This is a genomic window from Escherichia whittamii (genome assembly GCF_014836715.1).
GTDB lineage: Bacteria > Pseudomonadota > Gammaproteobacteria > Enterobacterales > Enterobacteriaceae > Escherichia > Escherichia whittamii.
In genome coordinates, this window is record NZ_JACSQI010000001.1 from 247547 (window position 1) to 305217 (window position 57671).

48 protein-coding genes, 1 tRNA gene and 1 pseudogene are annotated in these 57671 nt (G+C 51.9%); 24 read left to right on the plus strand and 26 right to left on the minus strand.

Going from position 1 to position 57671, the window contains the following annotated elements; genetic code table 11:
- Positions 1–126: 126 nt before the first annotated feature.
- Together trpR and sltY are read right to left on the minus strand one after the other, a co-directional pair.
- Positions 127–453, minus strand: a complete 327-nt coding sequence (gene trpR, locus H9644_RS01130; RefSeq protein WP_191772771.1) for a trp operon repressor — start codon at positions 451–453, stop codon at positions 127–129.
- An 89-nt stretch (positions 454–542) separates the two neighbouring features.
- Complete coding sequence (sltY, locus tag H9644_RS01135; RefSeq protein WP_064530384.1) at positions 543–2480, minus strand: murein transglycosylase; 1938 nt, start codon at positions 2478–2480, stop codon at positions 543–545.
- Between the two features lie 335 nt (positions 2481–2815).
- On the opposite strand from sltY, the gene ettA reads away from it, so the two are divergent.
- The gene (gene ettA, locus H9644_RS01140; RefSeq protein WP_064530385.1) at positions 2816–4483 is read left to right on the plus strand and encodes an energy-dependent translational throttle protein EttA; all 1668 of its coding nucleotides are present in this window, start codon (positions 2816–2818) and stop codon (positions 4481–4483) included.
- A 234-nt stretch (positions 4484–4717) separates the two neighbouring features.
- Here ettA and nadR read toward each other — a convergent pair whose 3' ends face one another.
- Genes nadR through serB form a run of 3 tightly spaced genes read right to left on the minus strand, consistent with a single transcriptional unit; the run spans position 4718 to position 8370 of the window.
- Positions 4718–5950 (minus strand): multifunctional transcriptional regulator/nicotinamide-nucleotide adenylyltransferase/ribosylnicotinamide kinase NadR, encoded by a 1233-nt coding sequence (gene nadR, locus H9644_RS01145; protein WP_064530386.1) that lies wholly within the window; start codon positions 5948–5950, stop codon positions 4718–4720.
- Positions 5951–5970: 20 nt separating this feature from the next.
- Positions 5971–7353: a DNA repair protein RadA gene (gene radA / locus H9644_RS01150; protein WP_001029699.1), complete on the minus strand. Its 1383-nt coding sequence runs from the start codon at positions 7351–7353 to the stop codon at positions 5971–5973.
- 48 nt (positions 7354–7401) lie between these two features.
- Positions 7402–8370 carry a phosphoserine phosphatase gene (gene serB / locus H9644_RS01155; RefSeq protein WP_191772773.1) on the minus strand — a complete coding sequence of 323 codons (969 nt, stop codon included), beginning with the start codon at positions 8368–8370 and terminating at the stop codon, positions 7402–7404.
- A gap of 105 nt (positions 8371–8475) precedes the next feature.
- Between serB and H9644_RS01160 the strand changes: the two genes are divergently transcribed.
- Positions 8476–9120: a YtjB family periplasmic protein gene (locus H9644_RS01160; protein WP_064530388.1), complete on the plus strand. Its 645-nt coding sequence runs from the start codon at positions 8476–8478 to the stop codon at positions 9118–9120.
- 27 nt (positions 9121–9147) lie between these two features.
- On the plus strand, positions 9148–10164 hold the full coding sequence (gene lplA / locus H9644_RS01165; RefSeq protein WP_191772775.1) for a lipoate--protein ligase LplA: 1017 nt from the start codon (positions 9148–9150) through the stop codon (positions 10162–10164).
- Between the two features lie 76 nt (positions 10165–10240).
- On the opposite strand, the gene deoD is transcribed toward lplA, so the two are convergent.
- The 4 genes from deoD to deoC form a co-directional block, all read right to left on the minus strand.
- Positions 10241–10960: a purine-nucleoside phosphorylase gene (gene deoD / locus H9644_RS01170; RefSeq protein WP_000224878.1), complete on the minus strand. Its 720-nt coding sequence runs from the start codon at positions 10958–10960 to the stop codon at positions 10241–10243.
- Between the two features lie 56 nt (positions 10961–11016).
- Positions 11017–12240: a phosphopentomutase gene (deoB, locus tag H9644_RS01175; RefSeq protein WP_000816471.1), complete on the minus strand. Its 1224-nt coding sequence runs from the start codon at positions 12238–12240 to the stop codon at positions 11017–11019.
- A 51-nt stretch (positions 12241–12291) separates the two neighbouring features.
- The gene (deoA, locus tag H9644_RS01180) at positions 12292–13614 is read right to left on the minus strand and encodes a thymidine phosphorylase (protein ID WP_064530391.1); all 1323 of its coding nucleotides are present in this window, start codon (positions 13612–13614) and stop codon (positions 12292–12294) included.
- Between the two features lie 125 nt (positions 13615–13739).
- Entirely contained in the window at positions 13740–14519 is a 780-nt protein-coding gene (gene deoC, locus H9644_RS01185) for a deoxyribose-phosphate aldolase (RefSeq protein WP_001298497.1), read from the minus strand.
- A 257-nt stretch (positions 14520–14776) separates the two neighbouring features.
- Between deoC and H9644_RS01190 the strand changes: the two genes are divergently transcribed.
- Together H9644_RS01190 and H9644_RS01195 are read left to right on the plus strand one after the other, a co-directional pair.
- A complete protein-coding gene (locus H9644_RS01190) occupies positions 14777–16327 on the plus strand; it encodes a YjjI family glycine radical enzyme (protein ID WP_191772778.1) in 1551 nt (516 codons plus the stop codon).
- Positions 16299–17162 (plus strand): YjjW family glycine radical enzyme activase, encoded by an 864-nt coding sequence (locus H9644_RS01195; RefSeq protein ID WP_064530394.1) that lies wholly within the window; start codon positions 16299–16301, stop codon positions 17160–17162. Before H9644_RS01190 ends, H9644_RS01195 begins: the two co-directional genes overlap by 29 nt.
- 401 nt (positions 17163–17563) lie before the next feature.
- On the opposite strand, the gene H9644_RS01200 is transcribed toward H9644_RS01195, so the two are convergent.
- The 8 genes from H9644_RS01200 to holD form a co-directional block, all read right to left on the minus strand.
- On the minus strand, positions 17564–18343 hold the full coding sequence (locus H9644_RS01200; protein WP_064530395.1) for a metal-dependent hydrolase: 780 nt from the start codon (positions 18341–18343) through the stop codon (positions 17564–17566).
- Positions 18340–19413, minus strand: coding sequence for a patatin-like phospholipase family protein (locus H9644_RS01205; RefSeq protein ID WP_064530396.1), 1074 nt, complete (start codon positions 19411–19413; stop codon positions 18340–18342). Before H9644_RS01205 ends, H9644_RS01200 begins: the two co-directional genes overlap by 4 nt.
- Before the next feature lie 121 nt (positions 19414–19534).
- A complete protein-coding gene (locus H9644_RS01210; protein ID WP_000490275.1) occupies positions 19535–19696 on the minus strand; it encodes a DUF1328 domain-containing protein in 162 nt (53 codons plus the stop codon).
- Positions 19697–19822: 126 nt separating this feature from the next.
- Entirely contained in the window at positions 19823–20428 is a 606-nt protein-coding gene (gene osmY, locus H9644_RS01215; RefSeq protein WP_001295748.1) for a molecular chaperone OsmY, read from the minus strand.
- 402 nt (positions 20429–20830) lie between these two features.
- On the minus strand, positions 20831–22420 hold the full coding sequence (prfC, locus tag H9644_RS01220) for a peptide chain release factor 3 (protein WP_064530397.1): 1590 nt from the start codon (positions 22418–22420) through the stop codon (positions 20831–20833).
- A gap of 90 nt (positions 22421–22510) precedes the next feature.
- Positions 22511–23188 carry a pyrimidine 5'-nucleotidase gene (gene yjjG / locus H9644_RS01225; RefSeq protein ID WP_064530398.1) on the minus strand — a complete coding sequence of 226 codons (678 nt, stop codon included), beginning with the start codon at positions 23186–23188 and terminating at the stop codon, positions 22511–22513.
- 14 nt (positions 23189–23202) lie between these two features.
- Positions 23203–23649 carry a ribosomal protein S18-alanine N-acetyltransferase gene (rimI, locus tag H9644_RS01230; RefSeq protein ID WP_064530399.1) on the minus strand — a complete coding sequence of 149 codons (447 nt, stop codon included), beginning with the start codon at positions 23647–23649 and terminating at the stop codon, positions 23203–23205.
- Positions 23618–24031 carry a DNA polymerase III subunit psi gene (gene holD / locus H9644_RS01235; protein ID WP_064530400.1) on the minus strand — a complete coding sequence of 138 codons (414 nt, stop codon included), beginning with the start codon at positions 24029–24031 and terminating at the stop codon, positions 23618–23620. Before holD ends, rimI begins: the two co-directional genes overlap by 32 nt.
- A gap of 102 nt (positions 24032–24133) precedes the next feature.
- Here holD and rsmC point away from each other — a divergent pair, with 102 nt between their 5' ends.
- Together rsmC and H9644_RS01245 are read left to right on the plus strand one after the other, a co-directional pair.
- Positions 24134–25165: a 16S rRNA (guanine(1207)-N(2))-methyltransferase RsmC gene (gene rsmC, locus H9644_RS01240; RefSeq protein WP_064530401.1), complete on the plus strand. Its 1032-nt coding sequence runs from the start codon at positions 24134–24136 to the stop codon at positions 25163–25165.
- A gap of 301 nt (positions 25166–25466) precedes the next feature.
- Positions 25467–25553: transfer RNA gene (locus H9644_RS01245), tRNA-Leu, on the plus strand.
- A 38-nt stretch (positions 25554–25591) separates the two neighbouring features.
- On the opposite strand, the gene H9644_RS01250 is transcribed toward H9644_RS01245, so the two are convergent.
- Positions 25592–25828, minus strand: coding sequence for a DUF1435 domain-containing protein (locus tag H9644_RS01250; RefSeq protein ID WP_064530254.1), 237 nt, complete (start codon positions 25826–25828; stop codon positions 25592–25594).
- Positions 25829–25968: 140 nt separating this feature from the next.
- Here H9644_RS01250 and fhuF point away from each other — a divergent pair, with 140 nt between their 5' ends.
- Positions 25969–26757 (plus strand): siderophore-iron reductase FhuF, encoded by a 789-nt coding sequence (gene fhuF / locus H9644_RS01255; protein ID WP_191772780.1) that lies wholly within the window; start codon positions 25969–25971, stop codon positions 26755–26757.
- A gap of 37 nt (positions 26758–26794) precedes the next feature.
- Here fhuF and bglJ read toward each other — a convergent pair whose 3' ends face one another.
- Both bglJ and H9644_RS01265 read right to left on the minus strand, forming a co-directional pair.
- Positions 26795–27472, minus strand: coding sequence for a DNA-binding transcriptional activator BglJ (gene bglJ, locus H9644_RS01260; RefSeq protein ID WP_064530252.1), 678 nt, complete (start codon positions 27470–27472; stop codon positions 26795–26797).
- Positions 27430–28155, minus strand: coding sequence for a helix-turn-helix domain-containing protein (locus H9644_RS01265; RefSeq protein ID WP_064530255.1), 726 nt, complete (start codon positions 28153–28155; stop codon positions 27430–27432). The genes bglJ and H9644_RS01265 overlap by 43 nt, the downstream gene beginning before the upstream one ends.
- A gap of 627 nt (positions 28156–28782) precedes the next feature.
- On the opposite strand from H9644_RS01265, the gene H9644_RS01270 reads away from it, so the two are divergent.
- From H9644_RS01270 to opgB, 6 genes and pseudogenes are all read left to right on the plus strand, one after another.
- Entirely contained in the window at positions 28783–29553 is a 771-nt protein-coding gene (locus tag H9644_RS01270; protein ID WP_064530251.1) for a threonine/serine exporter family protein, read from the plus strand.
- Positions 29544–30017: a threonine/serine exporter gene (locus H9644_RS01275; protein WP_064530250.1), complete on the plus strand. Its 474-nt coding sequence runs from the start codon at positions 29544–29546 to the stop codon at positions 30015–30017. The genes H9644_RS01270 and H9644_RS01275 overlap by 10 nt, the downstream gene beginning before the upstream one ends.
- A gap of 106 nt (positions 30018–30123) precedes the next feature.
- Positions 30124–30663, plus strand: coding sequence for a primosomal protein DnaT (gene dnaT, locus H9644_RS01280; protein WP_064530249.1), 540 nt, complete (start codon positions 30124–30126; stop codon positions 30661–30663).
- A gap of 2 nt (positions 30664–30665) precedes the next feature.
- Positions 30666–31403 carry a DNA replication protein DnaC gene (dnaC, locus tag H9644_RS01285; protein WP_064530248.1) on the plus strand — a complete coding sequence of 246 codons (738 nt, stop codon included), beginning with the start codon at positions 30666–30668 and terminating at the stop codon, positions 31401–31403.
- A gap of 48 nt (positions 31404–31451) precedes the next feature.
- Positions 31452–31946 (plus strand): annotated as a pseudogene (gene yjjA / locus H9644_RS01290) (DUF2501 domain-containing protein YjjA).
- Between the two features lie 254 nt (positions 31947–32200).
- Positions 32201–34492, plus strand: a complete 2292-nt coding sequence (gene opgB, locus H9644_RS01295; protein WP_191772782.1) for a phosphatidylglycerol--membrane-oligosaccharide glycerophosphotransferase — start codon at positions 32201–32203, stop codon at positions 34490–34492.
- A gap of 179 nt (positions 34493–34671) precedes the next feature.
- Here opgB and lgoD read toward each other — a convergent pair whose 3' ends face one another.
- Positions 34672–35694, minus strand: coding sequence for an L-galactonate oxidoreductase (gene lgoD, locus H9644_RS01300; RefSeq protein WP_053273433.1), 1023 nt, complete (start codon positions 35692–35694; stop codon positions 34672–34674).
- Positions 35695–35832: 138 nt separating this feature from the next.
- Here lgoD and H9644_RS01305 point away from each other — a divergent pair, with 138 nt between their 5' ends.
- Positions 35833–36747 carry a GntR family transcriptional regulator gene (locus tag H9644_RS01305; protein ID WP_064530246.1) on the plus strand — a complete coding sequence of 305 codons (915 nt, stop codon included), beginning with the start codon at positions 35833–35835 and terminating at the stop codon, positions 36745–36747.
- Between the two features lie 214 nt (positions 36748–36961).
- Positions 36962–38323, plus strand: coding sequence for an MFS transporter (locus tag H9644_RS01310; protein ID WP_000410144.1), 1362 nt, complete (start codon positions 36962–36964; stop codon positions 38321–38323).
- Between the two features lie 48 nt (positions 38324–38371).
- Here the strand turns inward: H9644_RS01310 and tsr are convergent, their stop codons facing one another.
- Positions 38372–40042 (minus strand): methyl-accepting chemotaxis protein, encoded by a 1671-nt coding sequence (gene tsr / locus H9644_RS01315; RefSeq protein WP_105289203.1) that lies wholly within the window; start codon positions 40040–40042, stop codon positions 38372–38374.
- Between the two features lie 182 nt (positions 40043–40224).
- On the opposite strand from tsr, the gene H9644_RS01320 reads away from it, so the two are divergent.
- The gene (locus H9644_RS01320) at positions 40225–41088 is read left to right on the plus strand and encodes a MurR/RpiR family transcriptional regulator (protein WP_064530245.1); all 864 of its coding nucleotides are present in this window, start codon (positions 40225–40227) and stop codon (positions 41086–41088) included.
- A gap of 9 nt (positions 41089–41097) precedes the next feature.
- On the opposite strand, the gene H9644_RS01325 is transcribed toward H9644_RS01320, so the two are convergent.
- The 3 genes from H9644_RS01325 to H9644_RS01335 all read right to left on the minus strand — a co-directional run bounded on the left by H9644_RS01325 (position 41098) and on the right by H9644_RS01335 (position 44511).
- Entirely contained in the window at positions 41098–42567 is a 1470-nt protein-coding gene (locus tag H9644_RS01325) for a sodium:solute symporter family protein (RefSeq protein ID WP_191772784.1), read from the minus strand.
- Between the two features lie 102 nt (positions 42568–42669).
- Positions 42670–43059: a RidA family protein gene (locus tag H9644_RS01330; RefSeq protein ID WP_064530243.1), complete on the minus strand. Its 390-nt coding sequence runs from the start codon at positions 43057–43059 to the stop codon at positions 42670–42672.
- A 9-nt stretch (positions 43060–43068) separates the two neighbouring features.
- Complete coding sequence (locus tag H9644_RS01335; protein WP_064530242.1) at positions 43069–44511, minus strand: N-acyl-D-amino-acid deacylase family protein; 1443 nt, start codon at positions 44509–44511, stop codon at positions 43069–43071.
- 200 nt (positions 44512–44711) lie between these two features.
- Here H9644_RS01335 and H9644_RS01340 point away from each other — a divergent pair, with 200 nt between their 5' ends.
- The 4 genes from H9644_RS01340 to yjiA all read left to right on the plus strand — a co-directional run bounded on the left by H9644_RS01340 (position 44712) and on the right by yjiA (position 49762).
- Complete coding sequence (locus H9644_RS01340) at positions 44712–45932, plus strand: amino acid deaminase (protein ID WP_064530241.1); 1221 nt, start codon at positions 44712–44714, stop codon at positions 45930–45932.
- A gap of 391 nt (positions 45933–46323) precedes the next feature.
- Positions 46324–48474 (plus strand): pyruvate/proton symporter BtsT, encoded by a 2151-nt coding sequence (gene btsT / locus H9644_RS01345; RefSeq protein ID WP_001298933.1) that lies wholly within the window; start codon positions 46324–46326, stop codon positions 48472–48474.
- 117 nt (positions 48475–48591) lie between these two features.
- Positions 48592–48795 (plus strand): YbdD/YjiX family protein, encoded by a 204-nt coding sequence (locus H9644_RS01350; RefSeq protein WP_000467859.1) that lies wholly within the window; start codon positions 48592–48594, stop codon positions 48793–48795.
- 10 nt (positions 48796–48805) lie between these two features.
- A complete protein-coding gene (gene yjiA, locus H9644_RS01355) occupies positions 48806–49762 on the plus strand; it encodes a GTPase (RefSeq protein ID WP_001600951.1) in 957 nt (318 codons plus the stop codon).
- A gap of 43 nt (positions 49763–49805) precedes the next feature.
- Here the strand turns inward: yjiA and mrr are convergent, their stop codons facing one another.
- A complete protein-coding gene (mrr, locus tag H9644_RS01360) occupies positions 49806–50720 on the minus strand; it encodes an adenine/cytosine-specific restriction endonuclease Mrr (protein WP_001517695.1) in 915 nt (304 codons plus the stop codon).
- A 187-nt stretch (positions 50721–50907) separates the two neighbouring features.
- Between mrr and hsdR the strand changes: the two genes are divergently transcribed.
- The 3 genes from hsdR to H9644_RS01375 all read left to right on the plus strand — a co-directional run bounded on the left by hsdR (position 50908) and on the right by H9644_RS01375 (position 57542).
- Positions 50908–54420, plus strand: a complete 3513-nt coding sequence (gene hsdR / locus H9644_RS01365) for a type I restriction-modification system endonuclease (RefSeq protein ID WP_191772786.1) — start codon at positions 50908–50910, stop codon at positions 54418–54420.
- Between the two features lie 201 nt (positions 54421–54621).
- Positions 54622–56208 (plus strand): type I restriction-modification system methyltransferase, encoded by a 1587-nt coding sequence (hsdM, locus tag H9644_RS01370; RefSeq protein WP_064530238.1) that lies wholly within the window; start codon positions 54622–54624, stop codon positions 56206–56208.
- Complete coding sequence (locus H9644_RS01375) at positions 56208–57542, plus strand: restriction endonuclease subunit S (RefSeq protein WP_064530237.1); 1335 nt, start codon at positions 56208–56210, stop codon at positions 57540–57542. Before hsdM ends, H9644_RS01375 begins: the two co-directional genes overlap by 1 nt.
- The last annotated feature ends 129 nt before the right edge of the window (positions 57543–57671 follow it).

A 57671-nucleotide genomic window follows, 5' to 3' on the forward strand; every position in this document is an offset into this window, starting at 1 on the left:
ATCAGGCCTACATTACTCATTGAAATTGCTGACATTTGTAGGACGGATAAGGCGTTCACGCCGCATCCGGCGAGACGGTGCTCAATGCCTGATGCGACGCTAACGCGTCTTATCAGGCCTACAAAATCAATCGCTTTTCAGCAGAACGTCTTCCAGCCACTGACGCAGCTCAACGGGCGCGGCTTTCAAACTGTTAGAGCCACGCGTAATGGTCGCGATGCCCGCGCCGAGTTCATTTTTTAACTCGCGCTGGCTCATTTCACCGCGCAGCAACTCTTCGACGATACGCACGCGAGTCCCCAATGCTTCGCGCTCATCCGACGTCAGCATCAGATTTAACAACGGTAAATGGAGATCGTTTTCGTAGGCATTCTTAAGCAGGTCGACAAAACGTAACCACTCCTGGTGACGCTGTTCTGCCATCGCTGCTGAATAGGGTGATTGTTGGGCCATAGTGTGTCGCCATTGTTAGCGGGGGAAGCCTGATGCCTCCCCCGGTTGTACTCGCTAAAGAGTACGATAGCATACCATAAAGGTTCAAATCAGTAACGACGTCCCCATTCCGTAGCGCTCAAAAGCGTGGGTTTATCGCCCATGAAATAGCGATAGTACGCGTCATAAGCCAGCACATTTTTCACATAACCGCGCGTCTCGGAGAACGGAATACTCTCGACAAACGCCACCGCGTCGATACGCCCGGCGCTGTTGCCAAGCCATGTGCGCACCCGCCCTGGACCTGCGTTATAAGCTGCCGAGGAGAAAATGCGGTTATTGCCAAATTGCTGATAAACATATTGCAGATAACTGGTGCCGATATTGATGTTCGTTTCCGGATCCAGCAATTGCCCTGGGCTGCTATAACCAGGGATAGAGAACATCTTCACCGTTTGAGTCGCCGTACCGGGCATAATCTGCATCAGGCCGCTGGCCCCTACCGGTGATTTCACTTTCGGATTCCAGGCGCTCTCCTGACGGGCGATAGCCATTGCATAGCTTTGCGGGATATCTTTGCCGTTGGTGTAACGTTCAAAGAGATCGTTGTAGGCCAGTGGGAATCGTTCTTCCAGATGATCCCACAATTTCCCGGCGATCGTCGCCTGAACACTAAGATCCCACCAGTGATTGTTAAAGGCATAGCGCGCCAGTTGTGCCTGCTCTGTTTTTGACTTGCTCTTCACCAGATTGGCCCACTCGCTACGCGCGGTGTTATCCATATTCCAGTACATCAACTCGCGCACGCGCGCCATCTCAGGCCCCTGAGTCAGGGCGCTGTCAACGTTCTGCGGCGCTTTATCAATCTTTAGTTGATACTCTTCGCCAATACGTTGCGCAGCGACCATCGGGTAGAATCCACGCTGTCCCATGAGTTGATGCAAAATCTCTTTTGCTTCAGCCTCACGCCCGCGCTCCAGCAGTAAATCCGCCTGCCAGTAGCGCCATTCATCTTTTTCTTTCGCCTCTATTGGCAGACGCGCCAGCCAGGTATTCAGACCTCGGCGATCGCCAGTGCCAAGCGCCATCCGCACGCGACGTTCAATTAACGAAGTGGATTGCGAACGCATAATCGCTTCATCACGCCATTTCGCCTGTTCGTCGGTAATATCGTTGCCCATCAGACGCCAGGCGACGATATCGCGCAGCTCCTGAATCTGATCTTCATTAAGCTGCTGCGCCTGGGCAAGCGAAGGGATCATCAGTCGTGCGTTTTCAGCATCCTGACGCGCCACGCTTGCAAATGCCACCGCCGCCATCTGGCGGGTAAAATCGGTCGCGCCGGTCGAACGCGCGAAGGTCAGCACAGTATTAGGATCATTTGCCAGCGAAATGATTGCCGAAGCAATAGTCTGGTAATCGGCAGGCATTTGCCCTGCCAGCACCGTCACCAGCCCGGTATTGCCTGCTTTCATCGCAAGACGAATACGCTCTAAATAAGCCTGGGGTTCTTGTTTGCCGGACGCACGCCAGACGCTAAATAACTTGTCACAAGCGTTAGGCTGGCTCTTTCCGGTTAGCCACAGCTCTTTCGCCCCCTGCCAGGCTTCTTCGCTCTGCCCGGTGTTCCATTTCGCATAGTAGTAATTACACTGGGCTTCGGTTGTGCCTGGTTTTTCCGGGCTAAAGGCCAGCAGACCGCGCCAGTCTTCACGTCGCGCCAGTTCATTAACGAAACGCGATTGCAGCGTGCGAGCAGGAGGAAGCGTGGGGTTAGCACGAACAAAGTTAGTCACTGTCACCGCCGGTTGATTCATCAGATCATCGGTTATCTGGCGATATTCCAGGTAGGGGTATAACGGATAATCCTTCAGGGATGGCATCATTTGTTCGACCACATCCATTTGTCGATTATCCCAGGCCTGCTTGATTTGCGCGTAGCGGCTACGCTGCTCATCCAGTGAGTCGGCTCGCGCCACGCTGCTGACCGTCAGCAGACAGACACCGGCAGCCAACAGCCGCCAGGTAACTTGTTTGGCTTTTTCCACAAGCGCATCCTCTAAGTGTAAATACATCAATGCAGCGTCATGCCGCGTAATAGATTTATGCTAACCAGTCATTGCTGTTTGCGCCACGTTATGGACACTTTTTTACTTTTATACTCTAAATAATTCGAGTTGCAGGAAGGCGATAAGTGAGTGAGTCCCCAGGAGCTTACAGAAGTAAGTGACTGGGGTGAGCGAGCGTAAGCGCAGCACATGCAACTTGAAGTATGGCGAGTATACTGCGAAGGTGATCGACCAACTGGGATTAGGCGGGGAAAAAGGCTACACTTCGCCTTTGAAAACTCATCATCACGATAAACATAGAGGCGAAGTCCAACGTGGCTCAATTCGTTTATACCATGCATCGTGTCGGCAAAGTTGTTCCGCCGAAACGTCATATTTTGAAAAACATCTCTCTGAGTTTCTTCCCTGGGGCAAAAATCGGCGTCCTGGGTCTGAACGGCGCGGGTAAGTCTACCCTGCTGCGCATTATGGCGGGCATCGATAAAGACATCGAAGGTGAAGCGCGTCCGCAACCGGATATCAAAATCGGCTATCTGCCGCAGGAACCGCAGCTCAATCCGGAACACACCGTACGTGAGTCCATTGAAGAAGCCGTTTCTGAAGTGGTTAACGCCCTGAAACGTCTGGATGAAGTGTACGCGCTGTATGCCGATCCAGATGCAGATTTCGACAAACTGGCTGCTGAACAGGGCCGTCTGGAAGAGATCATTCAGGCTCACGACGGTCATAACCTGAACGTACAACTGGAGCGTGCAGCGGATGCGCTGCGTCTGCCGGACTGGGACGCGAAAATCGCTAACCTCTCCGGTGGTGAGCGTCGTCGCGTGGCATTGTGCCGTCTGCTGCTGGAAAAACCAGACATGCTGCTGCTCGACGAACCGACCAACCACCTGGATGCAGAATCCGTGGCGTGGCTGGAACGCTTCCTGCACGACTTCGAGGGCACCGTAGTGGCGATTACCCACGACCGTTACTTCCTCGATAACGTCGCGGGCTGGATCCTCGAACTTGACCGCGGTGAAGGTATTCCGTGGGAAGGCAACTACTCCTCCTGGCTGGAGCAGAAAGATCAGCGTCTGGCGCAAGAAGCTTCACAAGAAGCGGCGCGTCGTAAGTCGATTGAGAAAGAGCTGGAGTGGGTACGTCAGGGTACTAAAGGCCGTCAGTCGAAAGGTAAAGCGCGTCTGGCACGCTTTGAAGAGCTGAACAATACCGAATACCAGAAACGTAACGAAACCAACGAACTGTTTATTCCACCTGGACCGCGTCTGGGCGACAAAGTATTGGAAGTCAGCAACCTGCGTAAATCCTATGGCGATCGTCTGCTGATTGACTCCCTGAGCTTCTCGATCCCGAAAGGGGCGATCGTCGGGATCATCGGCCCGAACGGCGCGGGTAAATCGACGCTGTTCCGTATGATTTCCGGTCAGGAACAGCCGGACAGCGGCACCATCACTTTAGGTGAAACGGTGAAACTGGCGTCGGTTGATCAGTTCCGTGACTCAATGGATAACAGCAAAACCGTTTGGGAAGAAGTTTCCGGCGGGCTGGATATCATGAAGATCGGTAACACCGAGATGCCAAGCCGCGCCTACGTTGGCCGCTTTAACTTTAAAGGGGTTGATCAGGGTAAACGTGTTGGAGAACTCTCCGGTGGTGAGCGTGGTCGTCTGCATCTGGCGAAGCTGCTGCAGGTTGGCGGCAACATGCTGCTGCTCGACGAACCGACCAACGACCTGGATATCGAAACCCTGCGCGCGCTGGAAAACGCCCTGTTGGAGTTCCCGGGCTGCGCGATGGTTATCTCGCACGACCGTTGGTTCCTCGACCGTATCGCCACGCACATTCTGGATTACCAGGATGAAGGTAAAGTTGAGTTCTTCGAAGGTAACTTTACCGAGTACGAAGAGTACAAGAAACGCACGCTGGGCGCAGATGCGCTGGAGCCGAAGCGTATCAAGTACAAGCGTATTGCGAAGTAATGCGTAAAATGCCGGATGCGGCATAAACGCCTTATCCGGCCTACAAAACCAGCGATTTCAATACGTTGCGAAACTGTAGGCCTGATAAGACGCGTCAGCGTCGCATCAGGCATTGAGCACCGGATGCCGGATGCGGCGTAAACGCCTTATCCGGCCTACAAAACCAGCGATTCCAATACGTTGCGAAACTGTAGGCCTGATAAGACGCGTCAGCATCGCATCAGGCATTGGTTCTTATCCCTGCTCCCCCATCATCTCCCGCACCAGCTCTACGCAGCGCAGGAAACGGCTGTCGTAATCGCCCTCTTCAACCCGCACGAATTCGATATTGTTCTGTTCCAGCATCTCTATCAGCAGGTTCTGAAACTCTTTGCGATCCACCGAGCTGCCGAGGCTGCGTAGACCATCCGCCACCCACGGGGTATTGTTTTCCAGCAGGATCACCAGATCAAAGCGATATTCATCGATCAATGCCTGCACAAAAGGATGCTCACGCCCTTCGTACTTTTTACAGAACGCCTGAGTTGTCACGAAATCGGTGTCGATAAACGCCACTTTATTGGCATATTTCACCGCAAAATCAATATATTGCGCGTGTCCCAGCGCAATTTTATCGTAGTCGGAATACTGTAACGCAATCTCATCGCCGCCGAGATGCGAAAAGACATAATCGCGACCAAACTCCCACGCACTGGTGGTGTTGAAGATATTGGCGAGTTTGTTTACCAGGGTGGATTTACCGCTAGATTCACCACCGAGGATCGCCACGGTACGCACAAAGAACGGCTTCACTTCGGTAGGAATATATTCCCAGTAGCGGAACGGATTTTCGCGGATCTGCGCGCCGCTAATACTCATAAAAGTGCGTTTCGGATCGACAAGCACCGTTTCGATCCCCAGATGTTCCATATACTGCGGCGCGTCGGCTTCCTCCGAGGTGTAGATCAGATCCGGCTGAATGCCTTTTTCGGCCATAAACTTTTTGATGCCGTTGCTCCACACATCCCAGCCGTGCGGATACGGCTCCATGCCCTCTTCGTTAAAGGCATGAATGCGAATATTTTTCTGATATTTAAAGGTTTGCAATAACCAGCGCAGACGATCCGGCACCGTTGGCTGCTGCGACATGGCGCTGTCTTCGAACAACGCGCGGTCACGGGTATCATCAAAACCCATAATGATATGCAGTTCGTCAACCTGGCTACAGGCGCGCTGGATAAGGTAGATATGTCCGGTATGCAGCGGGTAAAACTTACCGAATACGACACCGATGGTTTTCTTTTGCCGGGGAAACTCAAGCCCCAAAAAACGGTGCAATGCCTCCAGCTTTTGCGCGCTGGGGCTTTTAATTTTGGCATTCAGTAACTGGCTTAAATACCCTTTGGTCATACCGCTGGCATCAGCCACCTGCTGTAACGTGCAGCCCTGTTGCTTGATGGCAGTTTTCAGGTAATCAAATGACGACATATCTCCCTCCGTATCTCTCATTATAAGTCGTCGAACACGCTAAGTGCGTCGGAGAGTTTTTTAACGCCAAAAATCTGCATCCCTTCCGGCACTTTTTTCGGTACGTTAGCCGCCGGAACAATTGCCCGCCGGAAACCGTGTTTCGCCGCTTCTGAGATTCGTTCCTGACCACTGGGCACCGGGCGGATCTCCCCTGCCAGCCCGACTTCACCAAACACCACCAGATCCTGTGGCAGCGGTCTGTCGCGCAGGCTGGAAACCATCGCCAGTAGTAACGCTAAATCGGCGCTGGTTTCGGTCACCTTAACGCCGCCGACCACGTTCACAAACACATCCTGATCGGCCATTTGCAGACCGCCGTGACGGTGCAGCACTGCCAGCAGGATTGCCAGACGGTTTTGTTCCAGCCCGACGGCCACGCGGCGTGGATTTGCCATCATCGAGTGATCGACCAGCGCCTGAATCTCCACCAGCAGTGGGCGCGTTCCTTCCCATACCACCATCACTGAACTACCGGAAGTCACTTCGTCGCCGCGACTTAAGAAGATCGCCGAAGGGTTGCTGACTTCACGCAGCCCCTGTTCGGTCATCGCAAATACGCCCAGTTCATTCACCGCGCCAAAGCGGTTTTTATGGCTGCGCAAGGTGCGAAAACGGGAGTCGGCATCGCCGTCCAAAAGCACCGAACAGTCGATACAGTGTTCCAGCACTTTAGGGCCAGCCAGTGAACCATCTTTAGTTACATGACCCACCATGACAATCGCCACGCCGCGCGTCTTGGCAAAGCGCGTCAGATAAGCCGCCGTTTCACGCACCTGCGCCACGCTGCCAGGCGATGACTGAACATCCGCCATATGCATCACCTGGATGGAGTCGATTACCATCAGCTTCGGTTGCTCTTCTTCGGCAATCAGGCAGATCTGTTCGATGCTGGTTTCCGACAGCATATTTAGATTGTCAGTCGGCAGGCCAAGGCGATGAGCACGCATCGCCACCTGTTGTAGCGACTCTTCGCCGGTGACATACAGCGTTTTCATCTGCTGCGCCAGTTTGCACAACGTTTGCAGTAGCAGCGTGGATTTACCCGCACCTGGGTTACCGCCAATCAGAATGGCGCTTCCTGGTACCACCCCGCCGCCTAATACGCGGTCGAACTCTTTAAATCCAGTGGAAAAACGCGGCAGTTCTTCAAGGCTGATATCGGAGAGTTTCTGGACTTTCGCCACTCCCGCGCTACCGGCATAGCCACTGAGACGCTCGTTACGCGCCACCGTTGGCGACGCAGCAAGACGCACCTCGGTGATGGTGTTCCAGGCATGACAGGCGCTGCACTGCCCCTGCCAGCGCGGATAATCGGCCCCGCATTCATTACAAACAAAGGCGCGTTTTGGAGCTTTTGCCACGGTGTACCTCGTTAATGCTGTGCCGCCCGCAGGATGGCGGGCGCGCAATTACTTCTGATTCAGGCTGCCGGAGAGGATGCAGAATACCCCCATAAGGTCAGCGTGACGGATGGTGACATCCGTCTTTTCATTCACTTTGGGCTTGGCATGGTAGGCAATCCCCAGCCCCGCAGCTTTGATCATCGGCAGGTCATTGGCGCCATCGCCAATCGCCACGGTTTGCGCCAGCGGGATATCATACTCCTGCGCCAGCCGGAGCAGGGTGTTAGCTTTGTACTGCGCGTCTACAATGTCGCCGATCACATTGCCAGTAAATTTACCGTCCATAATCTCCAGTTCATTGGCTACCACGGCGGTTAATCGCAGCTTGTCACGCAGGTATTCGGCAAAGAAGGTAAAGCCGCCGGAGGCAATCGCCACTTTCCAGCCCAACGTTTCCAGCTTCAGCACTAGTTGCGTCAAGCCCGGCATCAGCGGGAGATTTTCACGCACCTGTAGCAAAATGTTCGCGTCAGCGCCTTTCAGCGTCGCCACGCGGCTACGCAGGCTGGCAGTGAAATCAAGCTCCCCGCGCATTGCCCGTTCGGTCACTTCCGCCACCATCTCGCCCGTTCCGGCCAGTTTGGCAATTTCATCAATACATTCAATCTGGATGGCGGTGGAGTCCATGTCCATCACCAGCAGCCCTGGTGTACGCAGGTGCGGTATTTTCCCCAGCGGCGCGACATCCAGTTGTGCTTCATGCGCCAGGCGCGTTGCCCGCGCGGTGAGCGAACCAGCCAGACGAATCACCTGATAATCTTCCACGCACCAGGCGGCAACAATCACCATTGCCGCGCCCAGTTTGCTTTGGTACTGGGTCAGACGTTGTTTATCCAGCCCACGACCATACAGCAGCCAGCCGCTACGACCTGCGTGGTAATCCAGTGGCATCACTTCATCACCACTTAAAGAAAGAGGCAGACCAGGCCATAAAGAGACATCTTCAGGCAGGTCGCACCAGGTAATGTTAGGCATTAAGGCTCCTGTAAAATCGTTCGAAGCAGGGAAAATAACGCATGAGGCTACCTTGTATCCATTGCTTCTGGCAACATTAAGTCTCAAATTTTCGACGGGTGGAATATGGCTCGCACAAAACTAAAATTCCGGCTGCATCGGGCAGTGATTGTCCTGTTCTGTCTCGCTTTGTTGGTCGCTCTAATGCAGGGAGCATCATGGTTTAGTCAAAACCACCAGCGACAGCGTAATCCACAGCTGGAAGAACTGGCCCGTACCCTGGCGCATCAGGTAACCCTGAACGTTGCGCCGCTGATGCGTACCAACTCACCTGATGAAAAACGCATTCAGGCGATCCTCGACCAGTTGACGGACGAAAGTCGCATTCTCGACGCGGGTGTGTATGACGAACAAGGCGATCTTATCGCCCGCGCAGGCGAAAGCGTCGAGGTGCGCGACCGACTGGCGCTCGACGGTAAAAAAGCAGGTGGCTATTTTAACCAGCAGATTGTCGAGCCGATTAAGGGGAAAAATGGACCACTTGGTTATCTGCGCTTGACGCTCGATACCCATACGCTCGCCACCGAAGCCAAACAGGTGGATAACACTACCAACATTTTACGCCTGATGCTGCTGCTCTCGCTGGCAATCGGCGTGGTGCTGACTCGCACACTGTTGCAGGGTAAACGTACCCGCTGGCAGCAATCACCCTTCCTGTTAACTGCCAGCAAACCAGTGCCGGAAGAGGAAGAAAGCGAGAAAAAAGAGTGACCCATTACTACAAGAAAGGAAATTGTTATGTCCACATTACGCCTGCTCATCTCTGACTCTTACGATCCGTGGTTTAATCTGGCAGTGGAGGAATGTATTTTTCGCCAGATGCCCGCCACGCAGCGCGTTCTGTTTCTCTGGCGCAATGCCGACACAGTAGTGATTGGTCGTGCGCAAAACCCGTGGAAAGAGTGTAATACCCGGCGGATGGAAGAAGATAACGTCCGCCTGGCACGGCGCAGTAGCGGCGGTGGCGCGGTGTTCCACGATCTCGGCAATACCTGTTTTACGTTTATGGCTGGCAAGCCGGAGTACGATAAAACCATCTCCACGGCGATTGTGCTTAATGCACTGAATTCACTTGGCGTCACCGCAGAAGCTTCCGGGCGCAACGATCTGGTGGTAAAAACGGCTGAAGGCGACCGCAAAGTCTCTGGCTCGGCCTATCGCGAAACCAAAGATCGCGGTTTCCACCACGGCACTTTGCTGCTAAATGCCGACCTTAGCCGCCTGGCGAACTACCTCAATCCGGATAAAAAGAAACTGGCAGCGAAAGGCATTACTTCGGTACGTTCCCGCGTGACCAACCTGACCGAATTGCTACCGGGAATTACCCATGAGCAGGTTTGCAAGGCCATAACCGAAGCCTTTTTCGTTCATTATGGCGAGCGCGTAGAAGCGGAAATCATCTCCCCGGACAAAACGCCAGACTTGCCAAATTTCACCGAAACCTTTGCCCGTCAGAGTAGCTGGGAATGGAACTTCGGTCAGGCTCCGGCGTTTTCGCATCTTCTGGATGAACGCTTTAGCTGGGGCGGCGTGGAACTGCATTTCGACGTCGAAAAAGGCCATATCACCCGCGCCCAGGTGTTTACCGACAGCCTTAACCCCGCACCACTGGAAGCCCTCGCTGGGAGGCTGCAAGGCTGTCTGTACCGTGCAGATATGCTGCAACAAGAGTGCGAAGCTCTGTTGGTTGACTTCCCTGAACAGGAAAAAGAGCTACGGGAATTATCGGCGTGGATAGCGGGGGCGGTACGGTAGTTAATTGATGAATTAAAAAGCCGGAGCAGTCTCCCGTTCCGGCTTAACACGACAATCGCCTTTCAGCGAAACACAATTACTCTTTATCGCCCAGCAGAACGGATTCCAGCGCGATTTTGATCATGTCGTTGAAGGTGGTCTGACGCTCTTCGGCAGTGGTCTGCTCGTGAGTGCGGATGTGGTCAGACACGGTGCAGATAGCCAGTGCTTTCGCACCAAATTCTGCTGCCACACCGTAGATACCAGCCGCTTCCATTTCCACGCCGAGGATGCCGTATTTTTCCATCACGTCGAACATTTCGCCGTCCGGAGAGTAGAACAGGTCAGCGGAGAACAGGTTACCAACGCGCGCATCAACGCCCAGCGCTTTAGCTGCGTCTACTGCGTTACGCACCATGTCGAAGTCAGCGATAGCTGCGAAGTCATGGTCTTTGAAGCGGATACGGTTAACTTTGGAATCGGTGCAGGCACCCATACCAATCACCACGTCACGCAGTTTTACGTGCGGCAGAACAGCGCCACAGGAACCAACGCGGATGATTTTCTTCACGCCGAAATCGGTGATCAGTTCTTTGGTGTAAATGGAGCAGGACGGGATACCCATACCGTGGCCCATTACAGAAATTTTGCGGCCTTTGTAAGTACCGGTGAAGCCCAGCATACCGCGAACGTTGTTCACTTCACGGGCATCTTCAAGGAAAGTTTCAGCAATATACTTCGCACGCAGCGGGTCGCCTGGCATCAAAACTACGTCAGCGAAATCGCCCATTTCTGCATTAATGTGTGGGGTAGCCATCGTTTTATCCTTTTTGTGACATAACAAAGGCGGAGTCAACGCTCCGCCCAAATCCATCAGAACATGGCTTTGCCATATTCCATATCAGAAGTACCAAAATATTTTGCCAGCGTCTGACCGATATCCGCAAAGGTTTCACGGTGACCCAGTGAACCCGGTTTCACTTTCGGGCCATACACCAGTACCGGAATGTGTTCACGCGTGTGGTCAGTACCAGTCCAGGTTGGATCGCAACCGTGGTCAGCGGTGAGGATCAGGATATCGTCATCGCGCAGCAGAGACATCAGTTCCGGCAGACGGCGGTCGAAAAGCTCCAGACCCGCGGCATAACCTGCAACATCTCGACGGTGGCCCCAGGAGGAGTCGAAGTCAACAAAGTTGGTGAAGACGATGGTGTTATCACCCGCTTCCTTCATCTCTTTAATGGTGGCGTCAAACAGCGCGTCCAGGCCAGTCGCTTTCACTTTTTTGGTGATGCCGCAGTTGGCGTAGATGTCTGCAATTTTACCGACAGAAACCACCTGGCCGTGTTTTTCATCAACCAGTTTTTGCAGCACGGTCGGTGCTGGCGGTTCAACTGCCAGGTCGTGACGATTGCCGGTACGCTGGAAGTTACCGGCTTTGTCGCCGATAAACGGACGAGCGATAACGCGACCGATGTTGTAGCCGCCGTTGGTCAGCTCTTCACGGGCGATTTCGCACAGTTCGTAGAGTTTATCCAGACCAAAGGTTTCTTCGTGGCAGGCAATCTGGAACACGGAGTCAGCGGAGGTATAGAAAATCGGCTTGCCGGTTTTCATGTGCTCTTCGCCCAGTTGATCCAGGATGACCGTACCGGAAGAGTGGCAGTTACCTAGGTAACCCGGCAGGTTAGCGCGTTCAACCAGTTTATCCAGCAGCTCTTGCGGGAAGCTGTTTTCGTGATCGGAGAAGTATCCCCACTCAAACAGAACCGGTACACCGGCGATTTCCCAGTGACCAGACGGGGTATCTTTACCGGATGACATTTCGTGCGCCCATGCGTACGCGCCGATAACTTCAGCGTTGCCGTCCATTCCTGCTGGAATGAAACCGGTAGAACCTTCATGTGCTTTCGCCAGCCCAAGACGGGTCAGATTTGGCAGATTCAGCGGCCCTTTACGACCGTTATCAGCTTCGCCTTTGGCGCAAGCTTCTGCGATATGACCCAGGGTGTCAGCCCCGACGTCACCAAAGCGTTCTGCATCTTCTGTAGCGCCGATGCCGAATGAGTCCAGCACCATAATAAATGCACGTTTCATATGTTCTCCGTACTCAGTGCTTCAAATTTAAATGATCAGATCAGTATACCGTTATTCACTGATACGACGATAGACAGTTGGTGTGCTTTCCGGCGCTTTATCGGCAAGTTTAATTGCCGCTTTCACCGCTTTCGCCGCTTCCTGCCAGCTGTTTTCGTCTTTCGCGTGGATAACCGCCAGCGGGCGCTGACCGTCAACCTGGTCGCCCAGACGCGCCATATCAGTGAAGCCGACGCTGTAATCGATGGTGTCAGATGCCTGACGGCGACCGCCGCCCATTGCCACCACTGCCATCCCCAACGCACGGGTATCCATTTCACTGACAAAACCTTCGGTATCAGCATAGACGGCTTTCGTCAGCATAGCTGTCGGCAGATACTTCGCGTAGTTCTCAACGAAGTCGGTCGGGCCTTTTTGTGCCGCTACCATACGACCAAAGACTTCTGCCGCTTTGCCGTTGTCCAGCACCGCCTGCAGTTTCGCGCGCGCTTCGGCGTCATCTTTCGCCAGTTTACCGGAGATAAGCATCTCCACGCACAGCGCCATCGTGACATCAAACAGACGTGGGTTACGATACTCACCTGTCAGGAACTGCACTGCTTCACGTACTTCAACCGCGTTACCGGCACTGGAGGCCAGCACCTGATTCATGTCGGTGAGCAGCGCAGTGGTGCGCACGCCAGCGCCGTTAGCCACGCCAACAATCGCTTCGGCAAGAGCTTCAGAGAGTTCGTAGGTCGGCATAAACGCGCCGCTACCCACTTTCACGTCCATCACCAGCGCATCCAGACCTTCCGCCAGTTTTTTCGCCAGGATCGAGGCGGTGATCAGTGGGATGGAATCCACTGTCGCGGTAATGTCGCGGGTCGCGTAGAAACGTTTATCCGCCGGAGCCAGTGAGCTGGTCTGGCCGATAATCGCCACGCCAACATCTTTAATAATTTCGCGGAAACGGTTGTCATCCGGGAAGATATCGAAGCCAGGGATGGATTCCAGTTTGTCGAGCGTACCGCCAGTATGACCGAGGCCGCGACCGGAGATCATCGGAATATAACCGCCGCAGGCAGCCACCATCGGCCCTAACATTAGCGACGTCACATCGCCGACGCCGCCGGTGGAGTGTTTATCAACAATCGGGCCATTCAGATGCAGGCTTTTCCAGTCGAGAACGGTTCCTGAATCTCGCATCGCCATGGTCAGCGAGACACGCTCCGGCATTGTCATATCGTGGAAGAAAATGGTCATCGCGAGGGCGGCAATCTGCCCTTCTGAGATAGTGTTGTCGCGAATGCCGTTGATAAAGAAACGAATTTCTTCATCACTCAGCTCATGACCATCGCGTTTTTTACGAATAATTTCTTGTGCGAGAAACAAGGTAACCTCCCGTGGAAAAGAGTATGAGGCGGCTTTTGCCGGATGCGTCTACGCCTTATCAGGCCTACGGGTGATACGTATCGTAGGCCTGATAAGCGCAGCGCATCAGGCGCAAAGCATCTTATTTAGTAGCTGCTGGCGCTCTTACCGTCGCCGTGGCCCAGCGCTTTCAGCAGGCTTGCCAGCAGGCTGGAAGCACCAAAGCGATAGTGACGCGCATCTGCCCAGTCAGCACCGAACAGTTCATCTGCAATCGCGAGATATTTCTGCGCATCTTCTGCAGTACGTACGCCGCCCGCTGGTTTGAAACCAACGGTTTTTTCTACGCCCATATCACGGATGACTTCCATCATGATGCGCGCGCTTTCCGGCGTCGCGTTCACCGCGACTTTACCGGTAGAGGTTTTGATGAAATCAGCCCCTGCTTTGATGGAGATTTCAGACGCTTTGCGAATCAGCGCTTCATCTTTCAGTTCGCCGGTTTCGATGATCACTTTCAGCAGAACGTTCGCTGCCGCGCAAGCCTCTTTACAGGCTTTCACCAGGTCAAAACCAACCTGCTCGTTACCCGCCATCAGCGCACGGTACGGGAACACTACGTCAACTTCATCGGCACCGTAGGCGATTGCCGCACGGGTTTCGGCCAGCGCGATGTCGATGTCGTCGTTACCGTGAGGGAAGTTGGTTACCGTAGCAATACGGATTTCCGGAGTACCCTGCTCTTTCAGCGTTTTGCGAGCAATCGGGATAAAGCGAGGATAGATACAGATAGCGGCGGTATTGCCGACCGGAGTTTTTGCCTGATGACACAGGGCGATCACTTTCTCGTCAGTGTCGTCGTCATTCAGGGTGGTCAGGTCCATCAATTTCAGTGCACGCAGGCTGCTTGCTTTCAGATCAGTCATTTCATTCTCCTGGCTTGTCGCCAATAAAATTCACCTTGCGAGTTTGTTAGTATTCTAACATCGACTCCGCAACACACTTCGATATACATCACAATTAAGAAAATCTACTTACAAATTTGCATTACGGTAATGCGATCTGGTTCAAATAATTCACTTTCAAATGAATGCACCGGTGGTGACAAACGCATCAGGATCAAAGTGAACATCACGAAACTTCTTACAATGGCGCATCACCTTCGGCATAAAAGGAAAAGAAGATGCCCACGTCTAATGAAAGCGCACTGCAACAACGTTGCCAGCAAATTGTGACCAGTCCGGTACTTACCCCGGAGCAGAAACGCCATTTTCTGGCGCTGGAAGCAGAAAACAATCTGCCTTACCCGCAACTACCTGCCGAAGCCCGCCGCGCGCTGGATGAAGGCGTAATCTGCGATATGTTTGAAGGTCATGCGCCGTACAAACCGCGCTATGTCTTACCCGATTACGCCCGTTTTCTGGCGAACGGTTCCGAATGGCTGGAGTTGGAAGGTGCCAAAGATCTTGATGACGCACTCTCTCTGCTAACCATTCTTTATCATCATGTCCCTTCGGTAACATCGATGCCGGTCTACCTGGGGCAACTTGATGCGTTGTTGCAACCGTATGTTAGAATTCTAACACAAGACGAAATTGATATTCGAATAAAACGTTTCTGGCGTTATCTCGACAGAACGCTGCCAGACGCCTTTATGCATGCTAATATCGGCCCGTCGGATTCCCCTGTCACTCGGGCGATATTACGCGCAGATGCAGAGCTGAAGCAGGTTTCGCCGAACCTGACCTTTATCTACGATCCCGAAATTACCCCTGATGCTCTGCTACTGGAAGTGGCAAAAAACATTTGTGAATGTAGCAAACCGCACATCGCCAATGGCCCGGTACATGATAAAATTTTCACAAAAGGGGGCTACGGGATCGTGAGCTGTTACAACTCACTGCCGCTGGCTGGCGGTGGTAGCACGTTGGTACGCCTTAACCTGAAAGCCATTGCCGAGCGCAGTGAGTCGCTGGATGACTTCTTTACGCGCACTCTACCGCACTACTGCCAGCAGCAGATCGCCATCATCGATGCACGGTGTGAATTCCTCTATCAACAATCACACTTCTTTGAGAATAGCTTCCTGGTGAAAGAAGGGTTGATTGATCCTGAACGTTTTGTGCCGATGTTTGGCATGTACGGGCTGGCGGAAGCGGTTAACTTGCTGTGCGAGAAAGAAGGTATCGCCGCGCGCTACGGTAAAGAAGCCGCCGCGAATGAAGTCGGTTATCGCATCAGCGCACAACTGGCGGAGTTTGTCGCCAGTACGCCCGTGAAATATGGCTGGCAAAAACGTGCGATGTTACACGCACAGTCGGGGATCAGTTCCGATATCGGCACTACGCCGGGCGCACGCTTGCCGTATGGCGATGAGCCAGATCCAATCACTCATCTGCAAACTGTCGCCCCGCATCATGCTTATTATTACTCCGGAATCAGCGACATCCTGACGCTCGACGAAACCATCAAGCGCAATCCGCAGGCGCTGGTACAGCTTTGCCTCGGTGCCTTTAAAGCCGGAATGCGTGAATTTACCGCCAACGTCAGCGGTAACGATCTGGTTCGCGTTACCGGTTATATGGTGCGTTTGTCGGATTTAGAAAAATATCGTGCCGAAGGTTCACGTACCAACACTACGTGGCTGGGTGAAGAGGCTGCACGCAACACTCGTATTCTGGAACGCCAACCGCGCGTTATAAGCCATGAACAGCAGATGCGCTTTAGTCAGTAAGATTATCCCCTTCTCCTGCGTTGACGGGCCAGGCAGTCGTCTGGCTCTGTTTTTACAGGGCTGCAATCTGCGCTGCAAAAATTGCCACAATCCGTGGACGATGGGGCGCTGTAATGATTGCGGGGAATGCGTTCCGCAGTGTCCGCATCAGGCGTTGCAGGTTGTTGACGGCAAAGTGGCGTGGAGCGCGGCTGTCTGCGAGCAGTGTGATACCTGCCTGAAGATGTGTCCGCAACATGCCACGCCGATGGCGCAATCCATGAGCGTGGACGAAGTGCTTAGTCATGTCCGCAAAGCTGTGCTGTTTATTGAAGGGATAACGGTAAGCGGTGGCGAAGCCACGACGCAGCTGCCGTTTGTGGTGGCGCTGTTTACTGCCATCAAACATGATCCGCAGCTGCGCCATCTCACCTGTCTGGTGGACAGTAACGGCATGTTGAGCGAAACCGGCTGGGAAAAATTACTCCCGGTGTGCGACGGCGCAATGCTCGATCTCAAAGCATGGGGTAGCACGTGTCATCAGCAATTAACCGGACGCGATAATCAACAGATTAAGCGCAGCATCTGTTTGCTTGCAGAGCGCGGCAAGCTGGCGGAACTGCGTTTGCTGGTGATCCCCGGCCAGGTGGATTATTTGCAACACATTGATGAGCTGGCAGCGTTTATCAAGGAGCTTGGTGATGTTCCGGTTCGCCTGAACGCGTTTCATGCCCACGGCGTGTATGGCGAAGCGCAAAGCTGGGCGAGTGCCACACCAGAAGATGTTGAGCAGGTGGCTAACGCGCTACGGGAGCGCGGGGTGAGCCGGTTAATATTCCCGGCGCTGTATCTGTGACATGCCAGATGCGGCACTTGTAGGCATGATAAGACGCGTCAGCGTCGCATCAGGCATTGTGCGCCAACTGCCGGATGCGGCATGAACGCCTTATCCGGCCTGCTGTTTGGCACCGGCCTGTAGGCATGATAAGACGCGTCAGCGTCGCATCAGGCATTGTGCACCGACTGCCGGATGCGGCGTAAACGCCTTATCCGGCCTACGGATCGGCATACACCTGTAGGCATGATAAGACGCGTCAAGCGTCGCATCAGGCATTGTGCGCCAACTGCCGGATGCGGCGTAAACGCCTTATCCGGCCTACGGATCGGCATACACCTGTAGGCATGATAAGACGCGTCAAGCGTCGCATCAGGCATTGTGCGCCAACTGCCGGATGCGGCGTGAACGCCTTATCCGGCCTACAGCACGCTAAACACTGCATACGTGTTATTAAGCAACACGTCGGCAATCTCATCCGCTGGTTCCGGGCGTAACTCACAAAGCACGGTAAACACACGGGCGACCTGTTCCGGGCGATTAGGTTGCCCCTGAAAACCATTTAGCGGCATATCCGGCGCGTCGGTTTCCAGCAGCAACGACCCCAGCGGCAACTTCGCTATCACATCGCGGGTTTTACTGGCGCGCGGATAAGTGATGGTGCCGCCTACGCCAATTTTGTAGCCCAGTTGCACAAACCGTTCGGCCTGTTGCTGGCTACCAGAAAAACCGTGGACAACGCCAGTGCGCGGCAAATCGTGGCGCTTAAGATGCATCGCCAGCTTGTCATGCGTGCGCCGTGAATGGAGGATCACCGGCAGATCGTAGCGTTTCGCCAGCTTCAGTTGTTCGTCGAGCAACCACTGCTGCCTCTCAAACTGTGGATCTTCGCCAAAGAGATCAAGACCGATCTCCCCCACCGCCACCACTTTCGGCGAACGCCTTTCCAGCGCCTGCTGTAACTGATCCAGCGATGCATCGGTGTGTATTCCCATCATCCCCGGATGCAACCCTAACGCGGCATACAGTGGCTGATAATTTTCCGCCAGCGCCAACACGCGGGCAAAATTTGCCGCCTCGGTTGCCGGAACAATGATCTTGCCTACGCCCGCTTGTGCCGCGCGTTGCAGGCTGGCCTCTTCATCACCACTAAAAGGCGGAAAATCAAAATGGCAGTGGGTGTCGATAAAACGGCAAATCAAGCCAGATCCTCATTGTTAAATGTCGGGTCATTCGCCTGCGGCGCGTCGAGCACTTCGGTAACCAGCGTATCGTTGGCGACTGGCGCAGGCGGAATGACGATCGACTCCGGTGTCACCACTGGCACCAGATGGCGGGTAAGCGGCGCTTTTTCAGTTAATAGCTTACCAACCGTGGCGAGGAAATAACGCCCACATAAACGCCCAAGTTTATAGTCTTCGCGCAGCGCCGGAATCCGACTGCCGAGCGCGATACTATGCAACGGTTTCGGCGGATAAATTTCGAATATCCGCAGCTTGCCCGGTGGTTTCTCAATAAATTGCTGGATGTCACGATAGCTGGTTTCATGATGCTGTACCAGATTGACCAGCGGTTGCAGGCTACTGTCACCCAGCCAGCGTTCCATACGTTTAAACCACTGCGGCGTATAGTACATTTGCGACGGTACGGTGCGGATCACCACCAGTGTTTTCGCCCCCTGCCTTGCCGCCTCTTTAACCGGAATCGCATCACTGATCCCGCCATCCAGGTAGTTAATGCCTTCCAGCGACACTCCACTACGATAAAAGCCAGGTATCGCACTGGAGGCGCGAATCACATCCAGCCAGTTTTGTTTGGTCGGTAAAAAGTAATTCGGCGCATAGTCGTCCTCACGACAGGCACACATATAAAACGACTTGCCGCTATCAAACAGCCGCGCGGCAGTATCCATCTGCAACGGCATCTGGCTTGCGGTCGCCTCCACCAGCCAGTCGAGATCGATAAGATTTCCTCCACGGACAAAGCGCAATGGATCGAAAAATTCGCGTTTTGTGGTATAGCGCATGATGACTTTGCGCGCGTAACCGGGCTGATTACAAATATACGCCGAAAGGTTCTGCGCCCCGGCAGATGTGCCAAGATAAAGATCGAACGGGTTAAACTGCGCGCGCATAAACTCATCCAGCACGCCCGCTGTGAAAATTCCACGCTGCCCGCCGCCTTCGCACACCAGAGCAGTTCGTCCAGGCTGGAACGGCCTTAGCGACAACGGCGCAATATTACCAAGCGTTACAGGTATTCGCTGCCCCACCTCTGCCTTCCTGTTTTTGTTGTGAAAGACTGACAAAGTAACGCAATTTATTATTCGCTAAAACCGCAAAAGCCAGTCCGCTGGACTGGCTTTGTATAAAATTTTCTTAATGGTTTGAAATCTAGGGTCGTTTTCGGCCCATAAACAAACTCACCAGGAACAGAATAATCCCGACGACAAAGACAATTTTTGCTGCGCCCGCAGCTGTACCGGCCAGACCACCAAACCCAAGTGCGGCGGCGATTAACGCGATAACCAGAAATATGATGCCCCAACGAAACATAAGCGTCTCCTTTACCATAGTTAATGTCACCGCTTGATATGAGCGTGAAAATCACTCAATGCGATATTTTTAGTGTGGTGCACATCGCGCCTCCCGACAAAGTTCGGGAGGACGAATTACGACGAATTACTTAGTTTTCAGATCATTTTTAACGCTTTTCACACCATCTACCGCTTTGGCGATACTTTCAGCACGGTCGCTCTGTGCCTGAGAATCTACGGTTCCGGAGAGCTGAACCACGCCGTCGGTGGTTTCAACTTTCACATGACGGGAAGGGACGATGTCGTCCGCCAGCAGTTTGGCTTTGATTTCACTGGTGGTGGCGGTATCACCCGCATAGCCCTTCACAGAGCCTTCTTTAGCGTCGCGAACGTGCAATTTGTCGCTGACGGAGGTCACGCCTTCAACACCTTTCGCCACTTTCACTGCCTCTTCGGCCTGGGCCTGGCTTTCAACGAAACCGCTCAGGGTCACGACTTTTTGATCGGTTTTGACAGAAATATCGGTGCTCTTGATATTGTCATGATCCACCAGGGCCGCCTTCACTTTCGCGGTGATAGCGCTGTCATCCATGAAATTACCGACTTTATTCATAGAGCTATCGACTTTTTGCCCTGCGCTTTCATTGGTAGTTTGTGCGTTGTTTTCCGCGTAGGCAGAACCTGTCGCTACAGCAGAAGTCAACATTACAGCCAGCAGAGTTTTCGAAATCTTCAGTCTTGTCATAGTCATCGATTTATTCCTGTATGTTTGCTCGTAATTTGAGCCAGGCAACACGAGGTTGCATTGCTGAATAGGGAGAGTCTTCACCCTCTACAGAAGTCAATGGCCGTCATCACAAAAGCGATGAGTGATGAATAACGACCATTACAGCCTCTGAATCAGTTATTAATATCAATCGGATGACAGGTAACGGTTTTAAATACTGATATCTACGCATTGATCGGTATTTAAAGCCGTCATAAATGTCATCACTTTGTTAAATATAGATCACAATTTTGAAACCGCTCGCCGCATCGCCTAAAAAACAAGCAAACATAAGCAAAAGCGAATGTTTTAAGAACATTCCGCAAGCGGCTAATAAGGAAGGGAAATTGACAGGGCGCGGCGGTTGCCGCGCCCTGGAGGCAAGAATTAATGTTCGCGGGTCTGGTGGAACTGAACGTCCGGATAACGTTCCTGCGCCAGGCGCAGGTTAACCATGCTAGTGGCAATGTAAGCGAGGTTGTCGCCGCCATCCAGCGCCAGTTGGCTTTCGTTCTTACGCTTGAACTCTTCGAATTTCTTCGCATCCGCACATTCTACCCAGCGGGCAGTAGCGACGTTGACCGACTCATACACCGCTTCGACGTTGTATTCGCTCTTCAGGCGCGATACCACCACATCGAACTGCAGCACACCAACCGCGCCGACGATCAGGTCGTTGTTGGAAATCGGACGGAACACCTGCACCGCGCCCTCTTCGGAAAGCTGTACCAGCCCTTTGAGCAACTGTTTTTGCTTCAGCGGATCTTTCAGGCGGATACGACGGAACAGTTCCGGCGCGAAGTTCGGAATACCGGTGAACTTCATCATCTCGCCCTGGGTAAAGGTGTCGCCAATCTGAATGGTGCCGTGGTTGTGCAGACCGAGGATATCGCCCGGATACGCTTCTTCCACATGAGAACGGTCGCCCGCCATAAAGGTCAGCGCGTCGGAGATCACCACATCTTTCGCGGTACGCACCTGGCGCAGCTTCATGCCTTTTTCATATTTACCGGATACCACACGCATAAACGCCACGCGGTCACGGTGTTTCGGGTCCATGTTGGCCTGAATTTTAAATACGAAGCCGGTAAATTTGTCTTCGCTCGCTTCTACGGTACGGGTATCAGTCTGACGCGGCATCGGCGCAGGCGCCCACTCCACCAGGCCATCCAGCATATGATCGACGCCGAAGTTACCCAGCGCAGTACCAAAGAACACCGGAGTGATTTCGCCCGCAAGGAACAGCTCTTTGTCGAACTCGTTAGACGCGCCTTTCACCAGTTCCAGTTCGTCACGCAGTTGCTGCGCCAGATCTTCACCAACAGCAGCGTCGAGATCCGGGTTATTCAGCCCTTTAACAATGCGTACTTCCTGAATGGTGTGGCCTTGCCCGCTCTGATAGAGATAGGTTTCATCTTTATAAAGATGGTAAACGCCTTTAAACAGCTTGCCGCAGCCAATCGGCCAGGTGATCGGCGCACAACCGATTTTCAGCTCGTTTTCAACTTCATCGAGCAGTTCCATCGGGTCGCGGATATCACGGTCAAGTTTGTTCATGAAGGTGAGGATCGGCGTATCGCGCAGACGGGTAACTTCCATCAGCTTGCGGGTACGGTCTTCTACACCTTTTGCGGCGTCGATGACCATCAGGCAGCAGTCCACCGCGGTCAGGGTACGGTAGGTATCTTCCGAGAAGTCTTCGTGCCCCGGGGTGTCGAGCAGGTTAACCAGGCACTCGTGATACGGAAACTGCATCACTGACGTGGTAATGGAGATCCCACGCTGCTTTTCCATCTCCATCCAGTCCGACTTGGCGTGTTGGTTAGAGCCACGGCCTTTTACTGTACCGGCGGTCTGGATAGCCTGTCCGAACAGCAGCACCTTCTCGGTGATGGTGGTTTTACCGGCGTCCGGGTGAGAAATAATAGCAAAGGTGCGGCGCTTCGCCACCTCTTGCAAATAAGGAGACAACGTCATAATTCTTTCTTCTTGAGTAAGCGGCATCGCGCCGCGCTTGTTGAAAACGAAAAATTGCGGCTATTTTACCCATCAATGGGGGGGAGGCAATCAGTGTTTACACAGGAGTTGCTCCAGTTCGTGCAACGAAGAGACGGTCCAGGTAGGTGCGATGCCTTCTGGTTGCTCGCGATTGTGCGCATTCAGCCAACAAGTCGCAAGCCCGGCGTTGATGCCACCGAGAATATCGGACTCGGCGGTGTCACCAACCATCAGCACGCGTGAACGGTCAGGATTGCCCGCCTGTTCCAGCGCATAATCGAAAATTTTCTTATTCGGTTTGGCAACGCCAACTTCTTCGGAAACCACCAGCAAATCGAAATAATCACGTAAACCTGTGCGTTCCAGACGCACCTGCTGCAAGGCGCTAAAGCCGTTGGTGATGATGCCGATTTTGGCGTTGCCACGAATGGCGTTAAGCAGGGAAACCGCACCCGGCAGCGGCGTACAGATTTCCGCCATCGCATTAATGAAGGCATCGTTGAGTTTACCTGGCTCGACGTTCAGCCGTTCGGCCCAGCTTTCAAAACGCCCGTGCTGAAGCTGTAATGAAGTGATCGCGCCGTTTTGATAATCCACCCACAGTGGCTTGTTAACGGCCTGATAGTCCTGAAAATCTTCAGCGGTAAAGGTGACGCTGTAGTCAAGAAACATCCGCTGCAGGCCGGTGAATGAGTCAAAGGTAAACAGCGTTTCATCGGCATCAAAGAAAATCCAGTCCCACTTCATTATTCCACCTTGTCTTACATACTGATTGGCAACGCCATGATGATGGCGTCTTCGCGACCGTCCGTGGTGGGGTAGTAATTGCGGCGAATCGTCGCCTCGTTAAAGCCTAAACTTTCGTACAAAGCAATGGCGGCAGCGTTTGAAGCACGGACTTCCAGCCATAGCGTCGCCACACCGCGTTTTTCCAGTTCATCGATCAGATGTTCCAGCAGCGCCCTTCCCAGTCCCTGACGCTGATAGTCAGGATCGACCGCAATATTGAACAATGTAGCTTCATCCAGCACCACTTGCGTAATTGCAAACGCCGCCATTTTGCCGTTTTGCGTTAACTGAAAGTTGAGATAACGCTCGCCCTGATTGCTGGCAAACGTTTTTTCACTCCACGGAAAGGCGTGGGCGCGTTGTTCAATGTGGAAAGCCGCAGGTAAATCAGTCGCTTCGAGGGAAGAAATCGTGTTCATATGTGCAAATTTGTTGCCATAACGCGGCGCGTGCCGTTGGGTTAGCCCGTAATTCGGTGAGCGCCGGTGATGCCACCTGAGCGCCTTCCAGTGACAGCGGTTCGTCAGTACCCAACCGCCAGCTGTTGCAGCGACTGCCTTGCGGCAGCATCGCGATCCTATCAGGCGTCAGTTGCAGCACCTGATCGGGGCTGACGGTCAATGCGCGCAGAACGTCGCTCACCAGTGGATCGGTCAGGGCGGGAAGATCGTTTGCCACCATCACCAGACGGACGTGTGCCGGGATCGCGATGGCAATCTCTCCCTGCAACGCGCCAGGGCGACGCAGCGACCACTGGGTAATGCCCAGTTGCTGTAATTGCCAGTCTCGTCGGGATGTCATAGCGAATCGCTCCTGTTATCAGGGGCGCAAATATAGCAAATTCGTCGAAACCGCGCCAACAAATGACTATAATCGCCGCCAGTATCAATTGAGGAGCATTCCATGTCTGCATTTACCCCGGCAAGTGAAGTCTTGCTGCGCCACAGTGATGATTTCGAAAAAAGCCGTATTCTGTTTGCCGGAGACTTACAGGATGACCTGCCCGCGCGTTTAGATACCGCGGCCAGCCGTGCTCATACCCAGCAATTCCACCACTGGCAGGTGTTAAGTCGCCAGATGGGAGATAACGCCCGTTTTAGCCTGGTGGCAACGGCGGATGACGTCGCAGATTGTGATACGTTGATTTACTACTGGCCGAAGAACAAACCGGAAGCCCAGTTCCAGTTGATGAATTTACTTTCTCTGCTGCCAGTGGGGACGGATGTTTTTGTCGTTGGCGAGAACCGCAGCGGCGTGAGAAGCGCCGAGCAGATGCTGGCAGACTATGCACCGTTAAATAAGGTAGACAGCGCCCGTCGCTGTGGTCTCTATTTTGGTCGTCTGGAAAAGCAGCCGGTGTTTGATGCCGATAAATTCTGGGGCGAATACAGTGTTGATGGCCTGACGGTCAAAACGCTGCCGGGCGTGTTTAGCCGCGACGGTCTGGATGTCGGTAGCCAGCTACTGCTCTCGACGTTAACCCCGCACACGAAAGGTAAAGTGCTGGATGTCGGCTGTGGCGCGGGTGTGCTTTCGGTTGCCTTTGCGCGCCATTCACCGAAAATTCGTCTCACGTTGTGCGATGTCTCTGCGCCAGCGGTAGAAGCCAGCCGTGCGACACTTGCGGCCAACGGCATTGAAGGTGAAGTCTTTGCCAGCAACGTCTTTTCCGAGGTGAAAGGTCGCTTTGATATGATCATCTCCAATCCGCCGTTCCACGATGGGATGCAAACCAGCCTTGATGCCGCACAAACGCTGATCCGTGGCGCAGTGCGTCATCTTAACAGCGGCGGTGAGTTGCGGATTGTGGCGAACGCCTTCCTGCCTTATCCGAACGTGCTGGATGAGACATTTGGCTTCCACGAAGTGATCGCGCAAACCGGGCGCTTCAAGGTGTATCGCGCCATTATGACCCGCCAGGCGAAGAAAGGTTAAGTATCTCGCCGCATGCCATGTCGGATGCGGCGTGAACGCCTTATCCGACCTGCAAAACCTGTACGTTAGCCCTTTGTAGGCCAGATAAGACGCGCCAGCGTCGCATCTGGCATCTGCACCCGCATGCCATACCGGATGCGGCGTGAACGCCTTATCCGACCGACAAAACCTGCACGTTCGCCTCCTGATGGCCATTTTTCCAGCAATTACACATCAGGCGATAATTAACTATTGACGAAAAGCTGAAAACCACTAGAATGCGCCTCCGTGGTAGCAATTCTTTTTTAAGAATTGATGGTATGCGAAGGTGGCGGAATTGGTAGACGCGCTAGCTTCAGGTGTTAGTGTCCTTACGGACGTGGGGGTTCAAGTCCCCCCCCTCGCACCAATTATCTTTACTTCCTCTCTTGTTTCTTCTTTGCTTTATCATCCCTGATTCCCGCTCATTATCATCAGCATGACGCCAGAAATAAGCGCCAGGCACGATGGTAGCAAAACGTAATGCCGTAACTGTTTGTGATACAGCATCACCGGCGTCAACACTAATCCCATCAGAATGACAATCCGCCACTGATCCGGCGATAAATCCGCATATGCCAGCCCTGCAATCAGCAATCCCGGCAGCAACACTCCCCAGCCACTGCCCAGCATACGTTGCAACATGGTTTAATCTCTTTCATTGATAATGATAACCAATATCATATGATAATTTTTATCATTTGCAAGCCAGAGAAATCACTTGCTATCGGGTAAACCCATCATTAGTATTAGCAATCATTATCATTTAGATTACTATCACGATTATGACCTATCGTTCCGCAACGCTTTTTGAAGATGTTATCTGGCGAACGCATCTCAAGCCGCAAGATCCGACGCTTGCACAAGCGGTACGTGCGACGATTGCGGAACATCGTCAACATTTGCTGGAGTTTATCCGCCTGGATGAACCCGCCCCGCATAGCGCCATGACGCTGGCGCAATGGTCATCACCGAATGCGTTAAGTTCTCTGCTGGCTGTCTATTCCGATCATATCTACCGCAATCAACCCTTGATGATCCGCGAGAACAAACCGCTGATCTCACTGTGGGCGCAATGGTATATCGGCCTGATGGTACCGCCATTAATGCTGGCATTGCTGACGCAGGATAAAGCGTTAGATCTTTCCCCGGAACATTTCCACGTTGAGTTTCACGAAACCGGGCGCGCCGCCTGTTTCTGGGTCGATGTGTGTGAAGACAAAAACGCAACACCGCATTCACCACAGCAGCGAATGGAAAAGTTAATCAGCCAGGCGCTTGTCCCGGTAGTGCAGGCATTAGAAGCGACAGGTGAAATTAACGGCAAACTCATCTGGAGTAATACCGGTTATTTGATTAACTGGTATCTGACCGAGATGAAGCCGTTGCTCGGCGAGGCGTTAGTTGAATCGCTCCGCCATGCCCTGTTCTTTGAGAAAACGCTTACTACCGGTGAAGATAATCCACTCTGGCGTACCGTGGTGCTGCGCGACGGCCTGCTGGTGCGCCGCACCTGCTGCCAGCGTTATCGCTTACCGGATGTGCAACAGTGTGGGGATTGTACGCTGAAATAAAAACACTGCCGGGAGGATAAACCCGGCATTAAACAGATTAATATGGATGCAACACATTACTTGTTTCTGAAATCCGCATACATAAGAGAATATCTGCGGCCTCCAACAACCCCGCATCAGAACTGACGCCCAGTTTCGACATCACATTAAATTTATGCGCACGGATCGTTTTAATATTGCGTTTAAGCTGCTCGGCAATTTGTGTCATTGAGTAGCCACACGACATAAACCGTAATATTTCCCTCTCCGTCGGACTCAGCGCCCGGCTTTGATTAATGTACCACTGGTTGTTCAGTCGATCGGTCGCCTGACGAACACCATTTAATGAAAGAAACAGCTCCTGGTGAAAAACATCCAGCGTCGATCCTTTACTTAACACACCATCCAAAGGAGAAGGCGACAATGAGCCAATCAACCGTGCTTCAATATCATCATCTGCAATAACCAAACGTCGGGTACGCGGAAATTTAATCGCCAGCTCAGTCAGGCACGATAATCCTTCTCTGCGCTCACTTCTCATGGCAGAAAAAGAAAAAATAACCGCCGCAAATGAAACCCGCGACATAGCATCCTGAAAAGCCTCCTGGCTGGTATACATATAGAGTTTATAAGGATTACCCGCAAACTTTCTGAATAAACTCTCAATACCGATACTGCTCATGACGCATTTTTCTATGAGTGCGACATTTCTCTTCTTAATTCGGTTGTGTTCCATTCCGCGGCATCTCCATAAACAGAAGGCAAGTTAAGTTCCCTTGCCCCCTGTGCGCTATTAATCCATGCATACATCTCAGCGTTACTGTGAATTGCCAGCCGACGCATCGCACTGTTTTTTTGTGCGCTGATGGTTTTATTGCTTTTCTTAAGCAATGAAGCTATTTGGTTGATGCCCCATCCTTTACCTAACAGCCGCAGTACTTTGCGTTCAGAAAGGGTAAGAATCACGGTGCGATAACCAAATTCCTGGATTTCCGGCATTGCAGGCGAAGTCAGCATGGCGCTGATGCGATCGGCATGGACATTACCGGAACGAACGGTCTTGACCAGATTCTCAATGGGCTCGATATCGGACAGCAACGTCGCAGTTGGACACATAAGCAGTTCCACCGCCTGAGAGTACCAGGCTCGCGAAACCATGAAAACCCAATGAATTTCCCGGTATTGTGAGATCAATGAATAGTAATGTTCACAAACAGAACGCGGGTCTTCTGTTTGTCCGGCTAAATCGGCAATAACTAACTCAGCACGACGTAATTGTAATATGGTCAGCTCCTCCGCAGAGGCGCTACTCGTTATATCGTATTCAGGGAGATGAGTCCTCATGACCTCTTTTAACCCTGCCTGCATAACGGGTATTTTACTGATAACAATTCCATTTTTGCAGCATCCTGGCAACATATATCCTCCACATCCACTGTCTATAAATTATGATGGTTTATTCCGGACATTCATCCTTTAAATGATTCCAATAAATTAATAGATTGAGCGAATAATTTATCCTTAGCATTCACTTCATATCAGTTTACCCCAGCCACACAAAAAATCCTTTGTATGTTTCAGGAGACTAGCATCAAATAATAACCTGGAAAAATACCTCTGACACATTTAAAATATCTAAATTATGTTGTTAGAAATACTTAATCAAAACCCTCAAATTCAATCAGTTTAAGATATGATTTAAAATAACGAATGAAAGTAAAATAAAAAGCCTTTAGTCAGAATATCAAGAAAAAAACCAATAAAAACTGAAGGGTATTTCTTGCCAGTATCCGAAAAGTTGATTTCACCAGCCATTACTCAAACGCGTAAAAATAAAACGACATATTCGTTTTAATGATAATATTCATAAAATTATTTATTCAACCCAAAACTCGCATCGCCTCCCGTCAGCGAACTAATCACCGCAACCTGGATTAATCAGCGCAATTTTGATCTTAACCAACGTCAAAACAGCCATACTTCGTGATACAAAAGGGTTCTCATTTTTTGAAAAATACGCAACACGTCTATGACAAAGGGCGAGTTATGCAAACTGAGCAACAGCGAGCCGTAACACGGCTTTGTATCCAGTGTGGGTTATTTCTTTTGCAACATGGTGCGGAAAGTGCGTTGGTTGATGAGCTTTCCTCACGACTGGGTCGGGCGTTAGGGATGGACTGCGTCGAAAGCTCTATCTCTTCGAACGCCATAGTGCTGACAACCATTAAAGATGGTCAATGTCTCACATCGACACGTAAAAACCACGATCGCGGCATTAATATGCATGTGGTGACTGAAGTCCAGCACATTGTGATTCTGGCGGAGCATCATCTGCTGGATTACAAAGGTGTTGAGAAACGTTTTAGCCAAATACATCCCCTGCGCTATCCGCGTTGGCTGGTCGCTTTGATGGTGGGACTCTCTTGCGCCTGTTTCTGTAAACTGAATAACGGTGGTTGGGATGGTGCGTTGATTACATTCTTCGCCAGTATGATCGCCATGTATATCCGCCAGCTACTGGCACAACGCCACCTCCATCCACAAATAAACTTTTGCATCACTGCCTTCGCCGCCACCACAATTTCCGGCCTCCTTCTACAACTACCGACATTCAGTCATACGCCTACTGTGGCAATGGCGGCCAGTGTTCTTTTACTGGTACCGGGTTTTCCGTTGATAAATGCTGTAGCCGATATGTTTAAAGGTCATATAAATACCGGACTGGCACGCTGGGCGATTGCCAGTCTGCTGACGCTGGCAACCTGCGTTGGCGTGGTGATGGCACTCACAATTTGGGGGCTACGCGGATGGGTGTGATCGAATTTCTGCTAGCGTTGGCGCAGGATATGATCCTCGCCGCAATTCCTGCGGTCGGCTTTGCGATGGTGTTCAACGTGCCAATCCGGGCATTACGCTGGTGTGCGCTGCTTGGCGCGATGGGTCATGGTTCGCGAATGATTTTAATGACTACCGGACTCAATATTGAGTGGTCGACGTTTATGGCTTCGCTACTGGTCGGTACCATTGGTATTCAGTGGTCGCGCTGGTATCTGGCGCATCCGAAAGTCTTTACCGTGGCAGCCGTTATTCCCATGTTCCCGGGCATCCCGGCGTATACAGCAATGATTTCAGCGGTAAAAATCAGTCAGTTAGGTTACAGCGAGTCGTTAATGATTACCCTGTTAACTAACTTCCTTACAGCTTCATCAATTGTTGGCGCGTTATCCATCGGCCTTTCCGTTCCTGGATTGTGGTTGTACCGCAAGCGCCCCCGCGTATAAAATTGCCTCGCTTAAAGCACATGGATGAGAGGCTGCCTGGCCTCATCCGTGTGTTACTATAAAAGTAATCTCCCTTCTCGTTCATCGTTCCATATTGAGAAACAGTATGTCTTCCAGAGTTTTGACCCCGGACGTCGTTGGTATTGACGCCCTGGTACACGATCACCAAACCGTTCTGGCAAAAGCAGAAGGCGGCATGGTTGCCGTATTTGCCAACAACGCTCCGGCGTTTTATGCCGTTACGCCTGCGCGTCTTGCTGAACTGCTGGCGTTGGAAGAAAAACTGACGCGTCCGGGAAGTGACGTGGCCCTGGACGATCAACTCTATCAGGAACCGCAAGCCGCTCCCGTTGCTGTACCCATGGGTAAATTCGCCATGTACCCAGACTGGCAACCCGATACCGACTTTATCCGTCAGGCGGCATTATGGGGCGTGGCGCTAAGAGAGCCGGTTACCGCCGAAGAACTGGCGTCATTTATTTCTTACTGGCAGGCGGAAGGCAAAGTCTTCCATCATGTGCAGTGGCAACAAAAACTGGCGCGCAGTCTGCAAATCGGCCGTGCCAGCAATGGCGGATTAGCAAAACGAGATGTGAACACAGTCAGTGAACCTGACAGCCAAATTCCACCGGGATTCAGAGGGTAACGATGAAAAACGTTGGCGACCTGATGCAACGTCTGCAAAAAATGATGCCTGCCCATATCAAACCTGCCTTCAAAACGGGTGAAGAACTTTTGGCGTGGCAGAAAGAACAAGGGGCGCTCCGCGCCGCCGCTCTTGAGCGCGAGAATCGGGCGATGAAAATGCAGCGTACCTTTAACCGCTCCGGCATTCGTCCACTGCATCAAAACTGCTCCTTTGAGAACTATCGCGTTGAGTGCGAAGGGCAGATGAATGCGTTGAGCAAAGCGCGCCAGTATGTCGAAGAGTTTGACGGTAACATCGCCAGCTTCATCTTTTCTGGCAAGCCGGGAACCGGCAAAAACCATCTGGCGGCGGCAATCTGCAACGAACTGCTGCTACGCGGCAAATCGGTATTGATAATTACCGTGGCCGATATTATGTCGGCGATGAAAGATACCTTCAGAAATAGCGGTACCAGCGAAGAGCAACTGCTTAACGATCTGAGCAACGTTGATCTGCTGGTGATCGATGAGATCGGCGTGCAGACCGAATCGAAATACGAAAAAGTGATCATCAACCAGATCGTCGATCGCCGCTCTTCTTCCAAACGCCCAACCGGGATGCTGACCAACAGCAATATGGAAGAGATGACCAAGTTACTGGGCGAGCGCGTCATGGATCGTATGCGCCTGGGTAACAGTCTGTGGGTTATTTTTAATTGGGACAGTTATCGTAGCCGGGTAACGGGCAAAGAGTATTAATCCTCCTTTCCGGCGTTATACTGCGACACAATTTCACCTTGAGTAATGATGATGAAAACTGTTAAACACCTGCTGTGCTGTGCCATTGCCGCCAGCGCGTTGATTTCCACCGGAGCACATGCCGCATCCTGGAAAGATGCGCTTTCCAGCGCCGCCAGCGAGTTAAGCACTCAAAATAGCACCTCACAGGGAGGCGGTTGGTCGCTCTCTTCATTAACTAATCTGCTTAGTAGCGGCAACCAGGCGTTAAGCGCAGACAACATGAACAATGCCGCAGGCATTCTGTAATACTGCGCGAAGCAAAAGCTGGCTTCAGTTACCGATGCGGAAAACATCAAAAATCAGGTCCTGGAAAAGCTGGGCCTGAACAACGAAGAGCAGAAAGAAGATACCAACTATCTGGATGGCATTCAGGGTTTGCTAAAAACCAAAGATGGTCAGCAGCTTAATCTGGATAACATCGGTACGACTCCTCTGGCAGAAAAGGTAAAAACCAAAGCCTGCGATCTGGTGTTAAAGCAAGGTCTGAACTTTATTTCCTGATCCGCATAACGCCGCGTTTTAGCTGTTAACAAGCTAACGCGGCCCCTCCCCGCTCTTTTCCCTGTTTCTGGGCGTCTTTCCCTCTGGTATACGGGAAGCTTTCTTGCGCAAAAAAGTCTGTTTATAAACTAATTCCTAACAACATCGCATTTTTTTGACACTAGAATTGCAGCAATATGGCAGCCCCATTACATTGTGTTTCTCAAAAAATCTTAAACATCGGCTAAACAGCCTGGTTTAGTGAGGATCGCCCGTTGTCAGAACTATTCTCTTTCGCCCTGTTTCTCGCCTCTGTGCTGATATACGCATGGAAAGCGGGACGTAACACCTGGTGGTTTGCCGCCACGTTAACGGTGCTGGGGCTATTTGTCGTTTTAAACATTACCCTGTTTGCCAGTGACTATTTTACTGGCGACGGCATTAACGACGCGGTGCTTTATACCTTAACTAACAGCCTGACCGGTGCTGGCGTCAGTAAATATATCCTGCCGGGAGTTGGGATCGTGCTGGCGCTGGCAGTAGTTTTCGGCGCGCTGGGCTGGATCCTACGCCGACGCCGTCATCATCCTCACCATTTTGGCTACAGCCTGCTGGCGCTCTTACTGGCGCTGGGTTCTGTAGACGCCAGCCCGGCGTTTCGCCAGATAACGGAGCTGGTAAAATCCCAGTCACGCGACGGCGATCCTGACTTTGCGGCTTATTATAAAGAACCGTCGAAAACCATCCCTGAGCCAAAACTTAACCTGGTTTATATCTACGGAGAAAGCCTCGAACGCACCTATTTTGACAACAATGCTTTCCCGGATCTCACTCCCGAACTGGGCGCGCTGAAAAATGAAGGGCTGGATTTCAGCCACACGCAGCAGCTGCCGGGAACGGATTACACTATCGCGGGCATGGTGGCTTCTCAATGCGGCATTCCGCTTTTTGCTCCATTCGAAGGCAACGCCTCTGCCTCGGTTTCCAGCTTCTTCCCGCAGAACATTTGTCTTGGCGATATCCTGAAAAACTCAGGTTATCAGAACTATTTTGTGCAAGGGGCTAACCTGCGTTTTGCGGGTAAAGATGTGTTCCTGAAATCACACGGCTTTGACCATTTGTATGGTGCAGAAGAGCTGAAAAGCGTGGTGGCGGACCCGCATTATCGTAACGACTGGGGATTCTACGACGATACCGTGCTGGATGAAGCCTGGAAAAAGTTTGAAGAGCTTTCCCGCTCTGGTCAGCGATTCTCACTGTTTACTCTGACGGTTGATACCCATCACCCGGATGGTTTTATCTCTCGTACCTGTAACCGTAAAAAGTATGACTTTGATGGTAAACCGAACCAGTCATTCAGCGCGGTAAGTTGCAGCCAGGAGAACATCGCCGCGTTTATCGACAAAATCAAAAACTCCCCGTGGTTTAAGGACACCGTTATTGTGGTTTCTTCTGACCACCTGGCGATGAACAACACGGCGTGGAAATACCTTAATAAACAGGATCGTAACAACCTGTTTTTCGTCATCCGTGGCGACAAGCCACAGCAAGAGACGCTGGCGGTGAAACGCAACACCATGGATAACGGCGCGACGGTGCTGGATATTCTGGGCGGCGATAACTTTATTGGCCTTGGGCGTAGTAGCCTCTCTGGTCAATCAATGTCGGAAGTGTTCCTCAACATTAAAGAGAAAGTGCTGGCGTGGAAGCCCGATATCATTCGTCTGTGGAAATTCCCCACCGAGATGAAAGAGTTCACCATCGATCAGAATAAAAACATGATCGCCTTCTCGGGTACCCATTTCCGTCTGCCACTGCTGTTACGCGTGTCAGATAAACGCGTAGAACCACTGCCAGAAAGCGAATATTCTGCACCACTTCGTTTCCAGTTGGCCGATTTCGCTCCGCGCGACAATTTCGTCTGGGTTGATCGCTGCTACAAGATGGCGCAGCTATGGGCGCCGGAGCTGGCACTCTCCACTGACTGGTGTGTTTCCCAGGGGCAGCTTGGTGGCCAGCAAATTGTTCAGCATGTTGATAAAACGACGTGGAAGGGCAAAACCGCATTTAAAGATACCGTCATCGATATGGAACGCTACAAAGGCAATGTCGATACGCTGAAGATTGTTGATAACGATATTCGCTACAAAGCCGACAGTTTCATTTTTAACGTCGCAGGTGCGCCGGAAGAAGTGAAACAGTTTAGCGGGATTTCCCGTCCGGAGTCGTGGGGGCGCTGGTCCAACGCGCAGCTAGGCGATGAAGTGAAAATCGAGTACAAGCATCCGCTGCCGAAGAAATTTGACCTGGTGATTACCGCCAAAGCATACGGCAATAACGCCAGCCGTCCTATTCCGGTACGCGTAGGCAATGAAGAACAAACCCTTGTGCTGGGCAATGAAGTGACCACCACCACACTGCATTTCGATAACCCAACCGATGCCGACACACTGGTAATTGTGCCGCCGGAACCTGTCTCAACCAACGAAGGGAATATCCTCGGACACTCGCCGCGTAAGCTCGGGATCGGCATGGTGGAAATTAAAGTGGTGGAACGTGAAGGGTAATTCCTGACTAATTTGTAGGTTGGATAAGACGCGCAAGCGTCGCATCCAACATTGAGGACATAATGCCGGATGCGACGTAAACGCCTTCTCCGGCCTACAAAACATCATTGAGAAACAGAAAAAAACAGCGCCCAACACTTCCCCGGACGCTGCATGGCAACTTTAATAATCTCGCCTTATCAGAAAGTAATTACACCCTTAATCAACTCACGATTGTTAATCACATCGCGCTCGTAGGTTTCTGCCAGCGTGGCGAACGGATAGCGATGGGTTAACATCATGTCGGCAGTGATTTTCCCTTCCGCCATAAGTCGACCGACTTTAGCGAAATCTTCCGGCGTGGCGTTGCGGCTGCCCATCATCGTCGTTTCTTTTTTATGGAATTCCGGATCAGAGAACTGCAACTCACCTTTAAACAGGCCGACAAATACCACCGTGCCGCCGTGACGAATCAGATTCACGGTGTTATTCATCGCATGTTGATTACCTGTCGCGTCGATCACTTTCTGCGCCAGCGAACCACCAAACTGCGCCCGCAGCTGCGCGTCAAAATCTTCGGCTGATGGGTCCAGCACGGGCAACTCCAGACGCGTTGCCACATGTTCACGGCGCGCCGGACTGGTATCCGCCACCACCACCTGTGCGCCATCGGCTTTAGCGATTGCCGCCGCGCCCAGACCGATTGGCCCCGCCCCGACCACCAGCACCTGCTCGCCGGGAGCAATGGCTGCGCGACGCACCGCATGAGCGCTAATAGCGAAAGGTTCAATCAATGCTGCCGCCTGCGGGTCAATACCGTCTGCGGGCAAAATGTTCGCCACCGGCACGCTCAAATACTCACTAAAACCGCCATCCTGATGCACGCCAATGACTGAAATTTTTTCACAGCAATTGGTACGACCGCTTTTACACGCCGGGCATTGCTGACAGGCAACATAAGGGATCACAACAACTTGCTGACCATTTTTAAGATCAGCAATATTTTTACCCAGCCCAACAATCTCCCCACATATTTCATGGCCTAAAACCCGTGGATAACTAAAAAATGGTTGATTTCCACCCCAGGCATGAATATCGGTACCGCAAATCCCGACAGACTTAATTTTTATTAATGCTTCATTGTCACCCGGAATAGGTATCTCGCGTTGTTTCCAGACTAATTCTTTCGGCTGCTGGCAAATTAAAACATTCATCGTAGACATGATTCGGCTCTCCATTTTTTGTTGCCTTAGATATCAATGAAAATGAAAAATGGCAGCGGAACGGAAAATCTGTTTTGTGAAAACACACGCATAAAAATGTTTTAAATCGGGTTTTAATGGACTCACAAGGAGAAAAATATGAGTCGTTCACAAAATTTACGCCACAATGTGATTAACCAGGTCATTGATGATATAGCGCGGGGTCATATCCCTTCCCCACTTCCATCGCAAAGTGCGCTGGCGGAAATGTACAACATCAGCCGCACTACAGTGCGTCATATTCTCAGCCACTTACGCGAATGCGGCGTCTTAACGCAGGTTGGAAACGACTATGTTATTGCGCGTAAACCTGACCATGATGACGGTTTCGCCTGTACTACCGCTTCAATGAGTGAACAAAACAAAGTGTTTGAGCAGGCTTTTTTCACGATGATAAACCAGCGCCAGTTACGCCCTGGGGAAACTTTTTCTGAACTGCAACTGGCTCGGGCCGCGGGTGTCAGCCCGGTTGTAGTAAGAGAATATCTTTTAAAATTCGGCCGTTATAATCTTATTCAAAGCGAAAAGCGCGGCCAGTGGAGCATGAAGCAATTCGAGCAATCCTACGCTGAGCAGCTGTTTGAGCTACGCGAAATGCTCGAAACACATTCACTTCAGCACTTTCTCAACCTGCCTGATCATGATCCCCGCTGGCTGCAGGCGAAAACCATGCTCGAACGTCATCGGCTACTGCGTGACAACATCGGCAATAGCTTTCGCATGTTCTCGCAACTTGACAGAGATTTTCACTCCTTACTGCTTTCAGCTGCCGACAATATCTTTTTTGATCAATCGCTTGAGATCATCTCAGTCATCTTTCATTTTCACTATCAATGGGACGAAAGCGATCTTAAACAGCGCAATATCATTGCCGTCGATGAGCATATGACCATTCTCAGCGCTCTGATTTGCCGCAGTGACCTTGATGCCACCCTTGCGCTCCGTAACCATTTGAATTCAGCTAAACAATCAATGATTCGATCCATTAATGAGAACACGCGTTATGCTCATTAAGTACGGATTAAAAACAGCAAACTATTAGCGGGTGCACGGTTTTATCAAAAGATAAATACCGGGAAATTCCCGCTTACCTATGCTCACAATCAGTCGACTAAAAATGTTTTTGTGAGCGGTAGTAAAGTCCTAAAACTTTAACCTGCCGTTAATGTCAACCTTGCGTAATGCACAATTACGTAAACAATTAAAATTATAAATACAGGAGTCCGGCGTGGAAAAAGAAAATATCACCCTCGATCCGCGTTCTTCATTTACTCCATCTTCGTCGGCAGATATTCCCGTGCCACCAGATGGATTAGTTCAACGCAGTACCCGAATTAAACGCATTCAAACCACCGCCATGTTGTTATTATTTTTTGCGGCGGTAATCAATTATCTCGACCGCAGTTCGTTGTCGGTAGCAAATTTAACGATTCGTGAAGAATTGGGATTAAGTGCCACCGAAATCGGCGCTTTGCTCTCCGTGTTTTCACTCGCTTACGGGATTGCGCAACTTCCTTGCGGCCCACTATTGGATCGTAAAGGCCCGCGCCTGATGCTGGGACTTGGGATGTTCTTCTGGTCACTGTTCCAGGCAATGTCTGGCATGGTGCACAGCTTTACGCAGTTCGTGTTGGTGCGTATCGGTATGGGAATTGGTGAAGCGCCGATGAACCCATGCGGTGTAAAAGTCATTAATGACTGGTTCAACATCAAAGAGCGCGGACGCCCGATGGGCTTCTTCAACGCAGCTTCTACCATTGGCGTTGCCGTAAGCCCACCGATTCTGGCGGCGATGATGCTGGTGATGGGCTGGCGTGGGATGTTTATTACCATTGGTGTGCTGGGGATTTTTCTCGCCATTGGCTGGTATATGCTCTATCGCAACCGCGAGCACGTAGAACTGACTGCCGTTGAACAAGCTTACCTCAATGCTGGTAGTGTCAATGCCCGCCGAGATCCGCTCAGTTTTGCCGAATGGCGCAGCCTGTTCCGTAACCGCACAATGTGGGGAATGATGCTCGGATTCAGTGGCATCAACTACACTGCGTGGCTGTACCTGGCCTGGCTTCCTGGTTACCTGCAAACAGCCTATAACCTGGATTTAAAAAGCACAGGGTTGATGGCGGCTATCCCTTTCCTGTTTGGGGCTGCCGGGATGCTGGTCAACGGTTACGTTACTGACTGGCTGGTCAAAGGGGGAATGGCTCCGATTAAAAGCCGTAAGATCTGCATTATTGCCGGGATGTTCTGTTCTGCCGCCTTTACGCTGGTCGTACCGCAAGCGACAACATCCATGACAGCGGTTCTGCTGATTGGTATGGCACTGTTCTGTATTCACTTTGCAGGAACATCCTGCTGGGGATTGATCCACGTCGCAGTTGCTTCTCGCATGACTGCGTCGGTGGGCAGTATCCAGAACTTTGCCAGCTTCATCTGCGCCTCTTTCGCGCCGATCATTACTGGTTTTATTGTTGATACCACCCACTCATTCCGTCTGGCACTAATCATCTGCGGTTGCGTCACCGCAGCGGGGGCATTGGCGTACATCTTCCTGGTTCGTCAGCCGATCAACGACCCACGGAAAGATTAATCTCCCTATGCCCGATAACATTTTGCTTATCGGGCATTTTTATGGCGATTAAAATGTTTCCCAGTTCTCCTCGCTATCTGCCACGGCCATTTTACGCGGCGTAGCTGGCGTCACGGTTTTTACCACAGCCGATGTTTCACGCTGCTGTTGCTGCTGTTGCGTCTGCTGAATCCGGAACACTGCCACTGCTTCGGTCAGGCGACTGGCCTGCTCTTCCAGCGCGGCGGCGGCGGCGGCAGACTCCTCCACTAACGCGGCGTTCTGTTGCGTTACCCTATCCATTTCGACAACAGCTAAACCAACCTGATCAATGCCACGGCTTTGCTCATCAGAAGCAGAAGCTATTTCTCCCATAATGTCAGTAACGCGTGTTACGGCGCTGACAATCTCTGTCATGGTTTCCCCGGCACTTTCGACCTGCGTAGATCCGACATCCACTTTACCCACTGAATCTTCAATCAGGCTTTTAATTTCACGGGCCGCCTGGGCGCTACGCTGCGCCAGGTTACGCACTTCCCCCGCAACTACCGCAAAACCACGCCCTTGCTCACCCGCGCGCGCCGCTTCAACCGCCGCGTTTAAAGCCAGAATATTGGTCTGGAAGGCAATACCATCGATAACGCTGATAATATCGGCAATCTTCTGCGAACTGGTTGAGATATCGCGCATCGTCTGCACCACGTTATCCACGACCTTGCCGCCACGTTGCGCGGTTTCAGAAGCACTTAACGCCAGATGACTGGCCTGACGCGCGTTCTCGGCGTTCTGTTTCACCGTTGCAGTCAGCTGCTCCATGCTGGCCGCAGTCTCTTCCAGTGAAGCCGCTTGCTGCTCAGTACGTGATGAGAGATCGTTATTACCCATGGCAATTTCGCTGGCACCGCTATAAATGGCATTAGCGCCGTTACGAACATCTCCGACAGTACGCATCAGTTCACTTTGCATATGGCGCAAACTCTGAGCCAGTTGTCCTACTTCGTTAGAACCATCCACCTCAATGGGTTTTACCAAATCCCCGCCAGCAATATGACAAATGCTTTCGATCAGGCGATTCATTGGTGCTACCAGCGAGGCTTTAATACCAAACCAGACAGCCACGATGACGGCTAACACGACGATCAACACGCCCACCAGCACCCACATCGCCTGGCTGTAGGAAGCATTATTATCGCTGACGGCAATATCGTAGAGACGATCGTTTTGCTCCATATAAGCCATATACAGCTTCTCGAAACCGTCCTGATATCCCTGGGTCGGCTGCTCAAAGAACTCGTTGATTTTGCCTGCACCTAACAGCTGGATCAGCTCCGCCAGCGCATTGTGATAAATATCGTAATTACGTTTGATCTCTGCCGCTGCGGCTGTGCTCTGACGCGGGTCACGCGGCAACGCTTCGTAGTCCACCCAGTTTTTTTCCGCCTGTTTCAGCGAAATACTGGCACTCTGCATCAGCTCGGCAACGGTTGAACCGCTGCCAATATTGTTCTGATCCATCATGTAGCGGATACCCGCACGGTTGAGGGTATTACGTGTCTGCAACAACGCGACCCAGCTGCCATTCAGCGTGGATTGCTGCTGACGAATGGTTTGTAAAACGGAGAAATTTTCTTTGTCATTTTTTAAGGCATTAAAGAACAAACCGCCTGATGTCAGTTGTAAAAGGCCAAAAACGGCCAAAACCAGCAATAAGCTGGTCACGATCTTAATACGTTTTAACATGGTTTCTCTTCCCTCCAGACCGGATACTCAGGTTGTCGGCCTGGCGGTAGAAAACTTTATGATCTGAAGCGGTGTTGAGCGGGTTTTTGTCGCTGTTTACTTACATTTTTTATGAGGGTCACACTCTGGAGCGATTCTTTATGATACAAAGTACCAGTTTTTACTGAATCAGTGATACTCCCATGGCTTATAGCATCGATATCATCTCCTGCATTACCGAACGGTTTATGGCGTTAACCGCCACTGAAAAGCGTATCGCACAATTTATTCTTGATGACGTCTCCGCAGCCGTGGAACTGCCTATCGCCGAGCTGGCGCGGTTAACGCAAACCAGCCAGGCTTCCGTGACACGTTTTGCCCGGGCATTGGGTTGCAAAGATGTCCGCGAACTGAAAGTCAAACTGGCGCAGTCACTGGCTATCGGGCAGCGGTTTATTCTCGATGTACCGGATCTTGACGGTGTTCAGGGGATCTACGAATCAATTATCAGCGTGCTGGAAACGCATCGTCGCTCGTTGGATATGAACGCCATCAGTCAGGCGGTCAGTTGGTTAAGCCAGGCGCGGCAAATTCTTGCATTGGGAACTGGCGGCGGTTCTACCATCTGCTCGCAGGAGATCCAGTACCGTCTGTTCCGCCTGGGATTACCAGTGGTCAGTCAGAACGATTCACTGATGATGAGAATGATGTGCTCTGCGGTTATGCCGCAGGATGTGGTGATAGTTCTTTCTCTCGGTGGTTATACGCCAGAAATCATCGAAAGCGCCGCTATCGCCCGTCAGTACGGCGCTCGAGTTATCGCCATTACGCCTGCACAAACACCACTGGCAGAACAGGTGGATCTGGTATTGCCATTGCTGGTTCAGGAAAGTGATTACATTTTTAAGCCCACGCCTTCCCGTTACGCAATGCTCGCGATGATCGATGTGCTGGCAACAGAGCTGGCTATGGCAAATAAAGCGCAGGCGAAAGATCGCCTGCGGCGGATAAAACTGGCATTAGACAGCCACCGGGGTGGCGCTAACCGCCAGCCACTTGGCGATTAGCACTATCGGTTATGCCTCTTCAGGTTTGGTGATCACGACGCTCTGGTTTTCACGCTCATTGGTGATAATAGCCAGAGCTTCTTCCCGGCTGACCTCGCTTGCTGGCGTTACCAGCGTCACCAGTACGCCAGCGACCAGGCTTCCCAGCACTGACGGAATGCACGGGTTACCCCAGTACGCAAGCCAGTCGGCATTCATCAGCACCACAATTGACATCGCCATACCTCTCACTAACGCCGCCAACGCGCCCTGCCAGTTAAAACGTAGCCAGAAGCGACCGAGAATCGAGCAGATAAACAGCCCGGACATCAGCATCGAAATCATTTTGGTAATGTAGCTGATGATGTCGTTAGAGGTCAGAGCAAAGACCAGCGCCAGGCCAATAACAAAGGTCAACATCCAGCGTGAGTAAGTGATTGCCTTGTTCTCCGGCGGCATTCTGCCGGTAATCATGGTGTAGACATCGCGCATCATAATTGCCACCGCAGCGATGGCATCAGAGCTGGCGGATGACATGGTGGCAGAAAGTCCGGCAATCAGTACCACCAGCCCAAGCAATGGCGGCAGAAAACTGGTGGCGAACAAGAAGGCGTAGTTGCTGTTTTCCAGATTCGGGTTCATGGTGAACGCCGCCATGCCGATAATGGCAGGCAGAATCGAGAAGAACAGATACAACACGCCAGTAATGACAAACGAACGGCGTACAGAAGAAACATCTTTACCCGAGTAAATACGCTGGCGATAGGACGGTGTTGCCAGCACACCTACGCCAATAACCAGCGCCAGCGAAAGCGCAGGCAACACGCCCATTTTATCAATCGCAAACAGGCTCATCGCTTTTGGGTCCATCGCCTGTTCAATCGCACTCCAGCCGCCAACGTGAACAACGGCAAGAATAGCCATTAATATAAAACCAAAGAACAGAATTAATGCCTGAATGGTGTCTGTCCACACTACCGCCGAATAACCACCGATAATAACGTATATCGCAAAAGCTAAGGCGATAATTAATTTTGCTACAGTAAGATCGATACCCGTTGCCCAGGCAAGATACATACTACCACCTAAAATATGCGCTCCCAGCCAACCAATAGAGGCAATAAATATCATCAGGCCGACAATATTTTTAATTAAATGACTCACGCCAGTATAATAAGAGAGTTCTTCACTCATGGTCATAAAACGTAATTTACGTACTGGAGCAAACAGCCACGCCACCAGCAATATACCTACGGCCCCACCGACGCCATAAAGCATTCCGGCCCAGCCATTGCTGTAGCCAAAGCCTACCGCGCCCATACTGGACCCCGTGCCAACCATCGTGGCAACGGTTGAGCCCAGCGTCAGAAACAGCGGTAGCGAACGCCCGCCCAGCAGAAAATCTTCTCCGCTTTTCTGATTACGAGAAACAAACCAACCAAGCCAAATCATGGCGATGGCATAAATAATAAAGCCGACTAAAAAGATATGACTGTTCATAATTCACATCCTGCCAGTAGAGAGAGAATAATGTAAGGGTTCCCGGAGTGCTGAATGTATTCAGCACTCAATTGCGGTCTATTTTTTTAATTCTTAAATTTATTAGCGGGTCGCGTTATAACAGGTCACATCGACTTCGACTTTACAATCGACAACCAGATCAGCCACACAACAAATACGTGCAGGCGGATTCTCGCCAAAAAATTCTCTGAATACTTTATTAAATGACGGGAAATAGCGGGCGTCGGTCAGGATCACTTTCACGTGAACCACATCCGCCAGGCTATAACCGGCTTCGGTCATGATGTCGACACAGTTTTGGATTGCCAGTCGTGACTGTTCAACGATACCGCCTTCTACCACTTCACCGTTTTTCATTGGTGTTTGCCCGGAGACGTACAACCAGCCGCCCGCCTCAACCGCCCTGGCAAACGGCAAATGCTGCCCACCAGTGCCTGTTCCACCTTCCGTACCGTAACGTTTAATGCTCATATTCACTCCTTAATGTGAGGTCTGGCGGCGCAGGAAACGTCCCGCACGGCCTGTAATCTGTTTATCGCGACCATAGCTCATAACGCCGTTCACCATCACCGCCTCAATGCCATCTGCCGGGCGTTTGGGATCAGAAAAGCTGGCAACATCACGAATGGTTTGTGGATCGAACAACACCAGGTCAGCAAAATAACCGACTTTCACCAGCCCACGCAGGGGCAGACGAAAACGGCTGGCAGAAAGCCCGGTCATTTTGTGGATAGCGGTGGTTAGCGGGAATAAGCCTTCATCACGGCAATAGTGACCCAGCACGCGAGGGAAAGCGCCCCATAAACGCGGATGCGGCATGGGATCATTGGGCAGACCGTCAGAGCCAATCATACTGACCGGATAACTCAACACTCGGCGGACATCGCGCTCATCCATGTTGTAATAGATAGCCCCGGCAGGCATTAGCAGCTTCGCGGCCTCCAGCATACTCATCTGCCAGTCGATGGCGATTTGTGCCAGTGTTTTCCCGGCCTGCTGCGGATGTGTTTGTGACCAGGTGATCACAATATCGAATTCGTCGGTGACTTGTTTGAGATCCAGCGTTGAAGAGCTGGCCGAGTAAGGGTAGACATCGCAGCCAATTTCCTGGTGTTGACGCATTTGGTCAAAAAAGGCCAACGTTTCTTTTGTCCGCCCCCAGTTTTTCGCCCCGGCGCATTTATGGTGGGAAACCACGACAGGCACTTTGCCATGACGCCCAATGCGAAACGCCTCATCCAGGGCATCAAGAATGGGTTCAAATTCAGAACGCAGATGGGTGGTATAAACGCCCTTCTCACCGGCCAGTTCTTCCGCCAGCGCCATCACCTCTTCGGTGGTCGCCTGAAACGCCGTGGCATAGGCCAGCCCGGAACTTAACCCCAGCGCCCCCTGACTCAACGCCAGACGTAAATCAGCACGCATGGCGGCAATTTCATCCGCTGTTGCCGGGCGAAACAGGTCATCCATATGGTTATTACGCAGCGCAGTATGACCAATCAGCGTGCCAACGTTCAGTGATGGCCTGGCTGCTTGCACTGCCTGGGCATAGCTTTCAACGGTGGGATAAATAAAGTGCTCCGCTTCCCCTAACAGATTCATCGGGTCAGGGACTTCGCCTTTCATTTTCGCTGCCGCGGCACTGATCCCGCAGTTGCCGACAATCACAGTGGTGATCCCCTGGCTGATTTTTGGCAGATACTCCGGGATGCGAATAACGTTGATATCGTCATGGGTATGAACGTCGATAAACCCTGGTGCCAGCACCCGTCCTTCACCGTCAATGACCTGCTGCGCCGTAACGTTAAGCGCAGGGGCAATATCGACAATCCGGTCACCTGTTATTGCCACGTCAGCGCGAAATTCAGGGCCGCCACTACCGTCGATAACCGTCACATTTTTGATTAACCAGTCAATCTGCATGTTCGTCACTCCATTTCTGCAATGGTGACAAGTTAACCATTTACAAGGATGAAAAACAGTGGAAAACTACGCAAAACCCAGATGATTTTATGATACTTTTATTCATAAACCATAAGACAAATAAACTAAACATTTATATTTCATTTAGTTACAAATGATACTCACATCCGATACGCTGAAATCTTCAAAAGGTGAATGTTATGAAATACCACTCCGAACCTCTGGTTCCCCATAAATCAGCCCTGATGCAAACGCCCGCAAATATCCTTGCCGAAGATGTTTGTTTACCTACCGCGATCATTAAAAAGCAGGCTCTGGAGAACAACATTGCGTGGATGCAACGCTATGCTGACGCGCGCGGCGTTTCACTGGCACCGCACGGTAAAACCACCATGACGCCGTGGATTTTTCAGGCGCAGCAGGCAGCAGGCGCCTGGGCAATAGGTGTCGGTAGCGCATGGCAGGCTGGTGCAGCAATGGCGAGCGGGATCCTGCGTGTACTGATGGTTAACCAATTGGTCGGCAAGGCGAATATGCAGCTAATCGCCCAGTTGCAACGGCATTACCCGACGGTCGATTTTATCTGCTGCATTGACAGCATTGAGAACGCCCGCGCTTTGTCTGCCTTTTTTGCCAGCCAGCAACAGACGCTGAACGTGATGATTGAGCTGGGTGTTCCCGGCGGGCGCTGTGGTTGCCGCTCAACGGATGCCGCACTGGCACTGGCTGGACAGGCGGCCCAATTACCAGGTTTATGTCTGCGGGGGCTTGAGCTATATGAAGGTGTTTTACACGGCGAAGATCCGCAACCGCAGGTAGAAACACTGCTGCGGGATGCCGCACAACTGGCTTGTGATATGGCTTACCTGGTTGATGGCGAATTTATTCTCACCGGAGCAGGCACGGTCTGGTATGACGTGGTGTGCAACATCTGGCTGGCGGCAGAAAAACCTGATAACTGCCGCATTGTCATTCGCCCAGGCTGTTACATCACCCATGACACAGGGATCTACGACGCGGCACAACAGCAATTGATCGCCCGCGATCCGGTGGCTTGCGATCTGGCAGGCGATCTCACATCTGCGCTGGAGCTGGTGGCTATGGTGCAATCGGTGCCGGAAGCAGATCGGGCGGTAGTTAATTTTGGTAAACGTGATTGCGCCTTCGACGCCGGATTACCGCAACCGGTCGCCCACTATCGCGAGGGTAAATCACTGGCGTTTAATCCTGAGGCTATTCACAGTGTTGGCATTATGGATCAGCACTGCATGTTACAACTGGCTGCCAACAGCGACGTGCAGGTGGGGGATATTCTGGTGTTTGGCACTTCCCATCCGTGCCTGACCTTCGACAAATGGAAAACGTTGTTATTGACTGATGACGACTACAACGTACTGGCAGAGCTGGATACTCTCTTCTAAGAACGCCCCCTTCGGTTAATTATCGAAGGGGCATTTTTATTGTGATCTCAATCACATATTAGCCTAATGAATAATTCTTGCCCAACCGCTCACCGCCATTCCTGACCGCTTACGTCCCTAATATAACCACTCAGTTATTTACCTTACTTTACGCGCGCGTAACTCTGGCAACATCACAGCAGGATAGCGGTCAATTTACCTCCTCAAACGCAACGCAAACCTAGAACGGCTTCGGCCAATGATTAACAAATTACTCTATGGATTTTGGTTTGCAGGAAGGCAGCAAGTGAGGGAATCCCCGGGAGCTTACAAAAGTAAGTGACAGGGGTGAACGAACGCAGTTGCCGCACCTGTAAGCCAAAAGACGACGAGTAAAATGGCAGGTTTTACTATGGATACGAAAAAACTATTCAAGCACATACCCTGGGTGATTCTCGGAATCATCGGTGCATTCTGCCTCGCGGTAGTTGCATTACGTCGGGGGGAGCACGTCAGCGCCCTGTGGATTGTGGTCGCCTCTGTGTCAGTGTATCTGGTGGCTTATCGCTACTACAGTCTGTACATCGCCCAGAAGGTGATGAAACTCGACCCCACGCGCGCGACACCTGCGGTTATTAACAACGACGGTCTGAACTACGTTCCGACCAACCGTTACGTGTTGTTTGGTCACCACTTCGCCGCTATCGCCGGTGCTGGTCCGCTGGTTGGCCCGGTTCTCGCCGCGCAGATGGGCTACCTGCCTGGCACACTGTGGCTGCTGGCGGGGGTAGTGCTGGCCGGTGCGGTTCAGGACTTTATGGTGCTGTTTATCTCTTCTCGCCGTAACGGCGCATCTCTCGGTGAGATGATCAAAGAAGAGATGGGGCCAGTACCGGGAACTATCGCGCTGTTTGGCTGTTTCTTAATCATGATCATCATCCTTGCCGTCCTGGCGCTGATTGTGGTTAAAGCCCTGGCCGAAAGTCCGTGGGGTGTCTTCACCGTTTGCTCAACCGTGCCGATTGCGCTGTTTATGGGTATCTACATGCGCTTTATTCGTCCGGGGCGTGTGGGTGAAGTCTCTGTCATTGGTATCGTGCTGCTGGTCGCTTCTATCTACTTCGGCGGCGTGATTGCTCACGACCCGTACTGGGGTCCGGCACTGACCTTTAAAGACACCACCATTACCTTCGCGCTGATTGGCTATGCGTTTGTTTCCGCACTGCTGCCAGTGTGGCTGATCCTCGCACCGCGCGACTATCTGGCCACCTTCCTGAAAATCGGCGTTATCGTCGGCCTGGCGCTGGGTATCGTCGTGCTGAACCCGGAACTGAAAATGCCTGCGATGACCCAGTACATTGACGGTACTGGCCCGCTGTGGAAAGGCGCTCTGTTCCCGTTCCTGTTCATCACCATCGCCTGTGGTGCAGTGTCTGGCTTCCACGCGCTGATCTCTTCCGGTACAACGCCGAAACTGCTGGCTAACGAAACCGACGCGCGTTTCATTGGCTACGGCGCAATGCTGATGGAGTCCTTCGTGGCGATTATGGCGCTGGTTGCGGCGTCCATCATCGAACCGGGTCTTTACTTCGCGATGAACACCCCGCCTGCGGGCCTCGGCATCACCATGCCTAACCTGCATGAAATGGGTGGTGAGAACGCGCCGATCATCATGGCGCAGCTGAAAGACGTTACCGCACACGCGGCAGCGACCGTCAGCTCCTGGGGCTTCGTGATTTCGCCAGAGCAGATCCTGCAAACCGCGAAAGACATTGGTGAGCCTTCTGTTCTGAACCGTGCAGGTGGTGCGCCGACGCTGGCGGTAGGTATCGCTCATGTGTTCCACAAAGTGCTGCCGATGGCTGACATGGGCTTCTGGTATCACTTCGGTATTCTGTTCGAAGCCCTGTTCATCCTGACCGCGCTGGATGCCGGTACCCGTTCTGGCCGCTTTATGCTGCAGGACCTGCTGGGTAACTTCATCCCGTTCCTGAAAAAAACTGACTCTCTGGTTGCCGGTATCATCGGTACTGCGGGCTGTGTGGGTCTGTGGGGCTACCTGCTGTATCAGGGCGTGGTCGATCCGCTGGGCGGCGTTAAGAGCCTGTGGCCGCTGTTCGGTATCTCTAACCAGATGCTGGCAGCCGTGGCGCTGGTACTGGGCACCGTTGTGCTGATTAAGATGAAGCGCACTCAATACATCTGGGTAACTGTTGTTCCGGCTGTATGGCTGCTTATCTGCACCACCTGGGCGCTGGGCCTGAAACTGTTCAGCACCAACCCGCAGATGGAAGGCTTCTTCTACATGGCAAGCCAGTACAAAGAGAAGATTGCTAACGGTACTGACCTGACGGCGCAGCAGATTGCCAACATGAACCACATCGTTGTGAACAACTACACCAACGCAGGCCTGAGTATTCTGTTCCTGATTGTGGTGTACAGCATCATCTTCTACGGTTTCAAAACCTGGCTTGCGGTGCGTAACAGCGACAAACGTACTGACAAAGAAACACCGTACGTTCCAATCCCGGAAGGCGGCGTGAAGATCTCTTCGCACCACTAACAGGTTGCCTTATCCGGCTTACAAAATGTCTATCGTAGGCCGGATAAGGCGTTTACGCCGCATCCGGCAAATCCTCAGCCCGGACCTTCCGGGCTTTACGCATATCTGGAAGGCAAAATGTTTGGTAACTTAGGACAGGCAAAAAAATATCTCGGCCAGGCGGCGAAGATGTTGATTGGCATTCCAGACTACGACAACTACGTCGAGCATATGAAGACCAACCATCCCGACAAGCCGTACATGAGCTATGAAGAATTCTTCCGCGAACGCCAGAACGCGCGCTACGGCGGCGATGGTAAAGGCGGTATGCGCTGTTGTTAATGGAGAGAGCATGAACCCGATTGCAGTTACCCTACTCACCGGTTTTTTAGGCGCGGGCAAAACCACCCTGCTGCGCCATATTCTTAACGAACAGCACGGCTACAAGATTGCCGTGATTGAAAACGAATTCGGCGAAGTCTCCGTTGATGATCAATTAATTGGCGACCGCGCCACGCAGATCAAAACGCTGACCAACGGCTGCATCTGTTGTTCGCGCTCCAACGAGCTGGAGGACGCGCTACTTGACCTGCTGGACAATCTCGACAAGGGCAATATTCAGTTCGACCGTCTGGTCATTGAATGCACCGGCATGGCCGACCCCGGCCCGATTATTCAGACTTTTTTCTCCCATGAGGTTTTATGCCAGCGCTACCTGCTGGACGGCGTGATTGCGCTGGTGGATGCGGTACATGCCGATGAGCAGATGAACCAGTTCACCATCGCCCAGTCCCAGGTTGGCTACGCCGACCGTATTCTGCTGACTAAAACCGACGTCGCTGGCGAAGCAGAAAAACTGCGTGAACGACTGGCGCGCATCAACGCCCGTGCACCGGTCTACACCGTCACCCACGGCGATATCGACCTGGGTCTGCTGTTCAACACCAATGGTTTTATGCTGGAAGAGAACGTCGTCAGCACCAAACCGCGTTTCCACTTTATCGCGGATAAACAAAACGATATTTCATCGATTGTGGTGGAACTGGATTACCCGGTAGATATCAGCGAAGTTTCCCGGGTGATGGAAAATCTGCTGCTGGAGTCGGCAGATAAACTGCTGCGTTACAAAGGGATGCTGTGGATTGACGGCGAACCTAACCGCCTGCTGTTCCAGGGCGTCCAGCGCCTCTACAGCGCCGACTGGGACCGCCCGTGGGGCGATGAAAAACCGCATAGCACAATGGTGTTTATCGGGATTCAGTTGCCGGAGGAAGAGATAAGGGCGGCGTTTGCGGGGTTGAGGAAGTAAGAGCTGGTAGGCCGGATAAGCGCAGCGCATCCGGCCTGATATTTCACTCAAAATAGTCCATATCCAGTTTCGGCACCTTCAACAAACGTGAAGAAACCCCTACTTCGTTTTCGATCATTAAGTGCACCAGGCGTTCCCCATCAACCAGCACCATCCCCTCGACGGATTGGGCAAAGTCACGAGCCTGCGACGTAAATCCAGAAGTGGTAATAAACACCCCACGTTTCGCTTTTTGCCCAGCCAGTGCACCATAAAACGCCTGTAATTCTGGCCTGCCTACGGTGTTCTGCCAACGTTTTGCCTGAACATAAACTTTCTCCAGGCCCAGTTTATCAAGCGAGATTACACCATCAATACCACCATCTCCGGTACCGCCAACACGCTGCAAATCATCACGGTGGCCGCCATACCCCAGGCGATGCAAAACATCCAGAACAATAACTTCAAAGCGCGAAGGAGAAACCTGCAATAAGTTTTCCAGAACCTCATCAGCCACTGCATCGCGAAGCTCCTTTAGCGCCTGATCTAACCGATCGTCCGGGCTGCTCTTTGCCAGTTCTTCATGATCGGGAGTGTCGGCTTTTGGCTCTAAATCGACGGCATCCGGCTGTGACTTGAGTTTGACATTCGTAAAATCGAAGGCCAGATGGTTTGTCTCCTGCTCCGTCATTGGCTGGGGATGAGACGCAACCCAGTCAAAACCAGCGGGGGTTAGACACCATTTGCCACGCGACAAACTCTGCGACAACCCGGCACGTTTTAAACGGTCATGCGCCCAGCCTGCACGATTTTTATAAACAAGTTGTCCGCTGGTAATGACTTTTGCTCGCTGGCTGTCATCCAGCCCTAATGCATCCGCAGCAGCCTCGTGAACATCACGTGCGGCTGCACCTTCCGGTTTTGTCGCCAGGTAACGCAGAACAGGTTCAATAAATTTGTCATAGGTAGGGACCGTCATAGTACATCCTTGCAGAATCAGGTAGATGTTTTTCAGCTACTATAGCACTACCAAAATAGACGAACACTTTAGAAATGAGTCAGTTGCTGTGACTCCGGTCATTGCCCGGGAAGGTACAGAAAGTTAAGATAAGACGTTATGGGCCTTAAATATTTGGACAGGCCCACACTGCAATGGATTAATAAGAATGATGAATAAATCCAATTTTGAATTCCTGAAGGGTGTCAACGACTTCACTTATGCCATCGCCTGTGCGGCGGAAAATAACTACCCGGATGATCCCAACACGACGCTGATTAAAATGCGTATGTTTGGAGAAGCCACAGCAAAACATCTTGGTCTGTTACTCAACATCCCCCCTTGTGAGAATCAACACGATCTCCTGCGCGAACTCGGCAAAATCGCCTTCGTTGATGACAACATCCTCTCTGTATTCCACAAATTACGCCGCATTGGTAACCAGGCGGTGCACGAATATCATAACGATCTCGACGATGCCCAGATGTGCCTGCGGCTCGGCTTCCGTCTGGCTGTCTGGTACTACCGTCTGGTCACCAAAGATTATGACTTCCCGGTGCCGGTGTTTGTGTTGCCGGAACGTGGTGAAAACCTCTATCACCAGGAAGTGTTGACGCTAAAACAACAGCTTGAACAGCAGGCGCGAGAAAAAGCGCAGACTCAGGCTGAAGTCGAAGCGCAGCAGCAGAAACTGGTTGCCCTGAACGGCTATATCGCCATTCTGGAAGGCAAACAACAGGAAACCGAAGCGCAAACCCAGGCTCGCCTTGCGGCACTGGAAGCACAGCTCGCCGAGAAGAACGCGGAGCTGGCCAAACAGACCGAACAGGAACGTAAGGCTTACCACAAAGAAATTACCGATCAGGCCATCAAGCGCACACTCAACCTTAGCGAAGAAGAGAGCCGCTTCCTGATTGATGCCCAACTGCGTAAAGCGGGCTGGCAGGCCGACAGTAAAGCCCTGCGCTTCTCCAAAGGCGCACGCCCTGAACCCGGCGTCAATAAAGCCATTGCCGAATGGCCGACCGGGATAGATGAAACGGGTAAACAGGGCTTTGCGGATTATGTACTGTTTGTCGGCCTCAAGCCTATCGCAGTGGTAGAGGCGAAACGTAACAATATCGACGTTCCCGCCAAGCTCAATGAGTCTTATCGCTACAGTAAATGTTTCGATAATGGCTTCCTGCGGGAAACCTTGCTTGAGCACTACTCACCGGATGAAGTGCATGAAGCGGTGCCAGAGTATGAAACCAGCTGGCAGGACACCAGCGGCCAACAACGGTTTAAAATCCCCTTCTGCTACTCGACCAACGGGCGCGAATACCGCGCAGCGATGAAGACTAAAAGCGGCATCTGGTATCGCGACGTGCGTGATACCCGCAATATGTCGAAAGCCTTACCCGAGTGGCATCGCCCGGAAGAGCTGCTGGAAATGCTCGGCAGCGAACCGCAAAAACAGAATCAGTGGTTTGCCGATAACCCTGGCATGAGCGAGCTGGGCTTGCGTTATTATCAGGAAGATGCCGTCCGCGCGGTTGAAAAGGCAATCGTCAAGGGTCAACAAGAAATCCTGCTGGCGATGGCGACGGGTACTGGTAAAACCCGCACCGCAATTGCCATGATGTTCCGCCTGATCCAGTCCCAGCGTTTTAAACGCATTCTCTTCCTTGTCGATCGCCGTTCTCTTGGCGAGCAGGCGCTGGGGGCGTTTGAAGATACGCGTATTAACGGCGACACCTTTAACAGCATTTTCGACATTAAAGGTCTGACGGATAAATTCCCGGAAGACAGCACCAAAATTCACGTTGCCACCGTACAGTCGCTGGTGAAACGCACCCTGCAATCAGATGAACCGATGCCGGTGGCCCGTTACGACTGTATCGTCGTCGATGAAGCGCATCGCGGCTATATTCTCGATAAAGAGCAGACCGAAGGCGAACTGCAGTTCCGCAGTCAGCTGGATTACGTTTCTGCCTACCGTCGCATTCTCGATCACTTCGATGCGGTAAAAATCGCCCTCACCGCCACCCCGGCGCTGCATACGGTGCAGATTTTCGGCGAGCCTGTTTACCGTTATACCTACCGTACCGCGGTTATCGACGGTTTTCTGATCGACCAGGATCCGCCTATTCAGATCACCACCCGCAACGCGCAGGAGGGGGTTTATCTCTCCAAAGGCGAGCAGGTAGAGCGCATCAGCCCGCAGGGAGAAGTGATCAACGACACCCTGGAAGACGATCAGGATTTTGAGGTCGCCGACTTTAACCGTGGCCTGGTGATCCCGGCGTTTAACCGCGCCGTCTGTAACGAGCTCACCAATTACCTTGACCCGACCGGGTCACAAAAAACGCTGGTCTTCTGCGTCACCAATGCTCATGCCGATATGGTGGTGGAAGAGCTGCGTACCGCGTTCAAGAAAAAGTATCCGCAACTGGAGCACGACGCGATCATCAAGATCACCGGTGATGCCGATAAAGACGCGCGCAAAGTGCAGACCATGATCACCCGCTTCAATAAAGAGCGGCTGCCCAATATCGTGGTAACCGTCGACCTGCTGACGACCGGCGTCGATATTCCGTCGATCTGTAACATCGTGTTCCTGCGTAAAGTACGCAGCCGCATTCTGTACGAGCAGATGAAAGGCCGCGCCACGCGCTTATGCCCGGACGTGAATAAAACCAGCTTTAAGATTTTCGACTGTGTCGATATCTACAGCACGCTGGAGAGCGTCGACACCATGCGTCCGGTAGTGGTGCGCCCGAAGGTGGAACTGCAAACGCTGGTCAACGAAATTACCGATTCAGAAACCTATAAAATCACCGAAGCGGATGGCCGCAGCTTTGCCGAGCACAGCCATGAACAACTGGTGGCGAAGCTCCAGCGCATCATCGGTCTGGCCACGTTTAACCGTGACCGCAGCGAAACGATAGATAAACAGGTGCGTCGTCTGGATGAGCTATGCCAGGACGCGGCGGGGGTGAACTTTAACGGCTTCGCCTCACGCCTGCGGGATAAAGGGCCGCACTGGAGCGCCGAAGTCTTTAATAAACTGCCTGGCTTTATTGCCCGTCTGGAAAAGCTGAAAACTGACATCAACAACCTGAATGATGCGCCGATCTTCCTCGATATCGACGATGAGGTGGTGAGCGTAAAATCGCTGTACGGTGATTACGACACGCCGCAGGATTTCCTCGAAGCCTTTGACTCGCTGGTGCAACGTTCCCCGAACGCACAACCGGCATTGCAGGCGGTGATTAATCGCCCGCGCGATCTCACCCGTAAAGGGCTGGTCGAGCTACAGGAGTGGTTTGACCGCCAGCACTTTGAGGAATCTTCCCTGCGCAAAGCGTGGAAAGAGACGCGCAATGAAGATATCGCCGCCCGGCTGATTGGACATATTCGCCGCGCTGCGGTGGGCGATGCACTGAAACCATTTGAGGAACGTGTCGATCACGCACTGACGCGCATTAAGGGCGAAAACGACTGGAGCAGCGAGCAATTAAACTGGCTCGATCGTTTAGCGCAGGCGCTGAAAGAGAAAGTGGTGCTCGACGACGATGTCTTCAAAACTGGCAACTTCCACCGCCGTGGCGGGAAGGCAATGCTGCAAAGAACCTTTGACGATAATCTCGACAACCTGCTCGATAAATTCAGCGATTATATCTGGGACGAGCTGGCCTGACACGTATACACTTCATCCTTCAGGCTGCCTCTGCGTTGGCTGCGCTCGTTCACCCAGGTCACGTACTTCTGTACGCTCCCGGGGATTCACTCGCTTGCCACCTTGATGCAACCTGAATGATTTTGTGTATATTACCCCCGGCAATTTCTTTTTCTGCGGCCCCAAACAATGCGGGCCGCTGCTTAATTTACGGAACTCACAATGAACAATAACGATCTGGTCGCCAAGCTGTGGAAGCTGTGCGACAACCTGCGCGATGGCGGCGTTTCCTATCAAAACTACGTCAATGAACTCGCCTCGCTGCTGTTTTTGAAAATGTGTAAAGAAACCGGACAGGAAGCGGAATACCTGCCAGAAGGCTACCGCTGGGATGACCTGAAATCCCGTATCGGCCAGGAGCAGTTGCAGTTCTACCGTAACCTGCTGGTGCATCTGGGCGCCGACAATCAAAAGCTGGTGCAGGCGGTGTTCCAGAACGTCAACACCACCATTACCCAGCCGAAACAGTTGACCGAACTGGTCAGCAATATGGATTCACTGGACTGGTACAACGGCGCACACGGTAAGTCGCGCGATGACTTCGGCGATATGTACGAAGGTCTGTTGCAAAAGAACGCGAATGAAACCAAGTCTGGCGCGGGCCAGTACTTCACCCCGCGTCCGCTGATTAAAACCATTATTCATCTGCTGAAACCGCAGCCGCGTGAAGTGGTACAGGACCCGGCAGCAGGTACAGCGGGCTTTTTGATTGAAGCCGACCGCTACGTTAAGTCGCAGACTAACGATCTGGACGACCTTGATGGCGACACGCAGGATTTCCAGATCCACCGCGCGTTTATCGGCCTCGAACTGGTGCCCGGCACCCGTCGTCTGGCGCTGATGAACTGCCTGCTGCACGATATTGAAGGCAACCTCGACCACGGCGGCGCAATCCGTCTGGGCAACACTCTGGGCAGCGACGGTGAAAACCTGCCGAAGGCGCATATTGTCGCCACTAACCCGCCGTTTGGCAGCGCCGCAGGCACCAACATTACCCGCACCTTTGTTCACCCGACCAGCAACAAACAGTTGTGCTTTATGCAGCATATTATCGAAACGCTGCATCCTGGCGGTCGTGCGGCGGTCGTGGTGCCGGATAACGTGCTGTTTGAAGGCGGTAAAGGCACCGACATTCGTCGTGACCTGATGGATAAGTGTCATCTGCACACCATCCTGCGTCTGCCGACCGGTATTTTTTACGCGCAGGGCGTGAAAACCAACGTACTGTTCTTTACCAAAGGGACGGTGGCGAACCCAAATCAGGATAAGAACTGTACCGACGACGTGTGGGTGTACGACCTGCGTACCAATATGCCGAGTTTTGGTAAACGCACGCCGTTTACCGACGAGCATTTGCAGCCGTTTGAGCGCGTGTATGGCGAAGACCCACACGGTTTAAGCCCGCGCACTGAAGGGGAATGGAGTTTTAACGCCGAAGAGACGGAAGTTGCCGACAGCGAAGAGAACAAAAATACCGATCAGCATCTGGCTACCAGCCGCTGGCGCAAGTTCAGCCGCGAGTGGATCCGCACAGCGAAATCCGATTCGCTGGATATCTCCTGGCTGAAAGATAAAGACAGTATTGATGCCGACAGCCTGCCGGAGCCGGATGTATTAGCGGCAGAAGCGATGGGCGAACTGGTACAGGCGCTGGGCGAACTGGATGCGCTGATGCGTGAACTGGGAGCGAGCGATGAGGCGGATTTGCAGCGTCAGTTACTGGAAGAAGCGTTTGGTGGGGTGAAATAATGTCACTTGGATATATTTCAGGTTCTTTACCTCAGGAGTGGGAAACACCTTTTTTGAAAGATATGGTATACCCAAAACAATGGAAAACTATATCTGTAAAAGATCTTACTCCCTGTGGTTATACTGTATATGGTGCAAATGGGAAAATAGGATTTTATAGCGAATACACACATGAGAATCCGACCATTATGTTAACTTGCCGTGGGGCAACCTGTGGCAATATTCATATATCCGAGCCATTTTCTTATATAAATGGCAATGCGATGGCTTTAGACAATCAGCCAATAAATTTAATAGGCCTACATTTTCTAAAATACGCACTTCAAGCAAGAGGCTTAGAAGATGCGATTTCAGGTTCAGCCCAGCCACAAATAACCAGACAAGGTTTAGAAAAGGTTCAGGTGCCTCTTCCCCCTCTGGCAGAACAAAAAATCATTGCTGAAAAACTTGATACGCTGCTGGCGCAGGTAGACAGCACCAAAGCACGTCTTGAGCAAATCCCACAAATCCTGAAACGTTTTCGTCAGGCGGTATTGGCGACTGCAATAAAAGGAAATTTAACAGAAGAATGGAGGGATAGCTTAAAAATTTCTCCGCCTGTTTTTATAACCTTAGAAGAGTTGATTCAAAGTATAGATCAAGGCTGGAGTCCGAAATGTGAAAATCATCCAGCTAATGAGTACGAATGGGGTGTAATAAAAACCACGGCTATACAACCAGGATACTTCGTAAGCAAAGGGAACAAAAAATTACCTGAATCTCTTACACCAAGATTTCATTTATCACTAAAAGCTGATGATATTTTAATAACCAGGGCTGGGCCTCGAGTAAGGTGTGGAGTTACTTGTATTGTTGATAAAGATTATCCATACTTAATGATATGCGATAAAGTCTACAGGGTTCGTGTACAACCGAACAAAATATCCAGTAAGTTTCTAAACTGGTGTCTAAATTCACCTCAGTATTTAGATATCATTGAGAAAATAAAAACTGGTACATCTGATAGCGGTATGAATTTAACCCAAAAGAAATTTTTAGCACTATTGATTAATGTTCCCAATATTACCGAACAACACGAAATCGTTCGCCGCGTCGAGCAACTCTTCGCCTACGCCGACACCATAGAAAAACAGGTCAACAACGCCCTGGCCCGCGTCAACAACCTGACGCAATCCATCCTGGCAAAAGCGTTCCGTGGTGAACTCACCGCCCAGTGGCGGGCCGAAAACCCGGAATTAATCAGCGGAGAAAACAGCGCCGCCGCGTTGCTGGAAAAAATCAAAGCTGAACGCGCAGCCAGCGGGGGTAAAAAAGCCTCGCGTAAAAAATCCTGATCATTATTTTCTGGCGCACCTTTCCGGTGCGCTTTTTATTATTTCATGCCAATCATAACTCACATAAATATATTTAAATCATTCCAGAAACTGCCCATTTTATTCTATTTTTAGCTGGACTTTCCCTGT

What these genes read in the sequence shown, in the direction of transcription:
- trpR (WP_191772771.1), bottom strand. Translation starts at nt 453, where the DNA reads ATGGCCCAACAATCACCCTATTCAGCAGCGATGGCAGAACAGCGTCAC.
- nadR (WP_064530386.1), bottom strand. Translation starts at nt 5,950, where the DNA reads ATGTCGTCATTTGATTACCTGAAAACTGCCATCAAGCAACAGGGCTGC.
- serB (WP_191772773.1), bottom strand. Translation starts at nt 8,370, where the DNA reads ATGCCTAACATTACCTGGTGCGACCTGCCTGAAGATGTCTCTTTATGG.
- H9644_RS01160 (WP_064530388.1), top strand. Translation starts at nt 8,476, where the DNA reads ATGGCTCGCACAAAACTAAAATTCCGGCTGCATCGGGCAGTGATTGTC.
- lplA (WP_191772775.1), top strand. Translation starts at nt 9,148, where the DNA reads ATGTCCACATTACGCCTGCTCATCTCTGACTCTTACGATCCGTGGTTT.
- deoD (WP_000224878.1), bottom strand. Translation starts at nt 10,960, where the DNA reads ATGGCTACCCCACACATTAATGCAGAAATGGGCGATTTCGCTGACGTA.
- deoB (WP_000816471.1), bottom strand. Translation starts at nt 12,240, where the DNA reads ATGAAACGTGCATTTATTATGGTGCTGGACTCATTCGGCATCGGCGCT.
- deoC (WP_001298497.1), bottom strand. Translation starts at nt 14,519, where the DNA reads ATGACTGATCTGAAAGCAAGCAGCCTGCGTGCACTGAAATTGATGGAC.
- H9644_RS01190 (WP_191772778.1), top strand. Translation starts at nt 14,777, where the DNA reads ATGCCCACGTCTAATGAAAGCGCACTGCAACAACGTTGCCAGCAAATT.
- H9644_RS01195 (WP_064530394.1), top strand. Translation starts at nt 16,299, where the DNA reads ATGAACAGCAGATGCGCTTTAGTCAGTAAGATTATCCCCTTCTCCTGC.
- H9644_RS01210 (WP_000490275.1), bottom strand. Translation starts at nt 19,696, where the DNA reads ATGTTTCGTTGGGGCATCATATTTCTGGTTATCGCGTTAATCGCCGCC.
- osmY (WP_001295748.1), bottom strand. Translation starts at nt 20,428, where the DNA reads ATGACTATGACAAGACTGAAGATTTCGAAAACTCTGCTGGCTGTAATG.
- prfC (WP_064530397.1), bottom strand. Translation starts at nt 22,420, where the DNA reads ATGACGTTGTCTCCTTATTTGCAAGAGGTGGCGAAGCGCCGCACCTTT.
- yjjG (WP_064530398.1), bottom strand. Translation starts at nt 23,188, where the DNA reads ATGAAGTGGGACTGGATTTTCTTTGATGCCGATGAAACGCTGTTTACC.
- rimI (WP_064530399.1), bottom strand. Translation starts at nt 23,649, where the DNA reads ATGAACACGATTTCTTCCCTCGAAGCGACTGATTTACCTGCGGCTTTC.
- holD (WP_064530400.1), bottom strand. Translation starts at nt 24,031, where the DNA reads ATGACATCCCGACGAGACTGGCAATTACAGCAACTGGGCATTACCCAG.
- rsmC (WP_064530401.1), top strand. Translation starts at nt 24,134, where the DNA reads ATGTCTGCATTTACCCCGGCAAGTGAAGTCTTGCTGCGCCACAGTGAT.
- H9644_RS01250 (WP_064530254.1), bottom strand. Translation starts at nt 25,828, where the DNA reads ATGTTGCAACGTATGCTGGGCAGTGGCTGGGGAGTGTTGCTGCCGGGA.
- fhuF (WP_191772780.1), top strand. Translation starts at nt 25,969, where the DNA reads ATGACCTATCGTTCCGCAACGCTTTTTGAAGATGTTATCTGGCGAACG.
- bglJ (WP_064530252.1), bottom strand. Translation starts at nt 27,472, where the DNA reads ATGGAACACAACCGAATTAAGAAGAGAAATGTCGCACTCATAGAAAAA.
- H9644_RS01265 (WP_064530255.1), bottom strand. Translation starts at nt 28,155, where the DNA reads ATGTTGCCAGGATGCTGCAAAAATGGAATTGTTATCAGTAAAATACCC.
- H9644_RS01270 (WP_064530251.1), top strand. Translation starts at nt 28,783, where the DNA reads ATGCAAACTGAGCAACAGCGAGCCGTAACACGGCTTTGTATCCAGTGT.
- H9644_RS01275 (WP_064530250.1), top strand. Translation starts at nt 29,544, where the DNA reads ATGGGTGTGATCGAATTTCTGCTAGCGTTGGCGCAGGATATGATCCTC.
- dnaT (WP_064530249.1), top strand. Translation starts at nt 30,124, where the DNA reads ATGTCTTCCAGAGTTTTGACCCCGGACGTCGTTGGTATTGACGCCCTG.
- dnaC (WP_064530248.1), top strand. Translation starts at nt 30,666, where the DNA reads ATGAAAAACGTTGGCGACCTGATGCAACGTCTGCAAAAAATGATGCCT.
- lgoD (WP_053273433.1), bottom strand. Translation starts at nt 35,694, where the DNA reads ATGTCTACGATGAATGTTTTAATTTGCCAGCAGCCGAAAGAATTAGTC.
- H9644_RS01305 (WP_064530246.1), top strand. Translation starts at nt 35,833, where the DNA reads ATGAGTCGTTCACAAAATTTACGCCACAATGTGATTAACCAGGTCATT.
- tsr (WP_105289203.1), bottom strand. Translation starts at nt 40,042, where the DNA reads ATGTTAAAACGTATTAAGATCGTGACCAGCTTATTGCTGGTTTTGGCC.
- H9644_RS01320 (WP_064530245.1), top strand. Translation starts at nt 40,225, where the DNA reads ATGGCTTATAGCATCGATATCATCTCCTGCATTACCGAACGGTTTATG.
- H9644_RS01325 (WP_191772784.1), bottom strand. Translation starts at nt 42,567, where the DNA reads ATGAACAGTCATATCTTTTTAGTCGGCTTTATTATTTATGCCATCGCC.
- H9644_RS01330 (WP_064530243.1), bottom strand. Translation starts at nt 43,059, where the DNA reads ATGAGCATTAAACGTTACGGTACGGAAGGTGGAACAGGCACTGGTGGG.
- H9644_RS01335 (WP_064530242.1), bottom strand. Translation starts at nt 44,511, where the DNA reads ATGCAGATTGACTGGTTAATCAAAAATGTGACGGTTATCGACGGTAGT.
- H9644_RS01340 (WP_064530241.1), top strand. Translation starts at nt 44,712, where the DNA reads ATGAAATACCACTCCGAACCTCTGGTTCCCCATAAATCAGCCCTGATG.
- btsT (WP_001298933.1), top strand. Translation starts at nt 46,324, where the DNA reads ATGGATACGAAAAAACTATTCAAGCACATACCCTGGGTGATTCTCGGA.
- H9644_RS01350 (WP_000467859.1), top strand. Translation starts at nt 48,592, where the DNA reads ATGTTTGGTAACTTAGGACAGGCAAAAAAATATCTCGGCCAGGCGGCG.
- yjiA (WP_001600951.1), top strand. Translation starts at nt 48,806, where the DNA reads ATGAACCCGATTGCAGTTACCCTACTCACCGGTTTTTTAGGCGCGGGC.
- mrr (WP_001517695.1), bottom strand. Translation starts at nt 50,720, where the DNA reads ATGACGGTCCCTACCTATGACAAATTTATTGAACCTGTTCTGCGTTAC.
- hsdR (WP_191772786.1), top strand. Translation starts at nt 50,908, where the DNA reads ATGATGAATAAATCCAATTTTGAATTCCTGAAGGGTGTCAACGACTTC.
- hsdM (WP_064530238.1), top strand. Translation starts at nt 54,622, where the DNA reads ATGAACAATAACGATCTGGTCGCCAAGCTGTGGAAGCTGTGCGACAAC.
- H9644_RS01375 (WP_064530237.1), top strand. Translation starts at nt 56,208, where the DNA reads ATGTCACTTGGATATATTTCAGGTTCTTTACCTCAGGAGTGGGAAACA.